The organism is Pedobacter sp. Leaf250 (assembly GCF_920984735.1).
Taxonomy (GTDB): domain Bacteria; phylum Bacteroidota; class Bacteroidia; order Sphingobacteriales; family Sphingobacteriaceae; genus Pedobacter.
Genome location: NZ_CAKLBU010000008.1, coordinates 115,343 through 173,013, shown reverse-complemented (window position 1 = coordinate 173,013; position 57,671 = coordinate 115,343). Strand labels below are relative to the sequence as shown.

Genomic DNA, 57,671 nt, shown 5'->3' with positions numbered 1-57,671 from the left:
AATTCCAAATCTCTTAGACCGGCCATCATTGCGAAAATATTAGCGATTTTTCATTGGTAATAATTGTGGCAATCTCCTTTGATTTGTGATCTTAAAAAGGCCAAATGTAATTGCTTTCAATGGCATCTATAAATTCTGAATGATTTAACCAGCTCAAAATTTCATTAAATCTTCTTTTAAAAACTTTAAAACAAATTCGGTATTTTTGCCGCTTAATTTAGATTACAATATATGTTAAGAACAGTAACTTGTGGTGCACTTACCCTCAATAACTTAGGCGAAAGTGTAACCCTGTGTGGTTGGGTACAGAAATCGAGAGATTTGGGCGGTATGACTTTCATCGATATTCGTGATCGTTATGGCATTACACAACTGGTTTTTAACATGGATGATAACCGTGAACTTTGCGAAGCAGCACGTTCATTAGGTCGCGAGTTTGTGATTAAAACGACTGGTACCGTTGTAGAGCGCAGCAACAAAAATCCAAAAATGTCAACTGGCGATGTGGAGATTAAAGTTTCTGCTTTAGAAATTTTAAATGCTGCAAAATTACCTCCATTCATGATCGATGATGAAACAGATGGTGGTGATGAGTTGCGCATGAAATACCGTTACCTGGATCTACGCCGTAACCCGGTTCGTAATAATCTGGTTTTACGCCATAAAATGGCACAATCGGTTCGCCGCTATTTAGATGCACTGGATTTTATCGAAGTTGAAACGCCGGTTTTAATTAAATCTACACCAGAAGGTGCGAGAGATTTCGTGGTTCCTAGCCGCATGAATGAAGGCGAATTTTACGCTTTACCTCAATCGCCACAAACCTTTAAGCAATTGTTAATGGTTTCTGGTTTTGATAGATACTTCCAGATTGTGAAATGTTTCAGAGATGAAGATTTAAGAGCCGATCGCCAGCCTGAATTTACCCAGATTGATTGTGAGATGTCATTCATCGAACAAGAAGATATTTTAAATACTTTTGAAGGCTTAATCCGTACTTTATTTAAGGAAGTTCGCAATTACGATTTGCCTGAAGTGCCTCGTATGCAATATGCTGATGCGATGCGTTTGTATGGATCTGATAAGCCAGATACACGTTTTGCCATGCAGTTTGTAGAACTGAATGATTTGGTAAAAGGCAAAGGCTTCCCAGTTTTTGATAATGCTGAATTGGTAGTAGGTATCAATGCAAAAGGAGCAGCAAGTTACACCCGTAAACAATTAGATGAATTAACCGATTTTATCAAACGTCCGCAAATTGGTGCTACAGGTTTAATTTATGCTCGCCACAATGAAGATGGTACAATCAAATCTTCAGTAGATAAATTCTTTAATGAGGATGATTTAAAACAATGGAGTGAAGCTTTTGCAACAGAAAAAGGCGATTTGCTTTTAATCCTTGCAGGATCAACAGATAAAGTGCGCAAGCAGTTAAACGAACTTCGTTTAGAAATGGGTAACCGTTTAGGTTTACGCGATAAAAATACTTTCTCGGCACTTTGGGTGCTGGATTTCCCGCTGTTGGAATGGGACGAAGAAACAGAACGTTACCACGCCATGCACCATCCGTTCACTTCACCAAAGCCAGAAGATATTGCTTTGTTAGATACCGATCCAAAAAATGTACGTGCCAATGCTTACGATATGGTAATTAACGGAACTGAAGTTGGTGGTGGTTCTATCCGTATTCACGATAGGGCATTGCAAGCTTTGATGTTTAAACATTTAGGTTTCAGTGCCGAAGAAGCGCAGAAACAATTTGGTTTCTTAATGGATGCCTTCGAATTTGGTGCACCTCCACACGGTGGTATTGCATTCGGTTTCGATCGTCTAACTTCAATTTTTGCTGGCTTGGATTCGATCAGAGATGTAATTGCATTCCCTAAAAATAACTCAGGAAGAGATGTAATGATTGATAGTCCGAGTACGATTGATGATAAACAACTGAAAGAATTAAAGATCAAAACTGATTTGTAAATCAGTAAATCATTACCTAAAATTTATTTCAGGATAAAAAAAATGCGCTGATGATTGTCAGCGCATTTTTTTTTGGCTTGGAATTTTTATCCGTAGATATCATTCAGCATTTTTGCTAAACGAACACCACCTTTTAACAATTGCTGATTAAGCGTTTCAGCCCAATCAAAATTATAGCGGTAACTTAATTTCGAATCAGGCTTAGTGCCTTCGTAAATTTTGCTACAAACCGTGTAAGAATCGTAAACACAATCCTTTAAGCTTGTATTTTGCCAGTTATAAAGCTGTATGGCCGATGGATGGTTAATCGCTTTGGCAAATTCAGCGTAGCTTAATTGCTGGTATTCGATCAATTGCTCATCCCAAACACGGTGCAGGTTCGATTTTTCGTTGAACCACAATACCGAAACCCGGTTTCCACCTAAATCTTCTTTATGCGCCACATGCATTGGTTGAGATAAATCGCCTGCCATATGCACCAACATGCGTAAGGCCAATTTTTTCTCATCAGCTGTGCTGCTAGATTTTTTTAATACCGCGGTTAAATCGATGATTTTATTATAAAGATTTGGCGCTTTCTCCGTTTCCAAAATGTTGTAAACGCCCTGCTTATCTAAACCACCAGGAAGGTTAACAAAATGCCAGTTATACATATAGTTATAAGTAGAATCTGATTTAATAAAGTCGCCCCAATTGGCCGACATGGCCAAAGTTTCTGCCCCTAAAATGGCTTGAATGGCTTTACGTGTTTTTGCTTTTAAATAGCTGTCGGCAATCTCGCCTACTACGCGATGGCCAATCATGCCCCATGCATTAACCTGCATAGGTAAGTAAGCCAACAAAACAATAAGTAAGGCCGAAGCCAATTTCTTTTTTATTGAAGTAAATTTCATTTTATAATTCTTTTTGTACGCAGGTAACTTTTTCTTTTAATGATAATATAATTTCTCTCTGATCGCTCATGCTTTCTAAAACGAGCGCATCTGCAGATTTATTCTTGATCAAAAAATTTCTTTCATATCGGCCAATTCGGTAACAACCTGATATTTTTTGCTTGTAATTGGCGTGAGTAAAGGTGGCCCCAACAATTAAGGTATCACCCTTTACGGCATAAATTCCTTTTGCATATTCTTTCCAAACACCATTGTTGTAGCAAGAATCTTCGTAAAAATTCACTTTGCTGTGCGTTTCAAAATCAATGTAAACAGAATCGCAGGTAAATTTGAGATGGTGTTTGGTATAGTTACTTAATTTATTGCTAAAGGCAACAGAATCCTGATTCCAAACGCCTTGTAAAAATTCCTCGCCCTTTCCTTGAATATTTGGTAAGCGGGTACATGCAGAATGGAAAATGGAAAATGTAAGAAGGGTAAGGGTAAATATAACTCGATTTGAAACCGAATTGATAACTTTCAATTGTCTAAATTTCCTATTGTTAAGCATATTATTTGAACTCATTCGGCGGGAATTGATGTGGAAAGCTTTTATTCGCGTTTACCGTATTGTTGATTAAGATAAACAAACCAACTGCAAAGCAGATCCCAGAGAAAAAACTAATGATGCCCGCTATGGTATAATAACTTGTAGTTTCAGTTACAGAAAGACCACGAGATTGCATAAAGTAAGGCATCAAAAAGCTGTAAAATCCTGTTAGCAATAACGACATGCCCGAACCGATTAACATTAAAATAGAATCGGCCTTTACCTGTTTGGAGACATAATAAGCACAAGCGATAAACACAATCAATGGTGAAATAATCGAACCTAAACTATATAATGTTGTCATGATTGAATCTCCCATATTTTTAAGTTTTGTGTTTTAATTTGGACCATGCAAATTGAGTTCTAATTGCTATATTTTGTTAAATAAACCCGATTGACGCGAAAAGCTTTTTTGTATTTAAAAGTTACTAACTCTACTATGCAATTGGCCCATTAGAGTTAGTAACGTTACAAAAAACTTGTAGCAAAAAGCGGGGCTATCGAATCCGAAGCACGAATAGCCTTGCTTTTCTAATGTTATTTCAAACTTCCAACCATATCTTCCGGACGAACCCATTCATCGAATTGTTCGTTCGTTAATAAGCCCAATTCAACAGCCGCAGCTTTTAAAGTTTTATTCTCTTTGTGTGCTTTCTTTGCAATTTTAGCCGCGTTTTCATATCCAACATGTGGGTTTAAAGCCGTTACTAACATTAACGAATTTTGCAAATGTTTTTCAATTTCTGGCAGGTTAGCGGTAATGCCTTCCGCACATTTTACAGTGAATGAAACGCAGGCATCTCCAATTAAACGAGCCGATTGTAAAACGTTAGCCGCGATTAAAGGTTTGAAAACGTTCAGTTCAAAATGACCCGACATGCCGCCAACTGAAACCGCAACATCGTTACCAATTACCTGAGCGCAAACCATAGTCAGCGCTTCTGGTTGAGTTGGATTAACTTTTCCTGGCATAATTGAAGAACCTGGCTCGTTATCAGGAATTACGATTTCGCCAATACCACAACGCGGACCAGAACTTAACATACGTACATCGTTCGCAACTTTCATTAAGGCAACTGCCGTACGTTTTAAGGCGCCAGAAAGTTCAACCATTGCATCGTGAGCAGCTAAAGCTTCGAATTTATTTGGAGCAGTTACAAAAGGTAAACCTGTTAAATCGGCAATTTTTTGTGCCACTAAAACATCGTAACCTTTTGGTGTATTTAGGCCTGTACCCACAGCTGTACCGCCTAAAGCCAATTCGGCAACCATTACCAAAGCATTTTTAATTGCTCTGATGCTGTTGTCGATTTGCTGAACATAACCAGAAAATTCTTGTCCCAAGGTTAATGGCGTAGCATCCATAAAGTGGGTGCGACCAGTTTTAACAATATCGCTAAACTCTTCTACTTTTGCAGCCAAAGCATTGCGCAATTTTTCTAAACCCGGAATGGTATTTTCTACCGTTAATTTATAGGCTGCAATATGCATTGCAGTTGGATAAGTATCGTTGGATGACTGTGATTTATTCACATCATCATTCGGGTGAAGTACTTTTTTATCGTCAGCCAAGGCACCACCGTTAATCACGTGGCCACGGTTTGCAATCACTTCGTTTCCGTTCATGTTACTTTGCGTACCCGAACCGGTTTGCCAAATAACCAATGGAAATTGGTCGTCTAAATCTCCTGCAATAATTTCATCGCAAGCTTTAGCAATTAATTCTGCTTTTTCTGCAGATAATACACCAAGCTCGGTGTTAGCCAAAGCTGCAGCTTTTTTCAAATAGCCAAAAGCATGAATAATTTCTTTAGGCATCGAACCTTCAGGACCGATTTTGAAGTTATTGCGTGAGCGTTCGGTTTGTGCACCCCAGTATTTTTCGGCAGGCACCTGAACCTCGCCCATGGTATCGTGTTCTATTCTGAAACTCATTACATTTTGATTTTTGTTGTCGCAAATTTAAGTTTTTTGCCTATAAAGCAAGGTATTATATTCGATATTTACTAAGGCATGATTTGAGATTTTTTTAGCTAACTATTTTTTGTTTTGAAAAGGTGCTGAAGTAATACTTTGGAATAGTTCGGCCCCGCTGATTCGCTACAATCTTTTTGTGATTGTCCGTCTGAGCCTGTCGAAGACCTGCAAACAAAAAGTATTTCCGCTGCCATCGGGTTTAGTTGGCTTTGAAACTGTTACGATCAAAATTTGCCAAGCGAAGATTTTGGTTAAAGCCCTAATGCTTATTTTAAAACCGTAGGTTGAAACCAACGGACAAAGTCAAGGAGTGTGTTAAGTATGTTTTAGGAAGGTGAGATTAACTCGTGTTTGGTTTTATTCACTATATTTAATTCATGAAAATGCTAAAATCGCTCTATTTAACTTTCAGTTTAGTTTGCTTAATCAGCTTTGCTCATGCCGCAATGCTCGGAACTCCGGAAATCATCATACTTCTTGTTGTTTGCATCTTATTAATGGTTCCAATAGGATTGATCGTTTGGTTAATTGTTTATCTTGTTAAGAGGAACAATCGTTAAAATACCGCTTGACTTTTCTATTTCTTTTTGGCTAATATCTCTGTTGTCATTTCGATCGAAGTGGAGAAATATTTATAATTAGCCTCCAAAGGATTTCTGTATTCAAAAATTTAAATCACGTTACAGTAGACTGCAATATCGCAACCACTTGCAGATATAAATAGTAGTAACCAGAACAAACCTCGCAGGTTTTGAAAACCTGCGAGGTTTAAACATTACATTTTTGTACTTTTGCGGCTATGTCAGTTATTAAACCCTCATTAGCAAAAGGTACACGCGATTTTACGCCCATTGAAATGGTAAAACGCAACTTTATTTACGATACCATTAAATCGGTTTTCAAAAAATATGGTTACGCAGAAATTCAAACCCCAAGTTTTGAAAACCTCTCTACACTAACAGGAAAGTACGGCGATGAAGGCGATAAATTGATCTTTAAAATTCTGAATAGTGGGGAGTACTTAAAAGATGCGAAGAAGAAATCGTTCAACTTTTCAGAAGAAGAAATCAGCAATAAACTAATTCCATTAATCTCCGAAAAAGCACTTCGATACGATCTAACCGTTCCTTTCGCTCGTTACGTGGTGATGCATCAACATGAAATTACCTTACCATTCAAGCGCTTTCAAGTTCAACCAGTTTGGCGAGCCGACAGGCCGCAAAAAGGTAGATATCGTGAATTTTACCAATGCGATGTTGACGTTGTTGGCTCGGAAAGTTTATTAAACGAAGCAGAATTTATCCTGATTTACAATGAGGCTTTAGCCAAACTTGGCTTAAAAGATTTCACCATAAAAATAAATAATAGAAAAATTCTATCAGGCATTGCTGAGATTATAGGTAAACCTGATTTAATTATCGACATGACTGTCGCTATCGATAAACTCGATAAAATTGGTTTGGATGGAGTGAGTAAAGAATTACTAGAGCGTGGTTTTACAGAAGATGATTTAGAAAAACTTCGCCCTGTTATTTTGCTGGAGGGAAATAACGAAGAGAAACTTACGAGCTTGAAACAAGTTTTGGCATTATCAGAAACTGGATTAAAAGGCGTTTCCGAAATTGAGCAGGTTTTTGATTATGTAGAAAGCTTGATTTCTTACGGCTTACCCTTAACGGCTAAATTAGAATTAGATATTACTTTGGCTCGTGGGTTAAACTATTACACAGGTTGCATTTTCGAAGTTAAAACTAATGAGGTTGCAATGGGAAGCATCGGCGGCGGCGGTCGTTATGATGATTTAACTGGAATGTTTGGCTTAAAAGATTTAACAGGAGTCGGCGTTTCATTCGGAGCTGATAGAATTTACGATGTATTGGAAGAACTGAATCTTTTCCCTGCATCAGCAGAAATTGGAACTAAAGTTTTAATCAGTAATTTCGATGCCGAAGCAGAAAAATATGCATTACCAATTTTGCAGCAACTTAGAAATGCAGGTATTGCCGCAGAGCTTTACCCATCATCAGCGAAGCTAAAAAAACAAATGGCTTATGCCGATGCCAAGAACATTCCGTATGTAATTTTAATTGGTGGCGATGAAATTGCGAGTGGCGAATTAACACTAAAAGATATGCAAAGTGGTGAGCAGAAAAAACTAACGGTTCTGGGCATTTTGGATTTGTTGAAATAAGTCACAATTTTTTCGGAATTCAAATACTTAAAACAATTCTTTGGTCTAAATCATTATCTATCAATAAAACTTAAAGTTATGATAGACCCAAAAGACGAAGATTATTCGAACGATCCGAACGATGCTTTACGTAGAGAGGACGATACAGAAAACATCAATGAATTAGATGGCGACGATACCAACATAGAACACGATAAAGATTTGTTGGAACAAGCTGATGAAGCATCAAGAGCATCATACGAACTTAATGTGGATGATCTGAAAGATGATGAAGAAGATTTAGATGATTAAAAAAGAAAGCCGTTGATTCGCAGATTAATATCTGAAAATCAACGGCTTTTTATTTTGACTTTTGGGTTGCCTTCCGCCCTATACCTTTGTACCCCAACCTTACTTGGCTTTCGGCTTATAAGTTTCAGGATTTATTGCCGCAACAGTCCATCCTTTTAAAAACGAGTTGATTTTTTTTACATCATGCCCAACTTTCTTTTTACCATTTCCACCGATTTCATCAGTTTCTAAATAGGCGGAATTTTCGATGTGCAATACTTTTCCTTTTCCATCCAGAACCACAAAAACAGGGTAACCAAAACGGTTAGGAAAACCTAAATATTTCATGGCTTCATCGTTATGATGATCTTTATCCCAATTCACCAAAACGTATTCGTAATTATCATTGATGGTTTGCTTCAATACTGCAGTTGTGTCAACCAAGTTATGAAATGCAATACACCAACTGCACCAGTTTCCACCTACCTGTACTAAAACATGTTTATTTGCCTTTGCAGCCTTATCAGTTGCAGCCTTAATGTCGGCAATAGCATTTGCTTCTGGATTATAAATGTGAACGCCATCGGTTTTAGCCTGGCTAAATGAAGCTGTAGATATAAATATCACAGCTAATATTGTGAATAATTTTTTCATGCCTTTTAGAATGTTAAAGCAAAAATAATAAAGTCGACTAACTTAATAGATTTTTAGCAAATTCTTTACAGAAGAAATACATTCTGCAAAAACATATCTTTGCGTATTAATGGATTTTTTAGATATACATACGCATCAAACGGCACAACAAAAAGGTGTAGCAAGCATCCAAAGCTTATCGTTAACGAGCGATATTTTTCTGGCTATGCCAAAAACAAAAGCCATTTCAATTGGCCTTCATCCCTGGTACGCTACACTTGATAAATTGGACTTGCAGATGAAATATATGAGCGTTTTGGCTAATCAAGCAAATGTTAAATTAATTGGTGAATGTGGATTAGATAAACTCATAGGTGAAAATATCGAGAATCAGATTACCATTTTGGAAAAGCAAATTGCATTAGCAGAAAAGCTAGGCAAACCGTTGATTTTACATTGTGTTAAATCTTTCTCAGAATTAATTGGTGTTAAAGATCGATTGAAAGTTAAAGTGCCAATGATTATTCATGGTTTTAACAAAAATGAAGCTCTTGGGAAACAACTTTTGAGTAAAGGTTTCTTGCTTTCCTTCGGAATATCAATTTTAAAAGAGAATTCTGGTGCAGCAAAATTAATTCAGCATTATGATAATTTCTTTCTAGAAACTGATGATTCGGAAACATCGATTGAGGAAATTTATCAAACCGCAGCAAATTTAAAAAAATGTTCGGTTGATGAATTGAAAGCCCTTATTTTTGCAAACTGGAAAAAATTGAATTTAATTAGATAATTGCCACGGAAACACAGAAATGACGGAAAACTTTGAGAAATTTATTCTGTGTAAATCCGTGTTTCCGTGGCAGAGAAAAATAATATCTTGATAGCACTTAATTTTTGCGAAGTGGATAAATTGAATTTGCTATAACCGTTTTACCTTCAGTTTTTTACTTTTTACTTTACACTTTTTACTTAAAAAATGTCTGATACAAACTGGCTTTCACGCTCCGCCCTTTTAGTTGGGAATGATGGAATTGACAAACTCCAATCTAAACACGTTTTAGTTATTGGTTTAGGAGGCGTTGGTTCTTTTGCAGCCGAATTTATTTGTCGCTCGGGTATTGGCGAAATGACTATTGTTGATGGCGATGTAGTTGATCCGACCAATCGGAACAGGCAGTTGCCGGCTTTGGCAACAAATCATGGCGTAAGTAAAGCTGCAATTATGCAAGAGCGCTTGCTAGCCATTAATCCCGAATTAAAACTTCATGTGGTAAATACCTTCCTCACGCCAGAGAAATGTAGAGAAATTTTAGAATCCAACTTTGATTATATAATGGATTGTATTGATAGTGTAATGCCAAAAATTACCCTATTAGGAACCGCGTTGGAAAAAAATATTCCAATTGTAAGCTCTATGGGTGCAGGTGGTAAAATGGACCCAACCAGATTAAGAATTGCCATGTTACCCGATACCTATCAATGTGTTTTTGCCAGTTATGTACGCAAAAGATTAAATAAACTCCAAAATGCATCTAAAATAAAAGCTGTTTTTTCAACTGAGCAAATGGACAAAAACTCGATGATTATGACCGATGGAAGTAATTTCAAACGTTCGGCTTATGGAACAGTTTCTTATTTACCCGCAGCTTTTGGAGGTGCTTGCGCATCAGTAGTAATCCGCGATTTACTGGGTTTAAAAATTGAAATGGCCGAAAGACCATTAAGAATCAGCCATAAAACTTTAGCAAAAAGAAAAACCAAAAAGAAATAGTTTTTGATCAATTGTTAATATCCTGATTTCGTACAAATTTTAAATTGTTGTAAGTTTAAAATTCTGAAAACGAAATCATTTTATGCCCCAACCACTTAAAATTCTTCAAGCCTCCGCAGGTTCTGGTAAAACATTCAGTCTTACCGCACACTACCTAACTCTGCTTTTTTCTGGCGATAATAAATATCGAGAAATTTTGGCTGTAACCTTTACCAACAAGGCTACAGAAGAAATGAAAACCAGAATTCTGGAAGTTCTACATGGCTTGGCTAAAGGCGATCCTTCGAAAAAAATTGAAGATTATCGGAAATTAATTTTAGATGCTTATCCCACTTTAAGCACTCAAGAACTCCAGGTTAAAGCCGATAAAATTTATCGTAAAATCCTCCATGATTATAGTCGCTTTTCGGTTAGCACGATTGATGGTTTTGTGCAAAAAGTAATTCGTGGTTTCGCTTTCGAGCTGGGTTTAAATGCTGATTATAATTTAGAAATGAATTATGATAAGGTAAAAGATGACCTGGTAAACAAGTTGGATGAAGCTTTAGATACCAATAAACAGCTTTTACAGTGGATTATCGATTTAGCGATTGAACGCATCAGCGATAATAAAAGCTGGAATTATAAATTCGAACTCTATAATTTAATTGGTGAAATATTTTCAGAGCGTTTTCAGATTTTTGAAGATGCAGTTAGCGAACTTGGCTTAGAAAATATAGATGAACTGTTTAAGAGATACATCAGTGTTACTAAAGATGAAATCAAAAATTTCGAGAGCGAAATTATTCAACTTGCCAAAGATGCACACGAAGCACTTGAAGTTTTAGGTGTAGAAAATGACCAGCTTAAAGGAAAATCAAGAAGTCCATTAACCAAATTAATTTTGGTTGCCCGTGGCGATTTCTCTAAAATAGAACCGATTTTTAATATCATTGATGAGCCAGAAGAATGGTTTCAGAAAAATGCAAGCATAGCTGAAGCGTACGATACAATAAATCCCATTTTAAAAAAGATAGAGGCTCATTATTTAACACATCTACCAAATTATCAGCTTGCAATTGCTTTCAATAAAAACCTCTATTATTTAAGGTTAATGCAAGAAATTGCTGTTCTATTAAAAGAATATCGGGCAGAAAACGATAACCTTTTAATAAGTGATGCACAGAAATTAATCTCAGGAATTACAGAAGACGCGGGCGATAATCCTTCTTTTATCTGGGAAAAAGTTGGCAATCGTTATCGGAACTTCCTGTTTGATGAATTTCAAGATACCTCGACCAGTCAATGGGGAAGTTTTAAATCTTTGCTTACCAATGCAATGGCAACACCAAGTGAGGATTTGATCGACCATTTAATTGTCGGCGATACGAAGCAATCTATTTACCGTTGGCGAAATGGCGATTGGAACATCCTGCATAAACATGCCAAAAACGATGTTGGAATAAATAATATATTGGAGGATAGCTTAGCAGAAAATTATCGCAGCACAGAGAATATCATTACGTTTAATAATGTTCTTTATCGTTCCATTCCAATTACTTTACAAAACGAATTGAATACAAGTTTAGCCACTAAACCCGATGGAATTTCCAATTGGTGGACAGGTGAACATTACGACCAAATTATAACAGATATTTACGCAGGTTCTACACAAAAATTTGCAGCAAACACACTTAAAGGCGGAACAATAAAAATTAAAAAATTCGGCAAAGAACATGTTCCTGATGAAACTCGTTTCACCGAAACCACTTTTAGAGATATTGCTTTAGATGATGTTATCAATGAAATTAAAATCTTAAAAGACGAGCAAAATTATGCTTTGAAAGACATTGCGATTTTGGTGCGTTCAAATAGCGAAGCTTTGCTTACTGTTCGCAAGTTAATGGAGCAAAATCTTCCTGTGTTATCGGGCGATGCTTTATTAATTTCAAACAATTCGGCGATACAATTAATCATCAACACCTTAAAGGTATTAATTAGCCTGGAATCGCAAAGCGCACTTTATAAAGCAAACTGTATTGCGCTCTATCATTCGTTGCATGAGAAAGAAGCTGATGCAAATCACTATATTAATCTCACAGTTAAACCCTTAAATCAACTTTCGGCAGTATTACCACCTGCCTTGTGCGAAAACTGGCAAAGCTGGTTACAATTGCCTTTACCCGAGTTAGTCGAAATTTTAATAGAAAGTTATGGTTTAAAACCCTTGACAGCTCACTTGCCTTATCTTTTGGCTTTTAGAGATTTAACTGCATCAGCAGGTAAACTAGGAGAAAAAGGAATTATTGCATTTTTAACCTGGTGGGATGAGGATGGCGTTAAAAAATCACTTCCATCTCCAGAAGGCGCAGATGCAATTCAAATTATTACCATCCATAAATCAAAAGGATTGGCTTTCAGGGCAGTTTTCGTTCCATTCTGCAATTGGGAAGTGAAAGGAAAAACAAATTCAACTTTTTGGGTATCATCAGAAGAAACAGTTTACAAAGAATTGAAAGGCATTCCATTAAAATATAACGAAGCGCTAGCCGATTCGGCAATTGCCAAAGCTTATTATGAAGAACTGTTGTATAATAATATGGATGCTTTAAATATGCTTTATGTTGCCACAACCCGGTCTAAAGATTACTTATACATCGCCACAATGGCGAAAAAAGAATTAAAATTATCGAATATGGGCGATGTAATTAATTTTACTTTTGATGGCCAATTTGATGAAAATGGGGTTTATGAGATTGTAGATTATATATCAGTAGAAAGCAAAAATGAAGAAACTGATTTTATCGCCTTAAAACATTATCCAACGACTACCAGATTATCTGAATTATATATTTCATCCGAAGAAAAACATTTGAAGCATTTGGTAAACATCGAAAAATCGGGTAGGAAAGGTTCTTTATTGCATGATATTCTGGCAAATGCAAGTGCAGAAAAAGAGGTTGATGATTATTTAACAAATTTAATTTTAGAAGGAATTGTACCGGAAGATGAAAAAGATACCTTAAAATTAAAAGCTTTAGAAGTATTAGAAAATTCGGATTTAAAAGCAGTGCTAAGCAAAGCAACTGGCAGTATTACCGAAAAAAATATTATAGATGCGAAAGGTAAACTTCACCGCCCAGATCGTATTTTATTCAATAACGATGAAGTAATTATCCTCGATTATAAATTTACGCTTACCGAAAGCGACAGGCACATTGAGCAAGTAGAAAATTATAAAAACCTACTTTTAGATATGGGCCACAGCAATGTTAAAACCTATTTGTTTTACGCCGTTAGCGGTAAATTAAAGTTAGTGTAAATGATTAAGCCATTTTTAAAAGAAGTTGCCGAAGATTTAATTGAAAAATTTGGAGCCAATCTCCAACATTGTGCCATTGTTTTTAATAATAAGCGGCCATCTGCTTATCTGCAAAAATACTTAGCCGATATCATTAAAAAACCGTTTTTCAGCCCTTCTTTTTATACCATACAAGAGTTTTTTGCCAGTGCAACAAAATATAAAATTGCTGATTTTTACTTGCAGTTTTTTACACTTCATAAAATATATAATCAGCTATTGGCTGAAGAAAACTTAGAACCCATTTCGAGTCATAAATTCTTTCCTTTAGCGAAGATAATTTTAAGCGATTTTACCCAAATTGATAATGATTTAGTTGATGCTGAAAAACTATATCGCGATTTAGAAGACATTTCAGTTATCAATAAAGATTTCGATTATTTAAGTCCTGAACAATACCAGTTTTTAGCACAATTCTGGACTTCCTATTCTGAAGGAAAACACAAGAAACAGCAAGAACTTTTTATTAAAATGTGGCGGAGAATGCCAAAGCTGTATTATAAATTCCACACTACCTTAAAAGAACAGGATTATTTAACCAATGGTTATGTTTATCGTCATTTGGCAGAGGAAATAGAAAACCAAAAAAACTTGCCTGTAAACTTCGAAAAGGGTAAAATTATTTTTATTGGATTTAATGCTTTAACCAGCGCCGAGGTCAAAATATTCACACAATTACAAGAGGCTGATAAAGCCTTGTTTTACTTCGATGCCGATGAGTATTATTTAAACGATCCTTTACAGGAGGCGGGATTATTTTTAAGAAAAAACCTGAATCTCTTAGGTTTAAAAAATGTATTCGAACATAAGCCAAGCTTGATGAAAACCGAAGAACATCGGGTTAATGTTTTTAAAGTTCAGGGACAATCGGCGCAAGCCAAAATTCTTAATAATATTTTAGAAGATGATTATTCGTTAAGCAATGAGGTAGGTTCTACCGTCGTGGTTTTAGCCGATGAAAGTTTACTATTACCAGCCTTACAAACCATCCCTGCAATTTATAATGGCCAGGCAATCGACCTGAATGTAACCATGGGTTTTGCTTTATCTACATCAAGTATTTTTGGTTTAGCCGATTTATGGTTTTCATCTCAACTGGAAATTATACATACTGGAAAGGTTTCTTACAAAAACGTAGAAGCTTTTTTAACGCATCCATTAACAGGATTAACGCAAAAAATGCGTGATAAAATTTTAACAGCATTATTAACGGAAAACGAAGTAGAAATTGCCCATACAAGACTTTTAAGGCAAAGCGGCTTATTCGAAGTTTTCTACAAACAAATCGATAGTCCGAAAAATGTTGTTCCATACCTGTTAGCAGTTTTAGATTTTATTTTAACCCGATTATCGAATGCAAAAACGTTAAAGAAAATCGACGCTGAACTTTTTGTTAAAACCATACAAGAACTAAACCGCTTACACGATACTTTTGGCAAACATATTGGCGATGAAGAAATTCAGTTTGTAATCTACCTGGTTCAAAAATCGTTGCAAGCTGTTGCTGTACCACTATCTGGCGATCCACTGAATGGAATTCAGTTAATGGGTTTATTAGAAACCAGAAATTTGAATTTTGATAAAGTTGTTATCTTAGGTTTTAACGAAGGAATTATACCTAAATCATCCATCGGAAATAGCTTTATTCCAGATAGTATTCGTAGGGTTTACGGCTTACCAGTGCTGGAGAATCTCGATGCCATTTCATCTTACATGGTTTACCGTTTAATGCAAAGGGCGAAAAACATCAACTTTGTTTACAACAGTTTAACTGATGAAAGTACTTCAGGCGAAGCCAGTAGAATTTTAAAACAACTGGAATATGAAAGTGGATTTGATTTCACCTATAACGAACTTAATTTAGATGTTAAAACGGAGCCTTTTAAAGAGGTTCGTATGGAGAAAACTAATAATATTTTTATTCAGGAAACGCTTCAAAAATATCTTGATAAAAAGAAGATAATTTCTCCATCGGCTTTAACACAATACATTTCAAATCCGATAGATTTTTTCTTTAACTACATCGCTGGCATAAAAGAACCAAAAGAGGTAAGTGCGGTGGTAGAAGCAAACGAAATTGGTTCGATTTTGCACAAGGTGATGGAATATTTTTATCAGGATTTGATGAAAGCAGAAATTACCGCCGACCTGATTAAAGAGAAAAGGAAACAGATTCCATCGTTAATCGAAAAAGCTTTTAACTCGGTCATGTTCAACCATCCTGATAAAGTGATGGAGTATAAAGGCATGCAAAAGGTTATTCTATCTATTGTAGATGCTTATGTTAATATTATTGTAAATCAGGATATTTCTCAAACACCTTTCAATATTATTAGCTTGGAACAAAAGGTTGAAGCAGAAATTAGTTTTCCATTAAATGGAAAAGATGCCAGTGTTAAAATTTTCGGATATATCGACAGGGTTGATGTTAAAGATGGGATAACCAAAATAATCGATTACAAAACCGGAAGTGACAAACTTACTTTTAAAGATGTTACTGAACTTTTTAATTCGGATGGAAAAAACATCAATAAAGCATTAGTACAAACTTTACTATATACTTACGCTTATGAGCAGTTTTCGGGCAAAACTTGCGTAGAGCCTAACTTGTACGTTGTAAAAACTATGAATGATCCAATACTTGGTGGTGTTTGGTTTAAATCAAATCGTCAGGTTTTGAAAGGCGATTTTCTTGAAGAAATTAAGCCCGAATTTTTAGCAGAACTCAGAAAAAAATTAACGGAGTTATTTGAAGCACCATATTTTGTAACAAGCGCAATTGAAGATAATTACAAGTATTCAATTTATAAAACGCTGTTTGGGAAGTAGATTTTTAACCGCAAAAGAACACTAATTTAAGGGCAAAATTAACCACAGAGTACATAAAGAATACACTAAGCACACAGAGCTAGCTAGCAAAAACTAAAATCTCATTTTTTCTCTGTGAAAACCTTTGTATGCTCTGTGGTAAAAATGTTTTTCTTACCGAAGAAAGAAAAGAAAATGAGCAAAGAACGCTACTTTAAGGGTAAAATTAACCACAGAGTACACAAAGAACACACAGAGGTAGTTTACTAAAGCTAAAACCTCATCATCTTCTCTGTGAAAACCTCTGTGCGCTCTGTGGTAAAAAAATCCTCTGACCGTAAAGAAAAAAAATTCGAAGAATAAAGCGAAACCCTATAGCCTCATCGTCATTGCGAGGTACGAAGCAATCTAAAAACTTTCTCTAATAAACCCATAGCCTTAGGATTGCTTCGTGCCTCGCAATGACGACCACCTAAAAGAAAAAATTTTGCGCCCTTTGCAGTTAATCTCTTAAATTTAAAAATGCTTACCCTCAACTTCACCAAATTTCCAAACCTCGAAACCGAACGATTGATTCTTCGCGAGCATGCACTTTCTGATGCAGAAACATTATTCGCCATGCGCACCAACGAAACGGTAATGAAATACATCGACCGGGAAAGGCCTAAAGATTTACTAGAAATCAAATCATTCATCACCACCTTTAACGATGGTTTCGAAAATGGCGATAATCTAGCCTGGGTAATTGCATTGAAGGAGAACCCGAACCTGATGATTGGATCCATTGGTTATTGGAGAACTGATTTCGCCAACCACAGAGCAGAAATCGGTTACATGCTTAACCCCGAATATTGGCGCAAGGGCTTTATCTCTGAAGCACTTAAAAGAACAATCGACTTCGGTTTTGAAGATATGAACTTGCACACCATCAAAGCAAATATTAATGTAGAAAACGATGCGTCAAGACAAATGCTTATCAAACACGGTTTCGTTAAAGAAGCTCATTTTAAACAGGATTTTTATTTTAGAGGTCAATTTTTAGATAGCGAGATTTATGGATTGTTGAATCCTAATCATTAAATCAAACCATAATATTTTTATAATTGACCATGTATCGTTTAAACAGAACAGCATTTAAAGCACAAACTGCAGTAGAAGCCTCAAAATCTTATGCCGAATATTATCGTACTTTAACTTGGCAATAACGTTTGCGAATTATTTAAACAATATTGCTTACAATTTCCCTGAAGGTAAGCCAACACGCTTGGATTGAACAAAGTTTAGTGTTAGAGCAAGGAATAAGTAATGGGAAATATTTTCAATGAATATTGCAGTATTTTCAATCTACATATTTCGGAAAAAACAAAAAATCTGATACAAAAACAAGTTTCAATAAAGCAATACGAAATAATATTTCAGACCCTTCATAATAACAGAAAATCCAAAGGCTAAAAAGCTGTGAAAAACTTCATTATCAACCATAATTATTACAAAATAGAGGCTTAATTCCCTTTGGTTTGGTAACGATTAATAATTATATTTGCCACCGTTATTAAAATTTACAATGAGAGAAATCCAATTTAGAGAAGCACTACGCGAAGCCATGCAAGAAGAAATGCGTAAAGATGACCGCGTTTTTTTATTAGGTGAAGAAGTAGCAGAATATAACGGAGCGTACAAAGTAAGTCAGGGCATGCTTGATGAATTTGGTGCGAAACGCATTATCGATACCCCGATTGCCGAGTTAGGTTTCGCAGGTATTGCAACTGGTGCTGCAACAGCAGGCCTTATTCCAATTGTGGAGTTCATGACTTTCAACTTCTCATTAGTAGCAATCGACCAAATTATTAACGGTGCTGCTAAAATTTTATCAATGAGTGGTGGTCAGTTCTCATGCCCTATGGTTTTCCGCGGTCCAACAGGTAACGCTGGTCAATTAGGTGCACAACACTCTCAAAACTTCGAAAACTGGTTTGCTAACACACCAGGTTTAAAAGTAGTTGTTCCATCAACTCCTTATGATGCAAAAGGATTACTTAAACAAGCAATCATTGATCCAGATCCAGTTATTTTCATGGAATCTGAAGTAATGTATGGCGATAAAGGCGATGTACCAGCAGAAGAATATTACATCGAATTTGGTAAAGCAAATGTAACCAAACAAGGTACAGATGTAACCATTGTAACTTTCGGTAAAATGTTAACCCGCGTGGTTAACCCAGCTGTTGAGGAATTAACTAAAGAAGGAATTAATGTAGAGGTTATCGATTTACGTACTGTTCGTCCGATCGATTATGATACCATTATCGAATCTGTTAAGAAAACCAACCGCTTAGTGGTAGTTGAAGAAGCTTGGCCATTGGCATCTCTTTCAGGTGAAATTGCTTTCATGGTTCAGAAAAAAGCTTTCGATTACTTGGATGCACCAGTTTTACGTATCACTTGTGCCGATGTGCCACTTCCATATTCACCAACTTTAATTGCTGCCAGCTTACCGAATGCTGATAGAGTAGTTAAAGCGGTTAAAGAAGTTATGTACGCAACAAAATAAGAAGACACTTTCAGTCTCATAGAATATTTGAAATCCTCCAAAGCAATTTGGGGGATTTTTTCTTTTTAAGAAAGTTCAATCTCTATTTTCCCACTCGCAACAAGATCGTAAAATGCACATCTTTTACCGCATCATCTCCCCAAGCTTCTTTCAATTCAGTGAACATATATTCTAACGGATTTCTCTCGTTTGCTTTTTTATAATGCTGTAAAGATGACCAGGTATTTAAATAGCCAATCATTTGGTTAAAGTTCCATTTGGTTTTAATTTGAAAATGAGGTGCAATAATTTCTTCAAAGGGGAAAGGAATTGTCTTATATCCTTCTTCGATATATCTGCGTTCGCTATCCCAATATTTCCCCAAAATATCTTCGTATAGCTTATAAATGGCTTTATCTAACTTTTTATCAATAAACATTAACCCATATCCAATTACTGCAAGCAATCCGTTGGGTTTAAGTGTTCTTTTTACTTCAGAATAAAAGGCTTCAAAATTAAACCAATGAATGGCTTGTGCCACCGTTATCAAATCAAAACTTTGGTCAGGAACATTTATTTTTTCGGCAGGCTCAACATTATAAACAATGTTTGGCATTTTCAGCGCCTGACTAAGCTGTTTCTCGCTGATATCTGTAGCATAAACTGCATTAAAATGTTGTGCCAAAACTCTTGCCACTTGGCCGTTTCCAGTTGCACAATCCCATGCGGCATCTTTATCTGTTACCAATGTAAAAAGATAATCATATAATTCCTGAGGATAAGTTGGACGATATATCGCGTATTCTGCAGATTGAGTAGAGAAGTTATCTTTCATGATAAATGTGAATGAGTTTATGAGTGATTTTTTGAATACGTTCTTGCAAATCAATTATTCTAAAACTATCTTACAAAATAAACAAAACTTATCAATTAGTGTTTAACCTTCCCATTCATAAATCCATCTCCACCCGATAACATGAATAAAAATTCAACCAATTTTCCAGCTCAAGAAATGAATGATGTTAAATATAGGCTAAAATCTATTTTCGGTGGCTCGGTAGGGAATTTGGTGGAGTGGTACGATTGGTACACCTATTCTGCTTTTGCTTTATATTTTTCTCCCGTATTTTTCCCAAATAGTAATCCAACAGCTCAACTCCTAAACACAGCTGGCATATTTGCTGTTGGCTTTTTAATGCGACCAATTGGTGGATGGTTATTTGGCAGTATCGCCGATAAAAAAGGCAGAAAAACCTCAATGGCGCTATCTGTTTTCATTATGGCGATAGGCTCATTAATTATCGGAATAACGCCGGGATATAAGCAAATTGGCATTTTCGCTCCTCTACTTTTGGTTTTCGCCAGATTAATACAAGGATTAAGTACCGGTGGAGAATATGGAACATCGGCAACTTACCTAAGCGAAATGGCTTCCAAAAAGCATCGTGGATTTTATTCAAGCTTTCAATATGTAACTTTAATCGGCGGGCAATTATTGGCATTGGGTATTCAATTAATTTTACAAAACTGGTTGCTTACATCCGAGCAACTTCACAACTGGGGATGGCGTATTCCATTTTTTGTCGGAGCCATACTTTCCTTTATTGCGCTATACCTAAGGAGGCATATTGCCGAAACGGCTGCATTTAAAAATAAAGATAAAGAAGAAAAAAAAGGCGGTGTTGCAGTATTAATGAAATACCCGAAAGAAGTTTTTACCGTGGTTGGATTAACCCTCGGCGGAACAATTGCCTTTTATACCTTTAGCACTTATATGCAAAAATTCCTTGTTAACACTGTTAATTTGAGTAAGGAAACATCAACTACCCTATCTTTTATTTCCCTTTTGGTATTCGCTATTTTACAACCTGTATTTGGTTTGTTATCCGATAAAATCGGGAGAAAACCGCTATTAATTGGTTTTGGTGTTTTAGGTACGCTTTGCACTGTTCCAATTTTAACCGGATTAGCCAATGCCACTAATACTATAATCATTTTCTTATTGATGATTGCCGCCTTAATTATAGTGAGTGGTTACACCAGCATCAATGCAGTGGTTAAAGCCGAGCTTTTTCCTGCCGAAATAAGGGCTTTGGGTGTGGGATTACCTTATGCTTTAACTGTTGCCATTTTTGGTGGAACAGCAGAATATTTTGCATTATGGTTTAAAGAAATCGGTCACGAAAGTTATTTTTATTGGTATGTAACAGGCTGTATTTTAATTTCATTGATTTTATACACCACCATGAAAGACACAAAACATCATTCAAAAATAGAGGACTAACCAAGATGCCTTACATTACCAAAAATTAGGTTAAGGTATATTTTGCAAAAAGATATGAAATTGAATCTGATAGCGAATACACCAACAGAATAACCATTTTTCTTATATTTACCATTATGCAAAACCTAGCCCCATTAGCTGAAAGAATGCGCCCTCAAAACCTTGATGAATATGTGGGGCAAAAACATTTGGTTGGGGAAGGTGCAGTTTTGCGCAAGGCGATAGAAAGCAGTCAGCTGCCATCGATGATTTTCTGGGGACCTCCAGGAGTGGGTAAAACCACCTTAGCCTATATTATCTCTCAGGCTTTAGATCGACCGTTTTTTAATTTGAGTGCTATCAATAGCGGAGTGAAAGATATTCGAGATGTAATCGATAAAGCCGCAGCATTAAAAGATAGTTTCTTAGGCTTGCCAATTTTATTTATTGATGAGATTCATCGTTTCAGTAAATCGCAACAAGATAGTTTGCTTGGTGCGGTAGAGCGTGGTTTGGTTACGTTAATTGGTGCCACAACAGAAAATCCATCGTTCGAAGTCATTTCGGCTTTACTTTCTCGGTGCCAGGTTTACATTTTAAAATCTTTATCAGAAGAAGAACTTGCAGGTTTGCTGCAAACAGCAATAAAAAAAGATACGATTCTTGCTGAAAAAAACATCACCATAAAAGAACACGAAGCTTTAATTCGATTGAGTGGCGGCGATGCGAGGAAACTTTTGAATGTTTTGGAGATTGCCATTAATGGTATTGGAGGCAATAAAATAACCTTAACAAATGAAAATGTTTTGGCACATGCACAGCAAAATCTGGCATTGTACGATAAGGCAGGCGAACAACATTACGATATTATCTCTGCATTTATCAAATCCATCCGCGGTAGCGATCCAAATGCGGCTGTTTATTGGCTTGCCCGAATGATTGAAGGTGGAGAAGATCCCTTGTTTATCGCCAGAAGGTTATTAATCCTTTCTTCTGAAGATATTGGCAATGCTAATCCGAACGCTCTGCTTTTAGCCAACAATTGTTTTACCGCTGTAAATGTTATTGGCTATCCCGAAGCGAGAATTATTTTATCGCAGTGCGTTACCTATCTGGCCAGTTCGGCAAAAAGTAATGCCTCTTACGAAGCCATTAACCATGCACAGGCCCTGGTAAAACAAACCGGAAATTTGCCTGTACCGCTTCACATTCGCAATGCTCCAACCAAATTGATGAAAAATATTGGTTATGGAAAAGACTATAAATATTCGCATGGTTATGAAGGAAACTTTGAACCGCAAGAATATTTTCCTGATGAGTTGAGCGGAACCAAGCTTTATGATCCAGGGAAAAACCCCGCCGAAGAAAAGTTGCGTGAAAAGCTGCGTCAAAATTGGAAGGATAAATACAATTATTAGTGTAACATTTAACCGTAAATGGCTACTAACAAATAAACTAATACTAAACTGATATATGCTGAGTACTTTTTTAAGCCATCAAAGGAAATCCTTCTGGCGATCCCGAAATCGAGGTGGTAGTATTGCCACACAAGTATTAATGGGTTTTTTCATGCTGTATTTTCTTGCTGTTGCGGTTGGTGTAGGCCTAGGAATGACTGTTTTTTTGCCAAAAATCTTTAAGGGAGTAGATATTATAACCAGTTTTAACGGAATCATTCTTTACTACTTTGCTTTGGATTTTGTAATGCGTTTACAATTGCAGGAACTTCCAACATTAAGCATTATTCCCTACTTACACTTAAAAGTACCAAAAAGTAAAATCATAGGGTTTTTAAATATTAAGGCTCTTTTTTCGGCTTTTAATCTTTGGCCTATCCTGCTATTCTTCCCGTTTATTTTTATGGAAATTGCTGATGAATATGGAGCATTTGCCGTGCTGATGTACATTATATCCATTCTTTCCATAACCTTATTTAACAACTACCTTATTCTGTACATCAAAAGAAAATCAATCACAAATGTATATTACACATTAGTTGGGTTTGTTATAATTGCCATTTTTGCTGCCTTCGAATATTTTAAACTGATATCTTTAATCAGTACTTCAGATTTTGTTTTTAGAGGCATCGGCGAAAAGCCATATTTAGGTTTCGGATTCACTATTGCTGCCTTAGCCATTTTTAAACTCAATTCTACATTCTTATACAATAACCTATATGTAGAAGAACTCGGTGCTAAACAAGAGAAAAAAGTAAGTACCGATTATGCTTTTCTTAATCGCTTCGGCAAAGTTGGAGAGTTGGCCGCTTTAGAACTAAAATTAATTTTACGCCATAAACGTTCTCGTTCTTCTATAATATTGGGATTTTTCTTTCTACTTTATGGATTTATGTTTTATAGAGAGAAACTAATCAACTCTGACTCTTTTGGAACAATGATGTTTGCCGGAATATTCATGACAGGCGTTAGCATCATTATATATGGTCAATTTATGTTTGCATGGCAAAGCGCCCATTTTGATGGTTTATTAAGCAATAAAATCAATTTTAAAAATTTCATTAAAGCCAAATTCTTACTGTTTACCATTGCATCAACCATTATTAGTTTACTTTCTACATTTTACGGTTTTTTAAGCTGGAAATTAGTGCTCATGCACTTTGTTTGTTACCTGTACAACATCGGTTTCGGAACTGTAATTGTACTTTATTTAGCCACATACAATTATAAAAGAATAGATATTACCAAGGCAGCTAGTTTCAATTATCAAGGCACAGGCGCAACGCAATGGTTACTGATGTTTCCTTATGCATTAACGCCAATATTAATATACTTGCCATTTAGCCTTTTGCATATTCCTTATTGGGGCCTATTCACCGTAGGTATTTTTGGAATAGTAATGCTTTTAATGCGTGGTTTTTGGGTAAACCTCATCACTGCAAAATTTGAAAAACAACGTTATAAAATAGCCGAAGGCTTTAGAGAATAATTATGATACTAGAAGTTAATAAATTGAAAAAAGTTTATGGCGATAAAACAGTTGTAAACATAGATCACATACAAATTCAGCAAGGAGAAACCATTGGTTTAGTCGGCAATAATGGTGCTGGTAAAACAACATTTTTCAGAATGCTTTTAGATTTAATTCGCCCTAGCGAGGGTGAGGTTTTATCGAAAGGTAAAAATGTTGCCGATGGTGATGAATGGAAAAATTACACTGCCTCGTTTTTGGATGAAGGTTTTTTAATTGACTATTTAACTCCTGAGGAATATTTTACTTTTATCGGAAGCTTAAATAATTTGAGCGTAGCTGATGTTGGATCTTATTTAACTCAATATGCGGAATTTTTTAATGGTGAAATTTTAAATAGTTGGAAATACATCCGCGATTTTAGTAAAGGAAACCAAAACAAAGTGGGTATTGCTGCTGCATTAATGCAAAAACCTGAACTTTTAATTTTGGATGAGCCTTTTGCCAATCTCGACCCTACAACCCAAATCAGGCTGAAAAAGATATTAAAAGAATATCCCGGAAACATGACTACTTTTATTTCCAGTCACGATTTAAATCATGTTACAGATGTTTGTAGCAGAATCATTCTGGTAGAAAAAGGTAAAGTGATTAAAGATTTCAAAACTGATGAGAATACCCTGAAAGAATTGGAAAACTACTTCTCTACATAGATTTTGTACTAAGAATGATACATTTTAGAAGAGCTGTGATAAATCATAGCTCTTTTTTTATATATAATAATATTACGACAGATGATAAAACATTAAAATTTAATTAAAATGCAGTAGCCGTATATTTTGGCATCGTGTTTGAATACGAGTGTTAGAATTATAAATCTAGATTATTATGAGTATTTCAAAAGTAAAAATAGCAACATTAAGTATAGGATTAGCGGTAGGTTCAATGGCATTCCAAAGTTGTGATAGTTTAACTAAAACACAAAAAGGTGCTGGTATTGGTGCTGCAGCAGGTGGTGTAGTTGGTGCATTAATTGGTAAAAAAGCTGGTAACACTGCAGTAGGTGCATTAATTGGTGGTGCTATTGGTGGTACAGCTGGTGCCTTTATCGGTCGTAGAATGGATAGACAGGCGGCAGAAATTCAGAAAGCAATTCCAAACGCAGAAGTTATTCGTGAAGGCGAGGGTATTATTGTAAAATTTGATAGTGGTATTTTATTCGATTTCGATAAAACTGCTTTAAAGGATGCAGCAAAAACAAATGTACAGAGCCTAGCTGCTTCATTAAACCAATATCCTGATACTGATATCAAAGTAATTGGCCATACAGATAGCCGTGGTACTGAACAATATAATATGGGTCTATCTGAAAGAAGAGCAGCAGCTGTTAAAGCTTATGCAGTTTCTCAAGGTGTTCCAGCTTCAAGATTAGTAACTATTGGTAAAGGTTTTGCAGAGCCAATTGCTGATAATGAAACTGACGCAGGCCGTGCAGCAAATCGTCGTGTTGAAATTGTAATCGTAGCAAACGATGCTTTAAAAAACACAGCTAAATCGCAAGGTTAATCATTGCATATTCCCTCTACCTATGAGGTCATTATATATCCAACCCTGGTGCTAAAACACCGGGGTTTTTTGTTATTCATTATCGCGAAGTACGAAGCAATTTCAATCGAATGCAGATTGCTTTGTTCCTTTAAATGACGGTATTTTATTAAGAATAAATATCGTCGAAGTAACCAATCACTAACGATTTCATGAGCATTTCTTGCTCTAGCATGGTGTATGGTGGAATGGCTTTGATCAACTTCCAGTGTGGCCATCCGTCTTGATCAACACCTTCCAGCTCATAAAAATCCATCTCGCTTAAAAGGCGGCAGGTAGCAATATGCATGAGTTCTTCCTTTTGACGTTTACTATACTTTTTCGGACCTTTTCCTAATTCCTGTACACCAATTAAAAAAAGCATCACCTTCAAATCAGGAAAATCCGAATCAAATTCCTGCGAAATCCGCTCTTGCAAAACTTTCCATTTGGCATTAATTTCCGATGGTTTCATAGCTGCAAAGATAGATTTAAATGAATCAGCTGAAAGCGGAAATTTGATGATGAAAAGTAAAACTTTAAATCTAAACTGTATCAAGTTCCTCATCAAAACTTATTTTAATTACATTTATAATCTATGAGTACAGATTCGAATAAAATAATTACAGCAGGTTTATTGGCTTACGGAATGTCGGGCAAAGTATTTCACGCACCCTTTTTAAATGAGCACAAAGGTTTTAATTTGAAAGCAATTGTGGAGCGAAGCAAAAAAAATGCGGAAAATGATTATCCAAATATTATCAGCTATAACAGTATTGATGAATTGTTAAATGATGAAGAAATTGAATTGGTAGTGGTGAATACGCCGAACAATCTTCATTACGAACATTCAAAAGCAGCACTTCAAAAAGGCAAGCATATCTTAGTCGAAAAGCCGTTTACGGCTACATCTGCACAAGCTAAAGAACTGTTTCAATTGGCAGATGAAGTTGGCAGGCAGATTATATTTTATCAAAATCGCCGATGGGATAGCGACTTTTCATCAGTAAAAAGAGTTTTAGCCGGTGGCAAACTCGGCAAATTAAATGAGATGCACCTTCGGTACGATCGCTACAGAAACGTTATCGGCCCTAAAGCATTTAAGGAACAGGCAATAGAGGCGAGTGGCTTAATTTACGACCTTGGTCCACACCTTTTAGATCAGGTAATCAGCCTATTTGGTAAACCAGATCAATACCATAAAATTTTAGGAAAAAACAGAGTTGATACCGCTGTTGATGACTATTTCAGTATTCAGCTTAGCTACCCGGACAGTGTATTCATATTTATTACTTCAAGCATGTTGGTGGTCGATCCGCAAGCGGCATTTGTTTTACATGGGGTAAATGGGAGCTTTATAAAACAACGTGCAGATATTCAAGAAGAACAACTTCTAGCAGGCATGAAACTTACAGATGATGGCTATGGAATTGAGCCCAAAGGAAAAGAAGGTCTGCTTACCACAATTGACGCCGATGGAAAAAAAACCGAAGAAATTATTCCATCAGAATTAGGAAGTTATTTACCTCTTTTCGAATCTGCATATCTTTCCCTAACCAATCAAAAACCTTATCCTGTTACAAGGGAAGACGTTTTAATCCAGTTGGAAATATTAGAAAGCTAAATAAAACCCAGCAACAACCCAAATATGAACTCATTGCCTTTTGCCTATCTAATCCCTATATTTTTAATTGCTGCATACCTCGTCCTTAAAAAGAAAAAGCCAAAAATTGATCCGCTAACTGATACAGATAAAAAAATATTAGACGATTATGTAGGCTACTACCATAAGTTGGATTCTACAGATAAGTTGAGATTTGAACAAAAGATTGCAGAATTTTTTGCTACTGTTAAAATTGAGCCAGTAGGCTTAGAAATGACCACTTTAGATGAGCTTTTAATCGCATCAAGTGCAGTAATCCCAATTTTCGGTTTTGCAGATTGGCAATATAAAAACCTAAGCACTGTGTTGTTATATCCCGATACTTTTGATAAAGATTTTCAATTTGAAGGTGGTGAAAGGCAAATTATGGGCATGGTGGGCAGTGGTTACATGAACGGGCAAATGATTTTATCGCGGTCGGCACTTCGCCACGGTTTTTCAAAAAGTGCTGGAAAAGAAAATACAGCTATTCATGAATTTGTACATCTCTTGGATAAATCTGATGGTGCAACAGATGGTGTACCAGAAAATTTAATGTCGCATGAATATACATTACCATGGATTAAAATGATGCACGAGGAAATGGCAAGAATAGAAGATAATCAATCGGATATTAACCCTTACGCCATTACAAACGAAGCAGAATTTTTTGCAGTGGTATCAGAATACTTTTTTGAAAAGCCCGAATTGTTAAAAGAAAAACATCCAGACTTATACCAGCAATTGAGTAGAATATTTGCGCAACATCCTGCTGATTAGTTAATGGTAACTCATAAGCAAAAAACATAATCAAATTAACAATGAAATCAGTCAAGATATTTACCATTTTTTTTTGCTTATCATTAAGCGCTTTCGCCCAAAAAACCTTTGTGTTGAAACAAAATTTACCAATTGGTAAAAAATATACCTTTTCAATGGTTTCTGACCAAATTATTAATCAGGAAATTGCCGGGCAAAAAATAAACCTCAATCAAAGTATTGGTACAGATTATACTTTTGATATCCGCAATGGAGATAACCTAAGCAAGGATATTGATGTAGTTTACAACCGAATCTTTATGAAGTCATCGGCGATGGGAAATACGATGACAATGGATTCAAACGATCCTGATACCACCAAACAAAATCCCTTTAGAGGAATCAAGGGCGCATCTTTCAGAATGGTAATGGAGCCCAATGGCACTATAAAATCATTGACCGGAATAGATGCTATGTTGACGAGCATGACATCAAAAATGTCGAAAGATTCTGCTGTGATAAGCACTTTGAAAGCTTCATTAGCCAAACAATTCAATTCCGAAGGCATGAAACAAACAATGGAATCATCATTAAAAATTTATCCGGATAAGCCAGTTAAAATTGGCGACAGCTGGACAGTTGATACCAAAATGCAGATGACAATGCCAATTGAAACCATTACAAAATATACCTTGAAAGATGTTAAAAACGGTATTGCTTTTCTAAGCATTTCTGGAACATTGATCTCGAAAGGAAATTTTGAAACCATGGGAAACAAAATGCAAACCGACTTAACAGGCACAAACAATGGTGATGCAGAATTAGAAATCAAAAGTGGCTTAATCCTTAATAGCCATTTACGCATGGAAATGGCCGGAACCATGACAGCCATGGAGCAAAAAATTAATTTCGAGCTCCAAGGAATCAATAAAATTGTAGGTAAAGAGATTCAATAAAGCCATATAAAACCTCACATTTTAAAATTGTGAGGTTTTAAGGTTTCCTAATTAAAGACTTCCGGTTAGCGCTACCAAAAATTCAGTTGGTATTTCGATGTGAGGAATATGCCCGCAAGCTTCGAATTCAATTAGTTTTGCACCAGGAATTTTTGCGGCTGTTTGCTTTCCTAAAAACTTATATTGTCCATGCAAAACTTGTTGATCGGGAGTTAAAAGCCCTTTACCAACGATTGTTTTATCTTCCTTACCAATAAACAATACAGTGGGCACCTTTAAATTTTGAAATTCGTAAACCACAGGCTGTTCGTAAATCATAGTAAAAGTCATCGCTGCAACCTTCGCCCAGCGTGGGTAATCGGCACTAAAAGTTACTCCTCCAGCAATGCTCACCAAGTACTCATATTCGGGTTTCCAAAGGGTAAAATATGAACTTTGATAATATTTACGTATACTTTCTGCGCTAGATTTTAATTCCGTTTGGTACTGTTGAGCAGTATTTACATAAGGCACAAAAGTTTTATAATCTTCAAGGCCGATAGGATTTTCGAGTAATAATTTTTCAGTTTTATCGGGATAAAGCAGCGCAAATCTTGTGGCAAGCATTCCGCCCATGCTATGGCCGAGTACAACGGTTTTCTGGATACCCAAAGTATCTAACAGTTTTTTATTCCAAGCGGCCATTTGATGAAAACTGTAATGAATATATGGTTTTGATGATTTCCCAAAACCAATCTGATCAGGAACAATTACACGATAACCAATATCAGTTAATGCCTTAATCACATTAGTCCAGTAATAACCACCAAAGTTTTTTCCATGAAACAGAATAGCAGTTTTGCCATTTGCAGCTTTGCTTGGTGCCACATCCATGTAGGCCATTTTTATATCCTGGCCTTCAATTGAAATAGGTAAAAATTTTACTGGGTAAGGGTATTTTACATTTTCTAAGGTGATGGAAAGTGTATCAATTTTTTGCGCTCTTAATGATGTTATCACGAACAGGGAAATAGCAATTAGAAAGAAATATTTCTTCATTTTTTAATTTTTTTTTGACTATTGTGAATTGGGTATCTGCCTAATTTAATACTTATTTATACTTTTGAACAACCAAATAGATTAAAAACCATGCCCATTTTTTACATCAGCGAAAAGCCCTTAAGCTTAAATGTTTTAAAAGAAATCATTGCCAGCCAACAATTAATAGCTTTAAGTGATGATGCTATTATTCTAATTGAGAAATGCAGAAACTACCTTGATGATAAGTTACAGCAGCATAAAGATCCAATTTATGGAATTAATACGGGTTTTGGCTACTTGCAAAATGTAAAGGTTGAGGAGGAAAACTTAACTAAACTACAACATAACTTATTGCTTTCTCACGCTTGTGGTACAGGCGATGAGGTACCTGCAGCAATTGTAAAGTTAATGTTGCTATTAAAAATTCAATCGCTAAGCTTTGGATATTCTGCTATTGCGCTCTCCACAGTACAGCGGTTAGTAGATTTTTATAATCATGATATTCTTCCGATAGTTTACACTCAAGGTTCGTTAGGTGCATCAGGAGATTTGGCTCCTTTAGCCCATTTGGCTTTACCTTTAATCGGCGAAGGTGAGGTTTTTTATAAAGGTAATAAGCTTAAAACAACTGAACTTTATGCTCAATTAAACTGGAAACCACTATCCTTAAAGCCGAAAGAAGGATTGGCATTGATTAATGGAACACAATTTATGAGTGCTTATGGTATCCATATTTTATTGAAAACTGAACGTTTAAGCGATTGGGCTGATCAAATTGCAGCAATATCGATTGATGCTTTCGATTGTAGAATTGATCCTTTTGATGCTTTAAGTCATGAGATTAGACCACATAAAGGTCAGCTGGAAACAGCAAAAAAAATTAAGGCTTTATTAAATGGAAGTGAACTGATTGCCAAGGAAGGGAAGCAAACTCAAGATCCATATTCTTTTCGATGTGTACCGCAAGTTCATGGAGCCAGTAAGGATGCGATTGGCTATGTTCAATCAGTATTTGAAACGGAAATTAATGCGGTAACCGATAATCCAAATGTTTTTCCGAATGAAGATAGAATTATATCTGCAGGCAACTTTCATGGTCAGCCATTAGCTTTAAGTTTAGATTTTCTCTGCATCGCCTTGGCCGAATTAGGGTCTATTTCTGAAAGGAGGGTTTTTCAACTGATATCTGGACAGCGAAATTTGCCACCATTTTTAATTAAAGATGCCGGTTTAAATTCTGGGTTGATGATTGCACAGTACACGGCGGCATCAATTGTGAGCGAAAACAAACAACTTTGTACACCGTCATCCGTAGATAGCATTGTAAGCAGTAATGGCCAGGAAGATCATGTAAGCATGGGAGCGAACGGCGCTACTAAATGCTTGCGTATAGTGAAAAATCTTGAAAATATTCTAGCTATCGAATTGCTTACTGCTGCCCAGGCATTAGACTTAAGAAAGCCATTAAAATCATCAGAAGCTATTAAAAAAATTGTTTCCGAATTTAGGAAAGTGGTAAGCTTTAACAGTGCCGACAGGATTTTGTCTGATGATATTAAGAAATCAGTTTATTTTATGCAAGATAACTAAACATCACAGCCTCCAATTTTGGAGGCTGTGATCGGTTACTTCGATAAAAAATCAATCAGTTCCTTTTTATCATATTTGCGGGCATAATCAAGAGCAGTTCGGCCCTCTTTATTTTTCAAATCGATTTTAGCACCAGCATTTATCAATAATTTGGCTGCTTCAAGCTCACCATATTTTGCCGCATACATTAAAGGACTTTTATCATCGCAAATTTTATTTACATCTGCTTTTACTGAAATTAGATGTTGCAGAATTTTGATCGATTTAGTTTTAATGCTGATTGCAAATAGAGAATAAGGCTTTGCTTCAACTTGTAAACAGGAATCTAAAACAATTTTATCTTGCTTAAGTACACCTTTAAATAATTCTATATCGTCCGTTTTGAAGGCCTCTTTTAAATTATTAGATAATTCCTGAGCATTAGAAGAAAAAAATAGTAGGGTAATAAAGGCACTAAAAAGTAGTTTTTTCATATTAATTAAATTGCTTAAAGATTTCCACTCAAATTGGGAGCGACGATCATCGCCACCAACCGGTAGGCCAATGAATAGATTAAAAAATACCATCCTCATCATTAATTTGCAAATATCCGTTTTAAGATTGATGCAGGTATCTGCAATTGTGTATCATCAGAGAAATTGCCACTTATCTTTGTCGCATTAACATTTTGCATCTTTACCAACGATGAATCTTTTGCTACAATTGAAAAGTTTTGGTAGGAAGCTATTCTAGATTTATCATCAGACCCGATGTTAACTGTTGATTTTAGCGCCTTAATATTTAATTCTTTGATCAGTGATGAATAACCATTGAATTCAACATTTTTTAACGATAAGTTGAGATTATTTATATCCGTCGGATTTAATACTTTGGCAACTTTGCTTATGTTATCATTAACGGTAAAAGCTCCAGTAAAAAATAATGATTCCGAATTTTCTACATCGACATTTAATGTATCTGCAACAGCTGCTATTTCAGCTATATATGCATTTTTAATTTTTATGTTTTCAACTATCGGACAGTAAACCACCACAATTAATTTATTCACACCTATGTTTCCAGATGGATCTTTGATAGAAATATGCAAATAACCATCTTGATCTACTTTTGATGTTATCATATCTTTATAAAATGTCTGAACTTTTATTCCATACCGATTATCTTTTTTCACATAAACCTGGATTGAAAATCTTTTAGCATCATCAACTTGTATACCTTTAAATGGAGTAGAAATTGGAATAGCAATTCTACCAACAGATGGGTGATCAAATGCTTCATCATTGATAATTGTAGTTCCCAGATAGGTGTTTTCGCCTTCCGATTTTACATAATTCAACTTCACATTTATTGCAATCACCAAAATGGGCCCGATAATCAGCAATAATGCCAGCGCTATTAATAATTTATTACTTGTTTTCATGTTTTAAGCGTTAAAATTTTCTTTAACAAATGTTTCATATTTAGCTTTCAATTCATCAAAGCCAATGTTTAATAAATAGATATTCCTAAATACTACGGGCAACTCATCATCTATAAACTGAACTTTACGGTAATTTTTAACCTGATCTGTTGCATTTTCATCAACAAAAAAGCCGATTCCCCTTTTATTATTGATGATGTTTTTATTTTGTAGCAATTCGTAAGTACGCATCACGGTATTTGGATTCACTTCCATTTCTACTGCAAGTTCCCTTACTGAGGGTATTTTTTCTTCGGCTTTCCATTTTCCCAACAAAATATGTTCGCAAACATAATCTGCTATTTGAAGGTATATCGCCTTGTTATCTCTAAATTCCATATCTATACCTATTAAAATTAAACCTCTTTTTCTTTAAGGCGGACGTAGGTAATTAGCCAAAAAATTAGGGTGAGCACAGTTCCTGTCAAAAAAATCGACAATAGTATTTCATTATCAATATTTCCCACAGGATCTTTTCGAGTCATATTTCTAGTTAACAAATCACCTACATTATAAATGACATAAATACAAATCGCAGAAAATAGCATTGTTGATACAGTGGTTTTGATGTAATGAAAGTTTTTAAAATAAACCGAGCCAAGTAAGAATATGCTAGTTATTAGAAATGGAAGGCCAAAAAAGGCAGCACAATATTCTCGGTATTTTTTATCGCTTAATATTTGATCAAAAAAGCCATCAACCGTTAGGGTGCTGCTAGCTTTTGAGGTATTTTTAAATTCACCCAAATGCATATTCAAATATTTTACAAAGGAGAGATCAATCAAATAGAAAAGAATAATGTAACTCGCAAAACTGACTAAAGTAGTATAAAAAACACCAGATAGAAATTTTTCGAAAGTTGATGCTGGTGTCATTAACTCCAATATTGCTCTAGATTTTTGTCCTAAAAGAGAGAAATAACTACTGGCTACAATACTGATGAAAAGAAAACCCAGTATCAGATAAATTGGATACCTAAAACGCATATCCAAATTGCCATCATAATCGAAATTATTTTCTTTAAATGGCGATGGAATGTAATAGAAGTAGAAGCCAACAAGAGCACCTACTACTACCAATAAACTAATCAGGTAAACTTTCCCAAAATCTAACCATTGTCTTTTAAGCAATAGGCCAAATCGGTTTATATTAAATGTATTGTTCATCGCTTAATCGAATAATGGTTTAAATTTTGTTTTTTCTGTTAGGATGGCGTTGAACAAAAGTTCGATATCCAATTTGCTATCTTCCTGATGATAATTTGGCATTACGGCATTGTAACCAGATAGCGATTGCTCGGCATAAATAATACTTGCATCAATTTCTTTCACTCGCTTAAAAGTTAGCTTCTCTGTAATTTCTTCTACAGATGCTTTTAGCGCAATGTCATTTTCATCCAACATGATTACCGTATCAATCAAATTATCTAAATCTCTCACCTGGTGGGTTGAAATAATAATGCAGCGATCATCCGTTAAGGCCGAAGCCATAATTTTTCTGAACTGGGCTTTAGACGGAATATCCAAGCCATTTGTAGGCTCATCCATAATAATCAGCTTTGCCTGCGTAGCTAAACCAAAAGCAATAATCACTTTCTTCTTTTGTCCATAACTCATATCAATCAGTTTTTGCGAAACAGGAATATCAAATTCCTTTAACAAACTTGAGAAATAATCATGATCGAAATTTTTGTAAAAAGGTGCATTGGCTTTTACGTATCCATCAATTTTAACCGCAGGCAAGTAAAATTCTTCTGGGATGAAACAGATTTGTTCCAAAAGCGCAGGCTTTCTGTCTTTCGGATTGTAGCCCAGCACATTTAATGTACCGCTATGCGCATAAACAAGCCCTGCCAAATTTTTAAGTAAAGTAGATTTACCAGCTCCATTTTTGCCAAGCAAACCATAAATATGGCCAGCAGTTAATTGCAAGCTCAAATTTTTGAATAGCGGCTCCTGTTTGCTGTAACTAAAATTAAGATTGTTAATTTGAATCATAATTACTGTATTAGTTAAATAATACACTAAAGTATGGTTAATTTTTTCATTTGCAAATTTTTAGCAAAAAAATATTTTTATAACGTCTTTGTAAAAACTAGGTTTAATATCCGTTGCATTAAAACTTCCTTAACATTTGGATTGTATGTTTGTGATATACACGATAACAATGGATAAAAATTGGGCTTACTTATTGAGTCGGTTAGCGATTGGCTTAAGTTTTTTCGGGCATGGTTTGGTGCGTTTGCCCAAGCTTGCGGGTTTCAGCAATTGGATGCTTGGTCAGTTTTCTAAATCCATCCTTCCCGATGCACTGGTAATTCCATTCAGCTATATTTTACCTTTTGCCGAATTTATTGCAGGAATATTAATCATTTTAGGCTTATTTACCAGATTTGGGCTATTGCTTGCAGGTGTAGTTTCACTAGCCTTAATATTTGGTACAACACTAATTGAAAACTGGGATGCTTTACCTTCGCAATTGATTCATGTTTCATTTTTATCCATTCTATTGGCATACTTACAGCATAATACCTATGCGGTTGATAAAATAATTAAGAAATAATATGGAGTACAGAAAAATAGGAAATTCAGATTTAGAGCTATCAGTAATTACTTTTGGCGCATGGGCTGCGGGCGGTTGGATGTGGGGCAGCACAGATAGAAACGATGCCATAAAAGCCATTAGAGCCGGTTATGATTTAGGTGTTACTTCAATTGATACTGCTCCAATTTATGGACAAGGCGCTAGTGAAGAAATTGTTGGCGAAGCTGTTAAAGACATTTCGAGAGATAAAATTCAGTTGGTTACCAAATTCGGAATGCGTTGGGATTTGGATAAAGGCAAGTTAGCCATGCAATCGAAAAACAATGATGGCAAAGACATCAACATTTATAAATATGCAGGTAAAGAAAGCGTGATTTACGAATGCGAGCAATCATTAAAACGTTTGGGAACTGATTATATTGACTTGTATCAAATTCATTGGCATGATGAAACTACGCCAATAAATGAAACTTTTGAAGCCGTTAGCCGACTAATTGAGCAAGGTAAAGTACGTTTTGCAGGTGTTTGCAATTACGATGTAGCGAAACTTAAAGAGGCAGATGAAACCTTGAAAATTATTTCCAACCAGGTTCCTTTTAGTATGGTTAATCGCGGCATTGAAAACGAAGTTGTACCTTATTGCATCGAAAACAATAAAAGCATTTTAGCTTATAGTCCGATGGAAAGAGGTTTGCTAACAGGCAAAATGACTGCTGATTATAAATTTGAAGACGGCGATCATCGTAAAGGAAATAAATTTTTCACAGCAGAAAGCATTGAAAAAACCAATGCATTTTTAGCAAAAATCAAGCCTTTGGCCGATGAAAAAAATGCAACATTATCTCAATTGGTTTTACGTTGGACCGTAGAAAGACCAGGCATAACAATCGCCTTAGCGGGTGCAAGAAATGAAAAACAATCTATCCAAAATGCTGAAGCAATTAACGTAAAACTTAGTGCCGACGAAATTCAATTCATTAATACAGAATTACAAATCGCAGGTTTTTAAATTAATAATAAACACAAAGCGCATGAACAATAACAAATGTTAATGAGGCCTAATGCTTTGCTAACTTTGCGAAAGACTTTGCTCCCTTTGCGGTTAAACATAACTTAATCATGTCAAAATTATTCTCTCCTTTAAATTTAAAGGATGTTGCCTTAAAAAATAGAATCGTTATCTCTCCTATGTGCCAGTATTCTGCTATTGATGGCTTTGCCAACGATTGGCATTTGGTTCATTTAGGCAGCCGGGCAGTGGGTGGCGCTGGTTTAATTATTCAAGAAGCTACAGCCGTAGTTCCTGAAGGTAGAATTACCCATGCCGATTTAGGGATTTGGAAAGATGAACACTTAGAGAAATTGAAACAGATTGTTTCTTTCATTCACGAGAACGGTGCTATTGCCGGTATTCAATTGGCGCATGCCGGCAGAAAAGCAAGCTGCGATTTGCCCTGGAATGGCGGCGAACAACTTGCAGATGGCGAAAACAGCTGGACACCAGTTGGCCCTTCTCCTATCCCATTTAAAACAGATCAGGTTACGCCCCACGAATTGACTATTTCTGAAATTCAGGATATTGTTTTTGCATTCAGAGCCGCTGCAAAAAGAGCTTTAGATGCAGGTTACAAAGTAGTAGAAATTCATGCCGCACATGGTTATTTATTACATCAATTTTTTAGTCCGTTAAGTAATAACCGTACAGATGTTTACGGTGGAAGTTTTGAAAACCGCATTCGCTTGGTTATTGATGTGGTGGAAGCTGTGCAATCAGTTTGGCCTGAAACTTTACCGATATTTGTGCGGATTTCTGCAACGGATTGGACTGAGAACGGATGGAATGAAAACGACTCGCTTCAATTGGCTGCAGTTTTAAAAGATAGAGGCGTGGATTTAATTGATACCTCTTCTGGCGGAAATGTACCTGATGCTTTTATTCCTGCAGGGCCAAACTACCAGGTTCCGTTTGCAGATAAAATTAGAAATGAAATTGGTATTTACACTGGAGCAGTTGGTGTAATTGTTGATCCGCAGCAGGCAGAAGATATTCTTCAGGAAGATAAAGCTGATTTAATTTTCATCGCCCGAGAATCACTTCGTGATGCTTATTTCCCTACCCATGCGGCGCAGGTTTTAGGCGATGAAACAGAGTGGCCAAATCAATATGTTAGGGCAAAGAGAGAAACTTTTAAAAAGCCTTAAATTATTTTGAACGTTTGTAAGCAGATTTACAGATAACAGAATAGCCGCAGATTAGCATAAACAATCTGCGGCTATTTTAAATCTATTATATTTTAGCTTATTTCACTAAACTAAAAGGTACATACAAACCAAAAGTGATATTTCTGCCTACATTATAAATTCCAAAGTTCGGATTTTCATAATCTAAACGCCCAGGTTTGTAACGACTCAAAGCATCGTAGTATTTCTGGTTTAACACATTATTTGCTGAAACAGATAACTTAACAGGCTGTTTGCCTAAGTTAAATGTGGCTCCCAAACCTGCATTAAGCAATGTATATCCACTTGTAGGTGTTTCAAAAACATCATCAACACGAGTTTGCTTAAATGCTGAATTAATTCCTACCGATAAATATGCATCATTAGTTCCCTTAATTTTTGGTTCGAAACGCAATTCGTTACGTAAAGTTCCGGCAGGAATGAAAGCCAACGGTTTATTTAACGAAGTATTTTGTGCATGAACATATCCAAAAGTATTTTCAAAGTGAATAAATGGAACTGGATGAATAGTTAATGTAGCTTCTGCACCATAAAGGTTTGCATTTACCTGGCCGTAACGATAAACCGGATAATCATCGCCTTCAGCGTTTATAATTTCGCCATTGTTCGATGCATAAATGAAATTATGAACATAATTATTGTAGATGCTCGCACTGGCGCTTACAATTTTCCCTTCATACTCTAAAGCAGCATCAACCTGGTAACTACGTTCCGGACTTAATTCTGCATTTCCAATTTCATACCGGAAAGTTCCTTCATGCACACCATTCGAAGCCAATTCAGCTGGATTTGGAGCCCGAAATGCAGAACCTGCATTTGCTTTAAAATTCCATTCTTCGTTAAACTGATGTGTAAATCCTAAAGCACCACTCACATTCGAAAATTTATTCTGGAAAGGCGCAAAAATTTCTTCGCCATCTTTAAATAATTGTTTTCCATTATTTTTACGAAAATCGTATCGGGCACCTACGCTAAAAGTATTGTTTTCCCAATTCTTCTTCGCAAAAGCAAAAACACCAATTCCATACGTGTTATAGTTAGGAATCAGAAACTCATCATCAGCTTTGTTTAAACTTTTTCCGGCATCAGCACTTAAGCCAAAAACCGGTTGCCATCCATTGGTTTCATGTAGGTAATATTTTAGATCGGCGGTGTAAGTTTTAAGATCAAAAAATAATGCTGGTTCTATACTTTCCTCTAATTCGCGACGCTGGTTTTGTTGATAACCGAAATCAGCTTTTAAATTGCCATTACCTAAGATAAAGTTGTTATTTAAAGCAATTTTAAAATGGCGAATATCCTGACGAGGAAAATCCAAATCACGGTTTTTAAAATCCTGATTGATAAACGCGTCACCATTTTCATTAACAAAATTTCCGTTATCGTCCAGCGCAGGCTCATAAAAGCCAATGTTGTTGCGGAAACTCGAAATATTTAAATGCGTATAACCCCAGCTTTTGTTTAAACCAACCATCCCACTTAAATCTGTTTCATTGAAACCAGAGTTTGGGAAATAACCAGTTGGTGTTTTAAATGAATAAGCATTTTTATATGTTCCACGGGCTCTCCAAACAAAACCATTTTCATTGCCATTGAGCATTAATGAGTTGGCAGTTAAACCGTTATTTGTTGAATAATTGGTAATGAATTCACCTTTAACCTGTCCTTCTGGAGCGGTGCTTGGTTCTAAAATATTAATTACACCACCCAATGCATCAGAGCCATACATTAAAGATGCGGCGCCACGTAAAACCTCGATACGATCTGATTTAAACTGATCGATTTCAATTCCATGTTCATCGCCCCATTGTTGCCCTTGTTGTTTAATTCCATCATCTAAAGTTACAATGCGATTATAACCTAAACCGCGAATAACCGGTTTTGAAATTGATGGTCCGGTGGTTATTTGCGAAACGCCGGGAACTCTTGTTAAAGCATCAATTAAATTGGTTGAAGGAGCCAAAAGCTGATCTTTACCCACCACAGCAGATGAAGCGCTATTTCGTTTGCTTGTACTGCTGATGATGCTACCAGTAATTACAATTTCCTTTGTTTCAATTGCTGTTGGCTGCAGGGCAAATTCCAAAGTTGGCGCATTGGCAAAGTTTACAATTTTAGTAGCTGTTTTATAACCAATGTAATGCACTTCTACTAAATAACTCCCTTTATTGGGTAAGTTGTTTAAAGTAAATTCCCCATCATTATTGGTAATAGCAGTAACTTTTAAATCAGGAATATAGATGGTTGCACCAGGCAAAGTTTGGTTAGTGCCAGCATCGGTAACTTTACCTTTAATATCTTTTAAAGCAGTTGCGAAGGCAGTATTACCTATTAATGCACATAGAATTACTAAGCCTATAAGCTGTAATCTTTTCATATTTTTTTATATAAAATGAGATGGGTCAAAACACTAAAGCAAAGTTCATATTGAACTTCATCTAGTTTTTCGACGAATAATAAATTGATTAATCCGTTAGATGGATTTAAGATTTTATGAAAGATTAAGCAACCGGAGGACCGCGTAAATCAGCACTGATTAGCGCTATATACGAGCTTTTTAAAATTGGCTGTATAGAACTTAAAAGTTTTGCTGAAAGAAATATCCTGTAAATGTGATGCGTTTGAACGTAATCTTTTTCAAAACTTGCATTACAGATTAAACAGGTATCGCCATGCGATTGAACATGCGTAACATGATGGCAATTAATTTCCTTTTGTGGAATAGGAACTTCCTGATGGTGATGTAAAACACTCCAAGGTGTTAGGGCAATAGCAAAAACAATCAGCATAAATGCAGATAAATACTTCCTTATGTTTTGCTTATGCTTTTTCAATGTGCCAAAAGTAGCAAATGTTGTTCAATTCTATATCTTTGGAAAGTAACATTGCTTTTATCTATGAGCCAAAATCTAACCAATGGTTTAAACTTAAGCCAAAAACAAACCCCAAATGGAATCGAATTAACTTGTAAAGGATGGATTCAGGAAGCAGCTTTACGCATGCTTTTAAATAATCTCGATCCTGAAGTTGCCGAACGGCCCGAAGATTTGATTGTTTATGGTGGAAGAGGAAAGGCAGCCCGAAACAAGGAATCTTTAAGCCTAATCATCAAAGCTTTGAGGGATTTAGAAAATGATGAAACGCTTCTCATCCAATCGGGAAAGCCAGTAGCCATATTCCCTACCCATGCTGATGCTCCTAGAGTTTTAATTTCAAATTCGCAACTGGTTCCAAAATGGGCAACACAAAAGCATTTTGATGAACTGGAAGACAAAGGTTTGATGATGTATGGCCAAATGACGGCTGGTTCGTGGATTTACATTGGTTCACAAGGCATTGTACAAGGTACTTACGAAACTTATTCTGCCCTTGCGAAGAAGCATTTTGGTGCAAGTTTAAAAGGCAAACTGAATGTTACCGCAGGTTTAGGTGGAATGGGTGGCGCACAACCTTTGGCCATAACCATGAATGAAGGCGTTTGCCTGGCTGCTGAAGTAGAAGAATGGCGTATTCAAAAACGTTTGGAAACCCGATATATTGATGAAATAAGTTACAAAATTGATGAAGCCATTGACAAAGCTTTAATATATAAAAAAGAAAATAAGGCGATATCTATTGGTGTGGTTTGCAATGCCGTTGAATTATTGCAGCGATTAATCGATCGAAATATTACTCCCGATACTTTAACTGATCAAACATCGGCACATGATCCACTGATTGGTTATTTCCCCGAAGGTTTAACAGTAAACGAAGCTGCAGATTTAAGAAAAAGCAATCCAGAAGAATATGTTGAACAATCGTACGCAACCATGGCGAAGCATGTAAAACAGATGCTGGAATTACAAAAACGAGGTGCAATCACTTTTGATTATGGAAACAATTTACGGGGCAGGGCATTAGAGGTTGCCGTAGAAAATGCCTTTGATTTTCCAGGATTTGTGCCAGCATATATTCGTCCGTTATTTTGTGAAGGCAAAGGACCATTTAGATGGGCTGCTTTAAGTGGCGATCCACAGGATATTTTTGAAACTGATAAACTGATATTAGAATTGTTCCCTGAAAATAAAAGCCTGCACCGTTGGATAAAAATGGCGCAAGAGCGAATCGCTTTCCAGGGTTTGCCAGCCCGCATATGCTGGTTGGGCCAGGGAGAACGTGAAAAAGCAGGACTGGCATTTAATAAGTTGGTTGCCGAAGGCAAGGTAAAAGCACCAATTGTAATTGGCCGCGATCATTTGGATACAGGCTCGGTAGCTTCGCCTAACAGAGAAACCGAGGCAATGCTGGATGGTTCTGATGCCGTTGCCGATTGGCCGGTTTTAAATGCGCTAATGAATACCGCTGGTGGCGCAAGCTGGGTGTCATTACATCATGGTGGCGGTGTTGGCATTGGTTACTCCATCCACGCAGGTATGGTGATTGTTGCCGATGGAACTCCGGAAGCCGAAGCCCGACTGAAAAGAGTTTTGCACAACGATCCGGCATTAGGAGTAATCCGCCATGCAGATGCTGGATATGATATTGCAAAAGATACGGCAAGAAAATTTAGGTTGGGATTGAAGGATTAGACGACGCCAAAGCATAAAATTTAAAATGAAATTCATCAAGAAAAATATAGTCAACAGTTTTTTCATTGCGCTGCTTTTAGTTATTGTTTTTGTACCTGATGCCAAAGCCCTGTTAATTCGTGGTTTGATGGAGATTGGTCTTTATTCGCCTTCTATTAATCAGCACACCAAAACAGCAATGGATTTAAGAGGAATTAAGTTTCAGGATGCAAAAGGGAATACTATTGATTTGGGAGATTTAAAAGGTAAAGTGATTTTCCTGAATTTTTGGGCAACCTGGTGCCCACCATGTAGAGCTGAAATGCCTTCTATCAATAAATTACATGCTCAATTTAAAGATGATAAAAATGTAGTTTTCATTTTTGCCGATGCCGATGGCGATTTAGAGAAGTCGGTAAAATTTATGACCAACCGAAAATATGAAATGCCAGTGTTTAAGGTAACGAGTAGCATTCCAGATCAGGTTTTTTCAGGTGCTTTACCTACAACCGTAATTTTTGATAAGCAGGGAAGATTATCATTTAGGCATGAAGGAATTGCCAATTATGCAGATAAAAAGATTGTAGATTTTTTAAACAAACTAAAGGCTAGCGAGTAGGTTTTTGCTTGTAGAGCTTGAAACCAGAAGTTTTTAAATCAAAACCATAAGCGCCATTGATCTGATCAGGCAAAACATCAAAATCATCTTTCATTTTGTATAGGATAATGTGATCTCGCTTTCTTTTTCGAACGGTTGTATCCTTAACATCTGGCAAAAACACCAACTTTTGTGTGTTTTTATCTTGAATTTCTCGGGGAAGATATTTAATTTTTTTATTGGTCAAAAGATCTGTTTTAAAAATTTCACTTCCTAAGATGTAGCTACTTGCCAGCGATAATTTGATCTCGAAATTTTTTGTTTTGCCATAATAATATTCAAACTCAAATGCTTTTTGAGCAAAAGAATGCGCACAAAAAATGATAAATATAAAAGTGAAGAAAGTTTTCATTCGTAGGGTTTTGATGTTTTAAGTTATGCAATTTGTATGGTTTTTCATAGTTGCACAATCTGAAGTTAATAAACCTGATGGACGCGGCAGCCTCCGATTTTTCTATCGGAGCTATAGCAAACAGCAGGACTGATTTAAGCTATTGATGCCAACATTTGCTTTTCAAAAGATATATTTAACTATACATCGCTAAATATTTAATTACTTTTGCCGCCATGATTTCATTTTTCGAGGCTAACTTAAAACAACTTTCTATACACCACACGGGCAATAAACTGGTAGAGGAATATTATAAACTATCTGATGCTCCATTGCATATCGATGATGAGGTTTTGAGTAATTTGTTAATGCAATACTTTTTAAAACCTTTTGAGAAAGTGAATGAAGTTTATCGATTTTTTCATCCCAACGATAATCTAAATTTAAATGAGGTTTATCATTTTGCACATGAAATTTTCGAGAATACCGAACTGTTTCATGAAGATTCGCAGCAACTGGCCAAATATTTATACGATGTAGCGAACCATCCGAAAATAAAATCGGGGGAGTTGTACGTGGCTTATTTTGAAAAGGTTCAGATCGAGGGCGAGCAAATGGATGTAATCGGCATTTTTAAATCTGAAACGAAAGATACGTATTTAAAGGTTTTTCCTAAAGATGATGGCTTTAACATGAGCTATGAGCAAGATGCCATTAGCATTAATAAGCTGGATAAAGGTTGTTTGATTTTTAATACCGACCAAACTGAAGGCTACAAAGTAGTGGTTTTGGATCAGGCAAAAAGCAGCAACGAATCGGCAGTTTATTGGAAAGATGAGTTTTTGAAATTGAAAATCAGAAATGATAGTTACAACCAAACAAACAACGTTTTAGGCGTTTACAAAAATTTTGTAACCCAGAAACTGGATGATGATTACGAGATTAGCAAGGCTGATAAAATTGATCTTTTGAACCGTTCGATGAAATATTTTAAGGAGAAAGAAACCTTCGATATTGAAGAATTTGGAAATGAAGTAATTGGCAATGCCGAGGGAATTGAATCTTTTAAGAACTATAAAAAGAATTACGAAGAAGAGTACGAGAGCCCGATAGCAGATAACTTTGAAATTGCAGAATCGGCAGTAAAAAAGCAGGCCAGAGCGTACAAAAGCGTTTTAAAGTTGGATAAGAATTTCCATATCTACATTCATGGCAATAAAGACATGATTGAAAAAGGTTATGATGATGATAAATCGATGAACTTTTATAAAGTGTATTTTAGGGAGGAAGAATAGGTTTAAGTTTTCAATTAACGATTAACCAGTTAAACAATTTGACGCTTAACCAAACAACTAAAAACTAACCAACCAAAAAACCAATCAAATCCGCTGTTGTGCTTTAAGTGCTAAATATCTGTTAATCACATTAATGGTTAACTTTTGAGGCGGCGTTAGGATAGACAAAATCCCATGTTTACTCAATTCCTTAACCATTAGTTTTTTCTCGTAAATGAACTTTTCGGCAATGGTTTTATGATAAATTCCTTCTACATCTTTCGCAGGATCGGTACTTAACGATTTTAATTCGGTATTTTCAAAGAATACCACCACAAGTAAATGATATTTCGATAACTTTTTGAGGTAAGGCAATTGCCTTTGCAAAGCCGAAAGACTTTCAAAATTAGTAAAAAACACCAACAAGCCACGTTGTTTTATCACTGCCCGAACACTGCTATACAAAGCTTCCAGGTTGCTTTCCAAATACCTGGTTTTCTCTTTGTAAAGCACATTCATAATATTTCCAAGCTGGGCAGATTTTCGATCGGCTGGAACAATAGACCCAACTTGCTCGGAGATTGTAATTAAGCCTGCTTTATCTTCTTTAAGCATAGCCACTTTTGAAAGTGCAACTGTTGCATTAATGGCATAATCGAGCAAACTTAAACCTTCAAAAGGCATTCGCATTACCCTCGATTTATCGATAACACAATAAATATTTTGTGAGCGTTCGTCGGTATAGGTATTTACCATCAAACCACCTTTTCTCGCAGTAGCCTTCCAATTGATGGTTCGAATATCATCACCTCCAACATAGTTTTTAATTTGATTAAATTCGGCACTGTTGCCAACCTTTCGGATTTTTTTGATGCCTAATTCTGTTAAATGACGCGAAACTGCCATCAATTCGTACTGACCGAGATTGATAAACGAGGGATAAACGGGTAGCACTTTTGCACCATCGAAATTATACCGGCGACTAACTAATCCCAACGGTGAACTGATGTAAGTCCTAATAAATCCAAATTCATATTCTCCACGTTTTGTAGGCCTCAAGTTGTAATGGATCGATTTTATATCTGCAGGTTTCAGGTTTAGCTTAAAATCTTTATCCCGCAATTGAAACTGAAAAGGAACTTCATCAATTACCCTTGCCTTTACCTTAAAACCATAGCGATTTCTGATTTCAATCTGGATAGGGTTTTCATCACCATTGCTCAATCGTTTCGAAGTAAACCTCTGTGCTTCTATTCCTTGCTCAATTCTATAAAGTATAAAAACATCGACCAAAATTAATATAAGCAATACTCCAGTAACAATTTCGGGGACATCGCCCAGCCAGGCAAAGAAAAATTTAAGCAAAAAGAGCATCACGCAAAAACCCAAAGCCGCAAATAAACGATCGTTAAGAAAAAGATTGATGTAATATTGCTGAAAGAGTTTTTTCAATGTTGTTTTTGGGTTAATGGTTTGAATTTTTTAATTGATCAGTTGTAATCTGTCAATTAAATTAGTAACTATCTATCTCGGAACTTCTATTTTCTTGATAATTTGATGAACGATATCGCTAGTTGTTAATCCTTCCATTTCTTTTTCTGGTGAGAGTAAAATACGGTGCGCTAAAACAGGAACGGCCACAGTAATAATATCTTCAGGGGTTACAAAATCGCGATTTTGAATCGCTGCCAATGCTTTTGCACTATGAACAATAGCCAATGATGCTCTGGGCGAAGCACCCAGATAAAGTGATGAATTATTTCGGGTTTCATTCACAATTTTGGCAATAAATTCTAAAAGCTTTGGCTCTACAAAAAGGCTTCTTATTACAGCCCTTGCCGCCTGAATTTGCTGCACCGATAAAACAGGTTTAACATCACTCGCCAACGTTTTATTAACCAGAGAATGTTGTGCCATTAAAATTTCTGTCTCTTCCTCTAATGATGGATATTTGACTTCAATTTTGAATAAAAATCGATCAAGCTGTGCTTCTGGCAAACGATAAGTACCTTCCTGTTCAATTGGGTTCTGGGTAGCCAAAACCATAAAAGGTTCATCCATAATATAGGTTTGTCCATCAATGGTTACCTGGCGTTCTTCCATTACCTCAAACAAGGCAGATTGAGCTTTGGCCGGCGCCCGGTTAATTTCATCAACCAAAATAATGTTGCCAAAAATTGGACCTTTTCTAAACTCAAAATCTCCGGTTTTGGTATTAAAAATTGGCGTTCCCAAAACATCCGAAGGCATTAAATCTGGCGTAAACTGAACCCTCGAAAATTGGGCATCAATTGATTTGGCCAACAATTTAGCACTTAACGTTTTGGCCACCCCCGGAACGCCTTCAATCAGGATGTGCCCATCAGCAAGTAAGCCAACAATTAAAAAATCGATGACCTGCTTTTGTCCGACGATAATATTTCCAAGTACATTTCTAATTTGCGCTACCGCTTCGTTTAAAGCGCTTAAATCTGTACGTTGGTTAAATTGTTCCTGCTCCATGGCTTTGCGTATTTTGATGAAAAAATTCTATGCTTTGATTTAAATTGATGAGTTCATGATCACTCAAAGTACTCATTGTTGGTATTTGTAAAAAATATCGGGTAAGTGTTTTTGCTGAAGGCTCGTTAATGCCCGTTTTTTCCATTAACAAAGTGGCAAAGTCGGCACCAATTTCATTCGTTTTCATGTAATACCTACTTCGTAAATATTCTAAAAAATAATTGATTTTCTTTTTAGCAATATCTACGTTATTTCTTTCGTGATAATAAACGCTTCCAACAACATGCGCATATTCTACCGATGAATTTTTTAGCGGATCGGCGATTGGGATAATCCGCTGGCGGCGTTTAATTTCATAAAGCACAAACATAATTAAACTAAAAATGGCTAGATAATATGCCCACTTAAGTTCTGGATGTTTAAAAAATACCCGTAAAATATCTGTTGTTTCATTCTTTTGTGCCGAAAAATAATCATCGAAAATGATTTGATTACTTGCCTGAAAATAACTTAAAGTTTTTGCTGCGTACTCTGCACCATATCTATCCAACATATTAAAGTTGGTGTAAAAACCTGGCTCTGATATTAAGTAAAGCGAACCTTTGCCAAAATTAATTTTGATAAAATTGGGCTGCTGATTATTATTTATTCCCAGGACAATACTTTTTTTATAATCAATTTTACTAAAAAACTGTGTTCCTATCCCTCTTTCGAAACCGTAATTAGCATCAGTCTTTAGATTTGGGTTGGTAAAATTTAATGAAGGCCGATCTGCCGACATAATTGTCGAAGTTTGAATCTTCAATTCTTTTTCAAGTTTTCCGAAATCGTAACTGGCAATAAATACCGAATTGCCCGCTTGCATAAATTTTTTCATCTGATCGAAATCAGTTTTAGAAATATCTATTTTCTGAGCGACTAAAAAGTATGTGGCATTATTAAATGTTTGATTTTTTAAAGTATTGTACACCGGTCTTTTTGATTCCTGTATTTTTGCCTTTGGCAGAATATCCCGAATTCGATCTCTTATAATAAAAGTTCCGTAAGGGATTTTATCTGTTGACAAATATGTTGGCGCCCAATTGGTTGGCGTTGGTTTATTGTATTGGGCCACCAGATAAACCAAAATAAATATCACACCAATGCTAAAATAAATTTTGTAGCCTTTCATTTAATTTGGTTGTTAAACTGGTTAAATGATTGGTTTATTGGCTCAAATTTATGCTCATCCACAGGAAAATCGCCGTACCAGATATAATCAAACTGATGGGTAAGCTTACTAAAATCAGCCTTTATTTCGGGCTTACTAATTTCCATAAGGTAATTGTAATTCGTTTTATCAGGTTGCCATTGAATAATTTCGGCATCGCTTAGTTTTTTTAATGCCTTTAAATAAAGTAAGCGTACGGCCAATCGGTATTTTTTCTCGTTTATTAGCCTTTGCAATTCCTGATCAAAATCTATTTCATGGATGTTTTCGGTAATAACATCATAAGGTAAAATGGTTTCTTTCGATTTTTTGCTGAAAATATTCTCGGCACCAATGGCTTTAAATATAACGTACAATAGCAAAGCGATACCTAAGCCAATAAAAAAATATCGGGAAACAGGATTTGATGCAGCGCCAGAAAATAACCTGCCAACCATATTCCAAAACCACATCCAAAATCTATCCCAAAGAGAAAGTTGCCCAACCTGAAGTTCGTCGTATTGAAATTCTTTTTGGTCTTTGTAATTGCTAATGGCTTCCTTATCAAATTTTGCAGGTGTAATTTTACTGCTGTCTATTTGCATAACAGGTTTTGCCTGCTTAGGCTTAACAACAATTTGTGCATCACAATTGGTTGCTAAGAAAAACAGTAAAAACGAAAGAAAATATTTGATAAGGGCTTTCGGCATTTTAATATTCTTCTGGTCGCGTATCAATTGGTTTTTCTGTGCTGCCGAAGTTCGTAATGCGCTCCATTAGCCCTGTATTTTCTTTTTGCTCCAACAAGCTGAAATAAGAAAGTGAGATGGTAATAATCGGAATGATGGTGAAAACCTGGCAAAGCGATTGCAAAACCGTTGTCGCCATACTTAAAGACAAAGACATTTGAGGGTTTTTACTAGTAAACATACCAATCATACTGAACAGAGTTGTAGGCAAAACAACCATGCTCATACAGGCGTATACAATAATCCAAACGATAATTAAAGTTCCAAAAGTTACCCAGAAATTATCCTTAATCATTTGAAAACTTCTGCTAAAAGAATATCCTAAAGTTCCATTTTCGATAACCATAATTGGAAACATCATGGCTACAAATGGAAATAAATAAAGGCCCGGAACCAAGCAAAAAACAAGTCCGACAAAAACCATTAGAATCAAAACGATAGAACTCCCGAAAATCCGAAAGAAATAATATTTAAAATACCCCCAAACTTCTTCTGTGCTAGGTGCCTGGTTTCCTTTTTGAACATACAACGCAATGAATGATAAAATGGCAACCGTCATACTGGCATAAGTTGCTAATGAAAAAAGCAGTGATAAAAAGTATTCAAGCCCATAAATGTTTCCTAAACCCAAACCTCTGGAGCTTCTGCCATTGCCCACAGTATTGATAATATTTACCATTTTATATTGATAAACAAGCATAGACGACATGCTGGCCAAAACGAACAATCCGCAAAAAGTGAAATAGGTTTTTAGCAAGGGTTTAAAATTTTGGCGCATAAACGTGAATGTATCGTTGATCACCTGCCCGAAATCTCTACGTTTTTTAAATTCAATTTTTCCTATCATTTCAAACTAAGCTTCTTAATAATTTTTACGGGATAAATAAATACATACCAAATGATAAATGCGGCAGATATTGCCAAGATAAATACGCTTAAATATATGGGCATTTCAGTATGGCGAGTAACAAAACTTTCGAAAAAAGCTGCAACAATGAATATAGGCACCAAACCCAAAACAATTTTTAAACCATCTTTTGCTCCTTTAATTACCGATTCCATTCGGGTGTATGTTTTAGGAAATAAAAAACTGTTACCCAATACCAAACCTGCTGCCCCAGCTAAAACAATGGCCGAAATTTCTAAAGTTCCATGAATCCAGATCACTAAAACGGATTGCAAACCCAAACCTTTACTAAAAAAGAAATATTGAAAAGAGCCCAACATTACTCCGTTTCTAAATAGCGAAACAATTGATCCGAAGGAAAATATGATGCCCAACACGAAAGTATATAAGGCTACATAAATATTGTTTAATCCGATTTGTGTGAACATCAAAAACTCATTTGATTGTTTATAAACACCAAACGGGTCGCCTTTAGCTATGTTTTCGTTGGTCATGTTCACATACTCATCGCCCATAATCAATCGCACAAATGTATCATCGTACTTTGCAGATAATGCACCAATTGCACAGGATACTAAAAAGAAAATTAGTGCATAATAAATTTGCTTCTTGTGCTCAAAAAATAAAACAGGAAGTTCTGTTTTCCAGAAATGGATAAAACGGTTTGACTTTTCTTTTTTGTTTTTATAAACCGATTGATGCAGTTTGGAGGCCAGGCCATTTAGGTAGGCTGTAGTTTTCGAATTTGGATAAAAAGTTTTGGCATAAGCCAGATCATTGGTGATTTCGATAAACTGATTTGCAACATCGTCGGGATTTGCCTGCTGCATACTGTCGTAATGCTGCCACTTTTCCGAATTTTGTTTAACAAATAAAGCTTCTCTCATGTAAAGGCGTTACCAAATAGTGGCTTAAAATAGTTAAATTTTTATGGATATAAAAAAGGATTAATAATTAACCGGTAGCATGCTCATATAATCGTTTAAAGGCATGTGGTTGGTTTTACAGAATGGCTTATCGAGGATATGCAAACAAACAATCCGGGTTAAGCTAAAATCGCGATATTGGTTTCTAACATGACACCAGGCAATTAAATGCCAACTAAAGGCGTAAAAAATCAAGCCAATAGGCTCCACTTCTCTCTTACTCGTTTCCTCTTTTATATTGGTATAGTTCAGTGCAACCATTCGTTTTTCGGAAATAGCCGTTTGAATAAGCGAAAGGTATTCATAATTGAATTTCATCCGCTCCGGAACCTGCAGTTTGATGTGCGCATTCATCATTTCTAATTTCTCTTTCTGACTATTTTTCAAAACTGCCTTCACTTTTGTAAGCGCAGCAGAATAATGCATACGGATGGAATTGTCGGCAAAACCATTCACCAAACTTTCTACCAAAAGCAAGGCATTGGCTTCATCCATATTAAAAGAAACTGGGGGCAAAAAGTAACCCTGAACCAGGAAATAGCCTTTTGGCTGTTCGAAACCCACAGGAATTCCCTGCTCTTGCAAAGCTTTTACATCGCGGTAAACCGTACGGGTACTGATGCCAAACCGCTCTGAAATTTTATCGGCAGTGATGTATTTCCTCGATTGAAGTAAAGTTAAAATCCCGAAAAGACGATCGATGCGGTTCATTGTTTTGGCTTTGCTAAAATTAAAAAATTAACCGCAGATAAAAAGGATGCACATGGATAATTATTAATGCTGCATGCAGTGTAAAATGAAATAATTCCACTTCACAACCTTTACTATGTATAAATTTAAAAACTTCATTGGTATGTTAATTGTATTACTTAGTTGTTATGTCTTTTCAGCGGAAATTTCGTTAAAGAATTAACATAAAATTGAAATAAAATTAATGGCAGCCGTAATACAGAAACGTTTCTTCAGGGCAATTAAAAGTAAAGTCATCATTGGGTTCTTGTTTGCCTGTTTTGCGTTGCTTTTAGCTTGGGGTATCAGCAAGTTTGCTTTTACCCGGATGCTGAATACCGTTGAAGAAATTTCTGCTCCGAATGATCGGTTGAGAATCGTAAATGATTTATCGCATAAAATTGCAAGGCTTGATCAGTTACAGCGAGATGAAGCTTTTAACAAACAAGGCAATTATAATTTCCTTCGGGAATCAAGAAAATTAAGATCCAGCTTAGATTCATTGCGTAAACTGTATGTTAATGATTCAGCCCAATTGGCTCGAATAAAATCCATTAAAAATCTACTTACGCAACGCGATAAACAATTCCTTTCCTATTTACAGGTTCGCGAAACTTTGGTAAATACCAAATCGTTTTCAAACGAAGTGCAAAAACTGAATGAACTTGTGGCATCAAGAGCATTGCAAACCGATAGCGCCGTTTTAACCACCGAAACCACTACATCTACCACTACTGTTGCACCCGAAGAGGAAGAAAAATCTAGAGGTTTTTTGAGTAAACTTTTTGGCAAAAAAAAATCTGATGTTTATAAAATCATCAATGAAGAATTTAAGGTTCGACGTGATACATTAAACGCGAAAGCGGAAGATAGTATTATGAAAAGCATGACGGGGTCTCTTAAAAACATTGAGCAGGAACAACGCCAGAAAAGTCAGAAATTTCTAAAGCGTGAAGCCGAATTATCAACAGCCAGTAACGCTTTAACCAATCAAATGCTTCAAATTTTAAGGGAGGTAGAAGGGCAAGCGGTAGCACAAATCGATTTAAACGGAATCCAGGCTAAAGAGGTAGTAAACGATGGAATTACACAAATAACAGTGATCATCATCATATTTTTTCTACTTACCGTTATCCTGCTTTATTTAATTTTAACTGATATTACAAAAAGTAACAGGTATAGAAAAGAATTGGAATTAGCTAAAGATGAAGCTGAATATCATGGAAAAGCAAAGCAGCGTTTTCTATCCAATATGAGCCATGAAATTAGAACCCCTTTACAATCTATTTTAGGTTATGCTGAATTGATTTCTCAGGAAGATCATCCAAAGAAAAAAGATATAGATGCCATTTATCAATCGTCAATTCATCTGCTTCAAATTGTAAACGAAGTACTTGATTATAACCGAATTATCTCTGGTGAATTTAGCTTTAACAACCAGACATTTAATGTTAAACAGATTCTTGATGAGGTAACTTCAGTGGTTCGCCCTTTGGCAGAAAAGAAATCACTTAAATTAATTACAAACTTAAATTTAGGAGAGGTAGAATTTGTAAAAGGTGATGCATTCAGACTAAAGCAAATCCTTTTTAACTTACTCGGAAATGCTGTAAAATTTACATTAAAGGGTGAGATAAATCTTCAAATATCCTGCAAAAAACAATTTGATAATCTACATTTTCATTTTACTATAACAGATACCGGCATTGGCTTCAAAGAAAAAGACATCGACAGAATTTTTAACGAATTTGAGCAGATTGAATCTCCAGAACAGTACATATTAAATCAAACCGGCACAGGACTTGGATTGCCAATTGTAAAATCACTGATCGAGGCTCAAGGCGGCAGAATCCATGTAAAAAGTAAACCCGGAGTTGGCACAACTTTTAATATTTATCTAACTTATCAGGAAACTACTGAAAGAACTATCAATGTGGATTTGGAACACTATGCTATAGTAAACCCTGGTACGGTATGGATTATTGATGATGATCACCTTATACTCGATCTATGCGGGCTGATTTTTGAAAAAAATCATATCCCATTTGAAAGATTTAATCATGTAGCCGATATTTTGCATGCAGACCCACCTAACGATTTAAAATATGTTTTGGTAGATATGCGCTTACCAGAGATGACAGGTATAGAACTATGTCATATTTTAAAGAAAAAATTGCCAGAAACCGTAAGATTTTATGCCATTACCGCTCAAGTTTTACCCGAAGAAAGAGAAATGGTGTTATGCGAAGGTTTTGATGGATTAATTATGAAACCGTTCCGAGCCGTTGATTTGCTTTCGATATTTGATAAAACCAAAATAATGGAAGAACAGCCTGAATTTGATTTTTCTTCTCTTGAAAAAATGACTTTTGGCGACCAGCAAATGCTTGAAAAAATCCTGAATAGATTTAAGCATGATTGTATTGAAGATACTGAATCGCTAAAAAAGCACCTGCTAGAAAATGATCAGGATAAAAGCAGGTTAATTGTACACCGCTTGGCCGGAAGAACCGCACAAATGGGATCAAGAACTTTAGCGCATAGCTTTAGAACATTGGAAATTGAAATCGCCGATATAGGTTTGGTACCGGCAATTAAAACAGATGTCTTAAGTCAACTTAAAAAATTAGATGCTTTGATAAAGGTGATGGAAGAGATGGAACCTATTGGGGAGAATTAAATACCTCACCCTTTCATCTCTTCTTCTTGAAGATAAAGGTTTGGGTATTTAAAGCCAAACCCTTATCTCATTTTAAAAATATCTTGCAAGAACCGCAAAGAAATCTGGGTTCAAACCAACTTCCACTAAATCCCTCTCTTCAAGGAGAGGGATTCGCTGAAATAACAAATACCACTAACTTTCATCGGGTAAGGCTCCTTTACTCAATCCCATACTTCTCCATTTTTGCGTAGAGCGTTTTCCGGTCTATATTGAGCATTTTTGCAGCTTTAGATTTATTATGTTTCGCCTTAATCAAAGTTTCGGCAATGAGCGTTTTTTCATTTTGCTCATTTACTGCTTTTAAATCGGATGAGCTTCCGGGTAACGTTTGCTGATTAACAGCTAACATCATTTCATCGGGCAAGGCCGAAACCTGGGCAACATCACCAGGTGTTAATAAAACCATTCGCTTAATTACATTACTCAATTCACGCAGGTTTCCTGGCCAGTCGTAATTCAATAATAATGATTTTGCTTCAGCAGAAATGCTTTTCACATTTCTATCCAAATCACGATTTGACAGGCCAATAAAATGATTGATGAACAATTCTAAATCGCCGCCGCGATCTCTCAAAGCGGGTAGCTGAATTTTAAATTCGTTTAACCGGTGATATAAATCTTCCCTGAATTCTCCACCCGAAATGCTGTTCAGCAAATCATCGTTGGTTGCAGTAACGATCCGAACATCCACAGCAATTTGTTTGGTACTGCCCAAAGGCTGGATAACACGTTCCTGCAAAGCACGAAGCAATTTAATTTGTACTTCGTAGCTTAGATTTCCAACTTCATCCAGAAATAAAGTACCACCATTTGCGGTTTCAAATTGCCCTTTTTTATCATTCAAGGCACCTGTAAAAGCACCTTTTACATGACCAAATAATTCGCTTGCAGCTAAATCTTTCGATAGAGCGCCACAATCAATCGCAACGAAAGGTTTATCAGTACGCTTACTTTGTTGGTGCAACGTTCGGGCAGCAAATTCCTTTCCCGTTCCGCTTTCGCCCTGAATAATTACCGACATATCTGTAGGTGCAACTAAGGCGATATGTTCGTAAAGTCTATCAGCGGTAGCGCTTTTGCCTTTTATAAAATCAGAATCTGTGGCTTCAATTTTAATCTCTTTCGAATCTTTTTTAGTAAGTGAATTTTTTATCACCATTAAAAGTTCATCAGGATTAACAGGCTTCGTAATGTAATCGAAAGCGCCCATTTGCATGGATTTTACCGCTGTACGAACATCGTTAAAACTGGTCATGATAACGATGGGAGTTAATAAACCCAGGTTTCTGCAATGTGTAATCACATCGAAACCAATTCCATCGGGCAAGCGATAATCAATTAAAAATAAATCGAATACCTGATTTTCTATAAATTTAAAAGATTGTTTGATATGGGTTACGAGCGTAACCTCATGGTTGTTTTTCGTTAAAAAACCTTCAAGTAATTGAGCAAATGTTGTATCGTCTTCTAAAATCAGGATTTTCGCCATACAACAAAAATAAGAAAAGCCAGACAAAGTCTGGCCTTTCTTGTACTAGGTAGATGTAATATTTGGGATTTATTGAACCGGTTTACCGTCTTTGTCAATTTTCACAGAACCAGTTTCTGCTTCTTTTTTAACATTGATCAGGTAATATTCTTTTGTTCCTTCCTTAACCGACCAAGCTTCGGTTGCGGTCCAGCCTTTATAAGCATCAGATTTTAATGCTGTTGTAACTGGCTCAGGTAACTCTTCTAATTTAACTGGCGTTTTTACTGCGCTATCTTGAACTGCAACAATTGCAGCATTTTTAATTGTATTTACTTCACTCGCTTGTACTGCTGAGAATCCTGCAAATGCTAAGAACGCAGCTGATAATATTAACTTTTTCATCTTGTTTTCAATTTAAATGTATGAAACTATCGGAATAGCTTCGTGGTTCTAATTTAATTTTGCGCAGCCATTACGCTACGCTTTGGTTAATTATGCCTTTTTACAAAAGACAATTACTATTGAACTGGTTTACCGTCTTTATCGATTTTTACAGAACCAGTTTCTGCTTCTTTTTTAACATTTATTAAATAGTACTCTTTCGCACCTTCTTTAACCGACCATGCTTCAGTTGCTGTCCAACCTTTGTAAGCATCAGATTTTAAAGCGGTTGTTACTGGCTCAGGTAATTCTTCCAATTTAACCGGAGTCTTTACTGCGCTATCTTGAACTGCAACAATTGCAGTATTTTTAATTGTATTTATTTCATTTGCTTGTACTGCTGAGAACCCTGCGAACGCTAAGAATGTAGCTGATAAAATGAACTTTTTCATAGTATATGATTTTTAAAATTTAATGTTTGTAACAATACTTGCTAATGTTTCATAATGGTGCCAAAGCTGGCACAAACACATAAAACATTATTTATCAAATAATTAGCGCTGTGCCAATAAATAAATGTTGAGGAATTTCTCCACACATTGGGGGGATTAACTACAAATTCTTTAGAGATTCCCACTAATAGAAGCACATCAATCGATTCTTTTAATTAGAAAAGCAAGGACAGGTGGTAATTTTAATGTGTTGTCCCGCTAATGCTTCAAGCACCGAAGAAGAATCGGTGGCTTTTCGCGTATATCGGGTTTATTTAACTGCTGTAGTTGCAAAAGAATGAGAACCATCCCCGTTCCCCTCCTTGAAAATAAGTAGGGGAGTTAGATAGTTCACGATTAAGATTATTACTTCTATTCAAGGCGTTTGGTTTGTTGCTCACACAACACTAAGCAAAGAAAATTTTTCTCTTGCATTCGCCACTCCCCTCCTAATTTAGGAGGGGCAAGGGGTGGTTAATTTCTTCATTCAACAAAATTTTCAAAAACTTTTTATCAAAAGAATATTTTTTTCTATAATTGCAGCCCGATAAAAAGCCTCCTTAGCTCAGCTGGTAGAGCAACTGACTTGTAATCAGTAGGTCATTGGTTCGATTCCGATAGGAGGCTCTTTTTAATTGACGATTGTAGAATTACGATATAAGATTTTGGTCAAAATCTAAACGACTTCCTAAACTGTTTACTTTATAATACATTGCACATCGAGAATATAATCTACTTGAAGTAATTCGTAAAGCAAAAATCCTAAATTCGCTGTATGTTAAAATATTTTTCTGCCGATTGGATTTTTCCGGTAAGCACTCCGCCAATA

Annotated in this window: 53 protein-coding genes and 1 tRNA gene (2 of these 54 running past the window's edge); 28 read left to right on the top strand and 26 right to left on the bottom strand. The window is 36.0% G+C overall.

Annotated elements, in window-relative coordinates; genetic code table 11:
* Position 1: a 1-nt sliver of a hypothetical protein gene (locus tag LUA91_RS09240; protein WP_231425758.1), read on the top strand. Its footprint begins 404 nt before the window's first position; only 1 of the gene's 405 nt is visible here; its start codon lies beyond the left edge, outside the window; its stop codon straddles the left edge of the window (only 1 of its three bases is visible, at position 1).
* A 230-nt stretch (positions 2 to 231) separates the two neighbouring features.
* Positions 232 to 1,977 carry an aspartate--tRNA ligase gene (gene aspS / locus LUA91_RS09235; protein ID WP_231425757.1) on the top strand — a complete coding sequence of 582 codons (1,746 nt, stop codon included), beginning with the start codon at positions 232 to 234 and terminating at the stop codon, positions 1,975 to 1,977.
* 86 nt (positions 1,978 to 2,063) lie between these two features.
* Here the strand turns inward: aspS and LUA91_RS09230 are convergent, their stop codons facing one another.
* The 4 genes from LUA91_RS09230 to fumC form a co-directional block, all read right to left on the bottom strand.
* Positions 2,064 to 2,870 carry a S1/P1 nuclease gene (locus tag LUA91_RS09230; RefSeq protein ID WP_231425756.1) on the bottom strand — a complete coding sequence of 269 codons (807 nt, stop codon included), beginning with the start codon at positions 2,868 to 2,870 and terminating at the stop codon, positions 2,064 to 2,066.
* Position 2,871: 1 nt separating this feature from the next.
* Entirely contained in the window at positions 2,872 to 3,435 is a 564-nt protein-coding gene (locus tag LUA91_RS09225) for a fumarate hydratase (RefSeq protein ID WP_231425755.1), read from the bottom strand.
* Positions 3,422 to 3,778 carry a hypothetical protein gene (locus tag LUA91_RS09220; RefSeq protein ID WP_231425754.1) on the bottom strand — a complete coding sequence of 119 codons (357 nt, stop codon included), beginning with the start codon at positions 3,776 to 3,778 and terminating at the stop codon, positions 3,422 to 3,424. The genes LUA91_RS09225 and LUA91_RS09220 overlap by 14 nt, the downstream gene beginning before the upstream one ends.
* Positions 3,779 to 3,996: 218 nt before the next feature.
* A complete protein-coding gene (gene fumC / locus LUA91_RS09215) occupies positions 3,997 to 5,394 on the bottom strand; it encodes a class II fumarate hydratase (protein ID WP_231425753.1) in 1,398 nt (465 codons plus the stop codon).
* Positions 5,395 to 6,235: 841 nt separating this feature from the next.
* On the opposite strand from fumC, the gene hisS reads away from it, so the two are divergent.
* Both hisS and LUA91_RS09205 read left to right on the top strand, forming a co-directional pair.
* A complete protein-coding gene (hisS, locus tag LUA91_RS09210; RefSeq protein ID WP_231425752.1) occupies positions 6,236 to 7,627 on the top strand; it encodes a histidine--tRNA ligase in 1,392 nt (463 codons plus the stop codon).
* A gap of 78 nt (positions 7,628 to 7,705) precedes the next feature.
* A complete protein-coding gene (locus tag LUA91_RS09205; protein WP_231425751.1) occupies positions 7,706 to 7,918 on the top strand; it encodes a hypothetical protein in 213 nt (70 codons plus the stop codon).
* Positions 7,919 to 8,017: 99 nt separating this feature from the next.
* On the opposite strand, the gene LUA91_RS09200 is transcribed toward LUA91_RS09205, so the two are convergent.
* Positions 8,018 to 8,551, bottom strand: a complete 534-nt coding sequence (locus LUA91_RS09200; protein ID WP_231425750.1) for a thioredoxin family protein — start codon at positions 8,549 to 8,551, stop codon at positions 8,018 to 8,020.
* Between the two features lie 109 nt (positions 8,552 to 8,660).
* Between LUA91_RS09200 and LUA91_RS09195 the strand changes: the two genes are divergently transcribed.
* From LUA91_RS09195 to LUA91_RS09170, 6 genes are all read left to right on the top strand, one after another.
* A complete protein-coding gene (locus LUA91_RS09195) occupies positions 8,661 to 9,320 on the top strand; it encodes a TatD family hydrolase (protein WP_231425749.1) in 660 nt (219 codons plus the stop codon).
* 186 nt (positions 9,321 to 9,506) lie between these two features.
* A complete protein-coding gene (locus tag LUA91_RS09190; protein ID WP_231425748.1) occupies positions 9,507 to 10,301 on the top strand; it encodes a ThiF family adenylyltransferase in 795 nt (264 codons plus the stop codon).
* Between the two features lie 82 nt (positions 10,302 to 10,383).
* A complete protein-coding gene (locus LUA91_RS09185; protein ID WP_231425747.1) occupies positions 10,384 to 13,602 on the top strand; it encodes an exodeoxyribonuclease V subunit beta in 3,219 nt (1,072 codons plus the stop codon).
* On the top strand, positions 13,603 to 16,470 hold the full coding sequence (locus LUA91_RS09180; RefSeq protein ID WP_231425746.1) for a PD-(D/E)XK nuclease family protein: 2,868 nt from the start codon (positions 13,603 to 13,605) through the stop codon (positions 16,468 to 16,470).
* 501 nt (positions 16,471 to 16,971) lie between these two features.
* Complete coding sequence (locus LUA91_RS09175; RefSeq protein WP_231425745.1) at positions 16,972 to 17,529, top strand: GNAT family N-acetyltransferase; 558 nt, start codon at positions 16,972 to 16,974, stop codon at positions 17,527 to 17,529.
* A 484-nt stretch (positions 17,530 to 18,013) separates the two neighbouring features.
* Positions 18,014 to 19,000 (top strand): pyruvate dehydrogenase complex E1 component subunit beta, encoded by a 987-nt coding sequence (locus tag LUA91_RS09170; protein WP_056848203.1) that lies wholly within the window; start codon positions 18,014 to 18,016, stop codon positions 18,998 to 19,000.
* A gap of 82 nt (positions 19,001 to 19,082) precedes the next feature.
* On the opposite strand, the gene LUA91_RS09165 is transcribed toward LUA91_RS09170, so the two are convergent.
* Complete coding sequence (locus tag LUA91_RS09165) at positions 19,083 to 19,814, bottom strand: class I SAM-dependent methyltransferase (RefSeq protein WP_231425744.1); 732 nt, start codon at positions 19,812 to 19,814, stop codon at positions 19,083 to 19,085.
* Positions 19,815 to 19,955: 141 nt separating this feature from the next.
* Here LUA91_RS09165 and LUA91_RS09160 point away from each other — a divergent pair, with 141 nt between their 5' ends.
* The 5 genes from LUA91_RS09160 (at position 19,956) to LUA91_RS09140 (ending at position 25,736) form a co-directional block, all read left to right on the top strand.
* On the top strand, positions 19,956 to 21,263 hold the full coding sequence (locus LUA91_RS09160; RefSeq protein WP_231425743.1) for an MFS transporter: 1,308 nt from the start codon (positions 19,956 to 19,958) through the stop codon (positions 21,261 to 21,263).
* A gap of 116 nt (positions 21,264 to 21,379) precedes the next feature.
* Positions 21,380 to 22,660, top strand: a complete 1,281-nt coding sequence (locus LUA91_RS09155; protein ID WP_231425742.1) for a replication-associated recombination protein A — start codon at positions 21,380 to 21,382, stop codon at positions 22,658 to 22,660.
* A gap of 55 nt (positions 22,661 to 22,715) precedes the next feature.
* On the top strand, positions 22,716 to 24,188 hold the full coding sequence (locus LUA91_RS09150; protein ID WP_231425741.1) for a DUF5687 family protein: 1,473 nt from the start codon (positions 22,716 to 22,718) through the stop codon (positions 24,186 to 24,188).
* 2 nt (positions 24,189 to 24,190) lie between these two features.
* Entirely contained in the window at positions 24,191 to 24,883 is a 693-nt protein-coding gene (locus LUA91_RS09145) for an ABC transporter ATP-binding protein (protein WP_231425740.1), read from the top strand.
* Between the two features lie 175 nt (positions 24,884 to 25,058).
* On the top strand, positions 25,059 to 25,736 hold the full coding sequence (locus LUA91_RS09140) for an OmpA family protein (protein ID WP_200926304.1): 678 nt from the start codon (positions 25,059 to 25,061) through the stop codon (positions 25,734 to 25,736).
* 148 nt (positions 25,737 to 25,884) lie between these two features.
* Here LUA91_RS09140 and LUA91_RS09135 read toward each other — a convergent pair whose 3' ends face one another.
* Entirely contained in the window at positions 25,885 to 26,229 is a 345-nt protein-coding gene (locus tag LUA91_RS09135; protein ID WP_231425819.1) for a hypothetical protein, read from the bottom strand.
* Between the two features lie 123 nt (positions 26,230 to 26,352).
* Between LUA91_RS09135 and LUA91_RS09130 the strand changes: the two genes are divergently transcribed.
* The 3 genes from LUA91_RS09130 (at position 26,353) to LUA91_RS09120 (ending at position 29,111) form a co-directional block, all read left to right on the top strand.
* Positions 26,353 to 27,378, top strand: coding sequence for a Gfo/Idh/MocA family oxidoreductase (locus tag LUA91_RS09130; protein WP_231425739.1), 1,026 nt, complete (start codon positions 26,353 to 26,355; stop codon positions 27,376 to 27,378).
* 24 nt (positions 27,379 to 27,402) lie between these two features.
* Positions 27,403 to 28,176 (top strand): zinc-dependent peptidase, encoded by a 774-nt coding sequence (locus tag LUA91_RS09125; RefSeq protein WP_231425738.1) that lies wholly within the window; start codon positions 27,403 to 27,405, stop codon positions 28,174 to 28,176.
* Positions 28,177 to 28,289: 113 nt separating this feature from the next.
* Positions 28,290 to 29,111, top strand: a complete 822-nt coding sequence (locus LUA91_RS09120; protein ID WP_231425737.1) for a DUF6263 family protein — start codon at positions 28,290 to 28,292, stop codon at positions 29,109 to 29,111.
* Between the two features lie 51 nt (positions 29,112 to 29,162).
* On the opposite strand, the gene LUA91_RS09115 is transcribed toward LUA91_RS09120, so the two are convergent.
* A complete protein-coding gene (locus tag LUA91_RS09115) occupies positions 29,163 to 30,149 on the bottom strand; it encodes an alpha/beta fold hydrolase (protein ID WP_231425736.1) in 987 nt (328 codons plus the stop codon).
* Positions 30,150 to 30,239: 90 nt separating this feature from the next.
* On the opposite strand from LUA91_RS09115, the gene hutH reads away from it, so the two are divergent.
* Entirely contained in the window at positions 30,240 to 31,721 is a 1,482-nt protein-coding gene (gene hutH / locus LUA91_RS09110) for a histidine ammonia-lyase (protein ID WP_231425735.1), read from the top strand.
* A 35-nt stretch (positions 31,722 to 31,756) separates the two neighbouring features.
* On the opposite strand, the gene LUA91_RS09105 is transcribed toward hutH, so the two are convergent.
* The 5 genes from LUA91_RS09105 to LUA91_RS09085 are packed head-to-tail and all read right to left on the bottom strand — an operon-like array spanning position 31,757 to position 35,177.
* Entirely contained in the window at positions 31,757 to 32,287 is a 531-nt protein-coding gene (locus tag LUA91_RS09105; RefSeq protein ID WP_231425734.1) for an ankyrin repeat domain-containing protein, read from the bottom strand.
* A gap of 8 nt (positions 32,288 to 32,295) precedes the next feature.
* Entirely contained in the window at positions 32,296 to 33,141 is an 846-nt protein-coding gene (locus LUA91_RS09100) for a hypothetical protein (RefSeq protein ID WP_231425733.1), read from the bottom strand.
* Positions 33,142 to 33,144: 3 nt separating this feature from the next.
* Complete coding sequence (locus tag LUA91_RS09095) at positions 33,145 to 33,519, bottom strand: GntR family transcriptional regulator (RefSeq protein WP_231425732.1); 375 nt, start codon at positions 33,517 to 33,519, stop codon at positions 33,145 to 33,147.
* Positions 33,520 to 33,536: 17 nt separating this feature from the next.
* Positions 33,537 to 34,346, bottom strand: coding sequence for a hypothetical protein (locus tag LUA91_RS09090; protein WP_231425731.1), 810 nt, complete (start codon positions 34,344 to 34,346; stop codon positions 33,537 to 33,539).
* 3 nt (positions 34,347 to 34,349) lie between these two features.
* On the bottom strand, positions 34,350 to 35,177 hold the full coding sequence (locus LUA91_RS09085; RefSeq protein ID WP_231425730.1) for an ATP-binding cassette domain-containing protein: 828 nt from the start codon (positions 35,175 to 35,177) through the stop codon (positions 34,350 to 34,352).
* A gap of 169 nt (positions 35,178 to 35,346) precedes the next feature.
* On the opposite strand from LUA91_RS09085, the gene LUA91_RS09080 reads away from it, so the two are divergent.
* The 3 genes from LUA91_RS09080 (at position 35,347) to LUA91_RS09070 (ending at position 37,926) form a co-directional block, all read left to right on the top strand.
* A complete protein-coding gene (locus tag LUA91_RS09080; RefSeq protein ID WP_231425729.1) occupies positions 35,347 to 35,742 on the top strand; it encodes a DoxX family protein in 396 nt (131 codons plus the stop codon).
* A 1-nt stretch (position 35,743) separates the two neighbouring features.
* The gene (locus LUA91_RS09075; protein WP_231425728.1) at positions 35,744 to 36,733 is read left to right on the top strand and encodes an aldo/keto reductase; all 990 of its coding nucleotides are present in this window, start codon (positions 35,744 to 35,746) and stop codon (positions 36,731 to 36,733) included.
* A 110-nt stretch (positions 36,734 to 36,843) separates the two neighbouring features.
* On the top strand, positions 36,844 to 37,926 hold the full coding sequence (locus tag LUA91_RS09070; RefSeq protein WP_231425727.1) for an NADH:flavin oxidoreductase/NADH oxidase: 1,083 nt from the start codon (positions 36,844 to 36,846) through the stop codon (positions 37,924 to 37,926).
* A 97-nt stretch (positions 37,927 to 38,023) separates the two neighbouring features.
* On the opposite strand, the gene LUA91_RS09065 is transcribed toward LUA91_RS09070, so the two are convergent.
* Both LUA91_RS09065 and LUA91_RS09060 read right to left on the bottom strand, forming a co-directional pair.
* The gene (locus tag LUA91_RS09065; protein ID WP_231425726.1) at positions 38,024 to 40,342 is read right to left on the bottom strand and encodes a TonB-dependent receptor; all 2,319 of its coding nucleotides are present in this window, start codon (positions 40,340 to 40,342) and stop codon (positions 38,024 to 38,026) included.
* A gap of 124 nt (positions 40,343 to 40,466) precedes the next feature.
* Positions 40,467 to 40,799 (bottom strand): hypothetical protein, encoded by a 333-nt coding sequence (locus tag LUA91_RS09060; RefSeq protein ID WP_231425725.1) that lies wholly within the window; start codon positions 40,797 to 40,799, stop codon positions 40,467 to 40,469.
* A gap of 63 nt (positions 40,800 to 40,862) precedes the next feature.
* On the opposite strand from LUA91_RS09060, the gene hutU reads away from it, so the two are divergent.
* Positions 40,863 to 42,533 carry a urocanate hydratase gene (hutU, locus tag LUA91_RS09055; protein ID WP_231425724.1) on the top strand — a complete coding sequence of 557 codons (1,671 nt, stop codon included), beginning with the start codon at positions 40,863 to 40,865 and terminating at the stop codon, positions 42,531 to 42,533.
* Positions 42,534 to 42,558: 25 nt separating this feature from the next.
* Positions 42,559 to 43,131 carry a TlpA disulfide reductase family protein gene (locus LUA91_RS09050; RefSeq protein WP_231425723.1) on the top strand — a complete coding sequence of 191 codons (573 nt, stop codon included), beginning with the start codon at positions 42,559 to 42,561 and terminating at the stop codon, positions 43,129 to 43,131.
* On the opposite strand, the gene LUA91_RS09045 is transcribed toward LUA91_RS09050, so the two are convergent.
* A complete protein-coding gene (locus LUA91_RS09045; RefSeq protein WP_231425722.1) occupies positions 43,121 to 43,522 on the bottom strand; it encodes a hypothetical protein in 402 nt (133 codons plus the stop codon). The genes LUA91_RS09050 and LUA91_RS09045 overlap by 11 nt on opposite strands.
* A 215-nt stretch (positions 43,523 to 43,737) precedes the next feature.
* On the opposite strand from LUA91_RS09045, the gene LUA91_RS09040 reads away from it, so the two are divergent.
* The gene (locus LUA91_RS09040) at positions 43,738 to 44,796 is read left to right on the top strand and encodes a nucleoid-associated protein (protein WP_231425721.1); all 1,059 of its coding nucleotides are present in this window, start codon (positions 43,738 to 43,740) and stop codon (positions 44,794 to 44,796) included.
* 84 nt (positions 44,797 to 44,880) lie between these two features.
* On the opposite strand, the gene LUA91_RS09035 is transcribed toward LUA91_RS09040, so the two are convergent.
* The 7 genes from LUA91_RS09035 to LUA91_RS09005 form a co-directional block, all read right to left on the bottom strand.
* Positions 44,881 to 46,227 carry a DUF58 domain-containing protein gene (locus LUA91_RS09035; RefSeq protein ID WP_231425720.1) on the bottom strand — a complete coding sequence of 449 codons (1,347 nt, stop codon included), beginning with the start codon at positions 46,225 to 46,227 and terminating at the stop codon, positions 44,881 to 44,883.
* A 72-nt stretch (positions 46,228 to 46,299) separates the two neighbouring features.
* Entirely contained in the window at positions 46,300 to 47,277 is a 978-nt protein-coding gene (locus LUA91_RS09030) for a MoxR family ATPase (protein WP_231425719.1), read from the bottom strand.
* Positions 47,258 to 48,448, bottom strand: coding sequence for a DUF4350 domain-containing protein (locus LUA91_RS09025; RefSeq protein WP_231425718.1), 1,191 nt, complete (start codon positions 48,446 to 48,448; stop codon positions 47,258 to 47,260). Before LUA91_RS09025 ends, LUA91_RS09030 begins: the two co-directional genes overlap by 20 nt.
* Positions 48,445 to 49,176 carry a DUF4129 domain-containing protein gene (locus LUA91_RS09020; RefSeq protein WP_231425717.1) on the bottom strand — a complete coding sequence of 244 codons (732 nt, stop codon included), beginning with the start codon at positions 49,174 to 49,176 and terminating at the stop codon, positions 48,445 to 48,447. The genes LUA91_RS09025 and LUA91_RS09020 overlap by 4 nt, the downstream gene beginning before the upstream one ends.
* A 1-nt stretch (position 49,177) precedes the next feature.
* Complete coding sequence (locus tag LUA91_RS09015) at positions 49,178 to 50,062, bottom strand: hypothetical protein (protein WP_231425716.1); 885 nt, start codon at positions 50,060 to 50,062, stop codon at positions 49,178 to 49,180.
* Positions 50,059 to 51,009 carry a stage II sporulation protein M gene (locus LUA91_RS09010; RefSeq protein WP_231425715.1) on the bottom strand — a complete coding sequence of 317 codons (951 nt, stop codon included), beginning with the start codon at positions 51,007 to 51,009 and terminating at the stop codon, positions 50,059 to 50,061. The genes LUA91_RS09015 and LUA91_RS09010 overlap by 4 nt, the downstream gene beginning before the upstream one ends.
* A 60-nt stretch (positions 51,010 to 51,069) precedes the next feature.
* Entirely contained in the window at positions 51,070 to 51,759 is a 690-nt protein-coding gene (locus LUA91_RS09005) for a YafY family protein (protein ID WP_231425714.1), read from the bottom strand.
* A gap of 223 nt (positions 51,760 to 51,982) precedes the next feature.
* Here LUA91_RS09005 and LUA91_RS09000 point away from each other — a divergent pair, with 223 nt between their 5' ends.
* Positions 51,983 to 54,457 carry an ATP-binding protein gene (locus tag LUA91_RS09000; protein WP_231425713.1) on the top strand — a complete coding sequence of 825 codons (2,475 nt, stop codon included), beginning with the start codon at positions 51,983 to 51,985 and terminating at the stop codon, positions 54,455 to 54,457.
* Positions 54,458 to 54,656: 199 nt separating this feature from the next.
* Here LUA91_RS09000 and LUA91_RS08995 read toward each other — a convergent pair whose 3' ends face one another.
* The 3 genes from LUA91_RS08995 to LUA91_RS08985 form a co-directional block, all read right to left on the bottom strand.
* Entirely contained in the window at positions 54,657 to 55,988 is a 1,332-nt protein-coding gene (locus LUA91_RS08995) for a sigma-54 dependent transcriptional regulator (RefSeq protein WP_231425712.1), read from the bottom strand.
* 69 nt (positions 55,989 to 56,057) lie between these two features.
* The gene (locus LUA91_RS08990) at positions 56,058 to 56,372 is read right to left on the bottom strand and encodes a hypothetical protein (RefSeq protein WP_116169014.1); all 315 of its coding nucleotides are present in this window, start codon (positions 56,370 to 56,372) and stop codon (positions 56,058 to 56,060) included.
* A 116-nt stretch (positions 56,373 to 56,488) separates the two neighbouring features.
* Positions 56,489 to 56,803 carry a hypothetical protein gene (locus LUA91_RS08985; RefSeq protein ID WP_231425711.1) on the bottom strand — a complete coding sequence of 105 codons (315 nt, stop codon included), beginning with the start codon at positions 56,801 to 56,803 and terminating at the stop codon, positions 56,489 to 56,491.
* Between the two features lie 593 nt (positions 56,804 to 57,396).
* Here LUA91_RS08985 and LUA91_RS08980 point away from each other — a divergent pair.
* Both LUA91_RS08980 and LUA91_RS08975 read left to right on the top strand, forming a co-directional pair.
* Positions 57,397 to 57,469, top strand: a tRNA-Thr gene (locus LUA91_RS08980).
* 148 nt (positions 57,470 to 57,617) lie between these two features.
* Positions 57,618 to 57,671, top strand: partial view of an amidohydrolase family protein gene (locus tag LUA91_RS08975; protein WP_231425710.1) — the 5' end (the start) only. The gene runs 1,113 nt beyond the window's last position; 54 of the gene's 1,167 nt are visible here — the first part of the coding sequence; its start codon is at positions 57,618 to 57,620; its stop codon lies off the right edge, out of view.

Excerpts from the sequence above, each read along its gene's own strand:
- LUA91_RS09225 (WP_231425755.1), bottom strand. The coding sequence starts at position 3,435 with ATGAGTTCAAATAATATGCTTAACAATAGGAAATTTAGACAATTGAAA.
- LUA91_RS09230 (WP_231425756.1), bottom strand. The coding sequence starts at position 2,870 with ATGAAATTTACTTCAATAAAAAAGAAATTGGCTTCGGCCTTACTTATT.
- LUA91_RS08985 (WP_231425711.1), bottom strand. The coding sequence starts at position 56,803 with ATGAAAAAGTTCATTTTATCAGCTACATTCTTAGCGTTCGCAGGGTTC.
- LUA91_RS09140 (WP_200926304.1), top strand. The coding sequence starts at position 25,059 with ATGAGTATTTCAAAAGTAAAAATAGCAACATTAAGTATAGGATTAGCG.
- LUA91_RS09100 (WP_231425733.1), bottom strand. The coding sequence starts at position 33,141 with ATGAAAACAAGTAATAAATTATTAATAGCGCTGGCATTATTGCTGATT.
- LUA91_RS09160 (WP_231425743.1), top strand. The coding sequence starts at position 19,956 with ATGAATAAAAATTCAACCAATTTTCCAGCTCAAGAAATGAATGATGTT.
- LUA91_RS09205 (WP_231425751.1), top strand. The coding sequence starts at position 7,706 with ATGATAGACCCAAAAGACGAAGATTATTCGAACGATCCGAACGATGCT.
- LUA91_RS09185 (WP_231425747.1), top strand. The coding sequence starts at position 10,384 with ATGCCCCAACCACTTAAAATTCTTCAAGCCTCCGCAGGTTCTGGTAAA.
- LUA91_RS09000 (WP_231425713.1), top strand. The coding sequence starts at position 51,983 with ATGGCAGCCGTAATACAGAAACGTTTCTTCAGGGCAATTAAAAGTAAA.
- LUA91_RS09135 (WP_231425819.1), bottom strand. The coding sequence starts at position 26,229 with ATGAAACCATCGGAAATTAATGCCAAATGGAAAGTTTTGCAAGAGCGG.
- LUA91_RS09125 (WP_231425738.1), top strand. The coding sequence starts at position 27,403 with ATGAACTCATTGCCTTTTGCCTATCTAATCCCTATATTTTTAATTGCT.
- fumC (WP_231425753.1), bottom strand. The coding sequence starts at position 5,394 with ATGAGTTTCAGAATAGAACACGATACCATGGGCGAGGTTCAGGTGCCT.
- LUA91_RS09040 (WP_231425721.1), top strand. The coding sequence starts at position 43,738 with ATGATTTCATTTTTCGAGGCTAACTTAAAACAACTTTCTATACACCAC.
- LUA91_RS09015 (WP_231425716.1), bottom strand. The coding sequence starts at position 50,062 with ATGATAGGAAAAATTGAATTTAAAAAACGTAGAGATTTCGGGCAGGTG.
- LUA91_RS09045 (WP_231425722.1), bottom strand. The coding sequence starts at position 43,522 with ATGAAAACTTTCTTCACTTTTATATTTATCATTTTTTGTGCGCATTCT.
- LUA91_RS09090 (WP_231425731.1), bottom strand. The coding sequence starts at position 34,346 with ATGAACAATACATTTAATATAAACCGATTTGGCCTATTGCTTAAAAGA.
- LUA91_RS09145 (WP_231425740.1), top strand. The coding sequence starts at position 24,191 with ATGATACTAGAAGTTAATAAATTGAAAAAAGTTTATGGCGATAAAACA.
- LUA91_RS09175 (WP_231425745.1), top strand. The coding sequence starts at position 16,972 with ATGCTTACCCTCAACTTCACCAAATTTCCAAACCTCGAAACCGAACGA.
- LUA91_RS09115 (WP_231425736.1), bottom strand. The coding sequence starts at position 30,149 with ATGAAGAAATATTTCTTTCTAATTGCTATTTCCCTGTTCGTGATAACA.
- LUA91_RS09130 (WP_231425739.1), top strand. The coding sequence starts at position 26,353 with ATGAGTACAGATTCGAATAAAATAATTACAGCAGGTTTATTGGCTTAC.
- LUA91_RS09150 (WP_231425741.1), top strand. The coding sequence starts at position 22,716 with ATGCTGAGTACTTTTTTAAGCCATCAAAGGAAATCCTTCTGGCGATCC.
- LUA91_RS09025 (WP_231425718.1), bottom strand. The coding sequence starts at position 48,448 with ATGAAAGGCTACAAAATTTATTTTAGCATTGGTGTGATATTTATTTTG.
- LUA91_RS09065 (WP_231425726.1), bottom strand. The coding sequence starts at position 40,342 with ATGAAAAGATTACAGCTTATAGGCTTAGTAATTCTATGTGCATTAATA.
- LUA91_RS09220 (WP_231425754.1), bottom strand. The coding sequence starts at position 3,778 with ATGGGAGATTCAATCATGACAACATTATATAGTTTAGGTTCGATTATT.
- LUA91_RS09105 (WP_231425734.1), bottom strand. The coding sequence starts at position 32,287 with ATGGTATTTTTTAATCTATTCATTGGCCTACCGGTTGGTGGCGATGAT.
- LUA91_RS09070 (WP_231425727.1), top strand. The coding sequence starts at position 36,844 with ATGTCAAAATTATTCTCTCCTTTAAATTTAAAGGATGTTGCCTTAAAA.
- LUA91_RS09190 (WP_231425748.1), top strand. The coding sequence starts at position 9,507 with ATGTCTGATACAAACTGGCTTTCACGCTCCGCCCTTTTAGTTGGGAAT.
- LUA91_RS09095 (WP_231425732.1), bottom strand. The coding sequence starts at position 33,519 with ATGGAATTTAGAGATAACAAGGCGATATACCTTCAAATAGCAGATTAT.
- LUA91_RS09165 (WP_231425744.1), bottom strand. The coding sequence starts at position 19,814 with ATGAAAGATAACTTCTCTACTCAATCTGCAGAATACGCGATATATCGT.
- LUA91_RS09075 (WP_231425728.1), top strand. The coding sequence starts at position 35,744 with ATGGAGTACAGAAAAATAGGAAATTCAGATTTAGAGCTATCAGTAATT.
- LUA91_RS09170 (WP_056848203.1), top strand. The coding sequence starts at position 18,014 with ATGAGAGAAATCCAATTTAGAGAAGCACTACGCGAAGCCATGCAAGAA.
- LUA91_RS09080 (WP_231425729.1), top strand. The coding sequence starts at position 35,347 with ATGGATAAAAATTGGGCTTACTTATTGAGTCGGTTAGCGATTGGCTTA.
- LUA91_RS09155 (WP_231425742.1), top strand. The coding sequence starts at position 21,380 with ATGCAAAACCTAGCCCCATTAGCTGAAAGAATGCGCCCTCAAAACCTT.
- LUA91_RS09050 (WP_231425723.1), top strand. The coding sequence starts at position 42,559 with ATGAAATTCATCAAGAAAAATATAGTCAACAGTTTTTTCATTGCGCTG.
- LUA91_RS09085 (WP_231425730.1), bottom strand. The coding sequence starts at position 35,177 with ATGATTCAAATTAACAATCTTAATTTTAGTTACAGCAAACAGGAGCCG.
- LUA91_RS09180 (WP_231425746.1), top strand. The coding sequence starts at position 13,603 with ATGATTAAGCCATTTTTAAAAGAAGTTGCCGAAGATTTAATTGAAAAA.
- hutH (WP_231425735.1), top strand. The coding sequence starts at position 30,240 with ATGCCCATTTTTTACATCAGCGAAAAGCCCTTAAGCTTAAATGTTTTA.
- hutU (WP_231425724.1), top strand. The coding sequence starts at position 40,863 with ATGAGCCAAAATCTAACCAATGGTTTAAACTTAAGCCAAAAACAAACC.
- LUA91_RS09195 (WP_231425749.1), top strand. The coding sequence starts at position 8,661 with ATGGATTTTTTAGATATACATACGCATCAAACGGCACAACAAAAAGGT.
- aspS (WP_231425757.1), top strand. The coding sequence starts at position 232 with ATGTTAAGAACAGTAACTTGTGGTGCACTTACCCTCAATAACTTAGGC.
- LUA91_RS08995 (WP_231425712.1), bottom strand. The coding sequence starts at position 55,988 with ATGGCGAAAATCCTGATTTTAGAAGACGATACAACATTTGCTCAATTA.
- LUA91_RS09200 (WP_231425750.1), bottom strand. The coding sequence starts at position 8,551 with ATGAAAAAATTATTCACAATATTAGCTGTGATATTTATATCTACAGCT.
- LUA91_RS09030 (WP_231425719.1), bottom strand. The coding sequence starts at position 47,277 with ATGGAGCAGGAACAATTTAACCAACGTACAGATTTAAGCGCTTTAAAC.
- LUA91_RS09005 (WP_231425714.1), bottom strand. The coding sequence starts at position 51,759 with ATGAACCGCATCGATCGTCTTTTCGGGATTTTAACTTTACTTCAATCG.
- LUA91_RS08990 (WP_116169014.1), bottom strand. The coding sequence starts at position 56,372 with ATGAAAAAGTTAATATTATCAGCTGCGTTCTTAGCATTTGCAGGATTC.
- LUA91_RS09010 (WP_231425715.1), bottom strand. The coding sequence starts at position 51,009 with ATGAGAGAAGCTTTATTTGTTAAACAAAATTCGGAAAAGTGGCAGCAT.
- LUA91_RS09020 (WP_231425717.1), bottom strand. The coding sequence starts at position 49,176 with ATGCCGAAAGCCCTTATCAAATATTTTCTTTCGTTTTTACTGTTTTTC.
- hisS (WP_231425752.1), top strand. The coding sequence starts at position 6,236 with ATGTCAGTTATTAAACCCTCATTAGCAAAAGGTACACGCGATTTTACG.